Here is a 57671-nt window from a genome sequence, read left to right as displayed (position 1 = left end):
CCGATGATGACGATCGACTTGCTCATGCCTCCATGCTAATCCTCGCCGAGGTGACCGGGTCGGATGGGCGGGCGCGAAACCGACCTGGTCAGCCCGCGGCGACGAACTCCTGGATGATCTCGGGTGAAGCGTGGATGCACACCATCTTGAGATTCTCGGTTCCGATGTTGCGGAAGCGGTGGACCGTTTCTGCTCCGACGGTGACGACGGCGCCAGTCTCGGCAGTGACAGTTTCGTCATCGACGTCGATGCGCACATGTCCGGACAAAACGATCCATGTCTCCGTATAGGGATGCCAGTGCAGATCGGGGCCCTTTCCTGGTGCGGTGTCGACCCAGAAGAACGAGACGTCAGCCCCATGCTCGGAACCGATGAACTTGGCCGTCGGCGATCCGAGCAGCAGAAGCTCGGAGCGTTGGGTGACGGTGATCATGCCGGTCTGCTCGCTTTGCCGTCGAGCCAGAGCACATCGGAGTCGTCATTGTGTGTGCCGCCGGAGCCGACGTGTTTCGCATCGATCTGCGGGCCCTTCTTGATGACATGGACAAGTGCCATTCCGTGCCCGCGGCCCAGCCCGTAGTCGGTCTTGAGCCAGTCAAGGATGACGCCGGCTTTGACAGAGTCGGCGTCGTATCCCTTCTCCTCGGCGAGGTCGATGAACTGGCGCGGGGTGAGCCCGGTTTTGTCTTCGATGGTGTCGAGGTAGGCCTGGAACGACATGGGGATCCCTTCGTCATAAGAAGATGCCGAGCGACTCTGCGCGACACCGCGAGGCCCTGCGGCGGGCCTGCCTAGAAGAGAGAATAGCCTCTTCGGCGGGCCCGTTCCACAGTTGCGTGGTCCAGCGCAGCCGCAGCCATGGCAGGCGTCTGATGCAACTCGGCACTCAGATGACGCTCGGATGCCTCGTGCGGCTCACAGCTCCGTAGTCTGAGTGCCGCCGGCGGGTCGGTCGCCGGTGATCTTGGACTTGACCATCTGGAACAGACCGGAGGCCTTTCCCCCGGGCAGGCCCCAGTGCTGGGCGGAGTGCGTGACGATCTTGATCAGCCCGAGGTTCGGGTCCCGGCGGTCATCGAACCACGCCTTGGCGGAATCCGACCACAGCTCGTCGACCTTGGCCTGGTCGTCGACGAACTCGACGCGACCTGCGACGGAGAGCCAGTTGCCCGCCTCGGCGATGCTGAGGTTGACTTCCGGGTTCGTCCGCAGAGCCTTCGTCTGGTCGCCGTCGAGGGCGAGGAAGAACCAGACATCGGCGTCCTCGGTGACCTCCTGAGGGGCCATCGGGTGGGCGAGGATCGTGCCGTCGGCCAGCGCAGTCGCAAGCATGACCGAATCGCTGCCGCGCAGGATCCTGACGACATCGGCACGGTCGAGTTCATCCGTCGCCGCCTCGCCTGCGGGCCTCTGCCCGTCACCTGCGGCCGAGACCTGACCGGCTTCCGTGTCGTCGGTCGCGGACGTGTCGTCGGTGGACGAAGCGTTGCTGGCAGAAGTGCTTCCGGTGGCAGAGGCGGCCGCTTCCGTACTCTCGGCATCGCCTTCCGCCGTGGTGCCGACCGCATTGCCCATCCCCGGCGCACTGTAGATGTCACCGGGCTCGGACGTGGTGCCGATCGCAGCCCCCATCCCCGGCGCAACGGCGACAGTGGAGTCGCTGTGCGGATCGCTCCCAACACCGGTCGCTCTTCCGTCTGCGGCGCCGGCCCCCGGTGCCTGGCTGGACGGCGCAGCGTCGGGAGCTGTGCTGCTCGCGACGCCGGAGCCCTTGGAGCCAGAGCTCGGCGTCACCTCGGTGGCCTTCGACTCGTCGATCGCCGTGTGCGAGCCATCGGGGTTGCGATGCAGAGTCACCCCTTCTTCGTCGGCGGCACTCTGCGCACGTGCCTCGACATTCCGCTCGGTATAGCCGACCTCGGCGTGAGATTCCATGTCCGACGTCCCGGCCAGCGGCTCTGCCGTCTCGTCCAGTTTCGCCGCCACGTCACGGGCCTTCGCCTCGGCCGGTGACTCGTCACTCTTGTCTCTGTTGCTCATGACCATTTCCCTTCGCAGACGGTTCCTGGCGCTGCAGTCGTTCACGCGAGCCGTGGTCGGCGAACGCGAGCCGTGGTCGGCGAACGCGGGCCGTGGTCGGCGAACGCGGGCCGTGGTCGGCGAGCGCATAAGCGACTGCACGGTCATTCTCACACGGCACTGCGTTCGGCAACAGCCCCCTCGTCAGCCGGCGACGCGCGTCATCAAGCGACCGTCGGCACCCTTGGCGGAAAGCGCCCGATAGGCGAAGAAGCCGAGGAACGTCGCGATCGCCTGCAGACGGCGCGTGCGCGTGAACCCGGTTCCACGGATCGAGCGACTCATCGCGATGACATCAGATGGGCGCATGACCAGTTCGGTGGCGATCGTCGTGGTCGGATCGTCCACCAGGCCGAAGTCGAGCTCCATTCGGGTCAGACTGCGGTACCGATCGATCAGCCCCCGTCCGCGCAGCCGTTTGGTGCCGACCCCGTTCCACCTCCGTCCGGCGCCGTCGACGAATGTCAGGTCATAGCGCATGAGGTGATCGGCGGACTGAGGGAAGAGACGGACGTGGCCGGCGACGTCGTGCGTCCCGGGAATCGCCGAGTGCCTCACGCGGCCGGTCACTGCGGCCGGATGTTCGGGGTCGGCGCGGAAGGCATCGAGTCCGGGAATCGACAGCCGCAGGCGCACGCCGACGCCTGAGGACCTGCGGGTACGTCGGTCCCACATCGCCTCGTCGACGACGATGCCATCCCCCGCGGTGCCTCTGCGACGTGCGGCCATCCAGTCATACGCGTCGTCTTCGGGCGCGGGGATGCACCGCACCCGTTCCCATTCCGGTGCTTGCCAGGACTCATCGCCCGTCGTGTTCCGGATGATGCGCTCGATCGTCCTTTCCGCCGCGGCGAGGATCGTCGCCGAGGGATTGGCCCCCGTCGAAGCCGGGATAGCCGATCCGTCCATGACATAGAGGCCAGGGTAGCCGTGGACTTGATTGTCCTTGCCGATGACACCGCTTGACCGGTCCACCCCGGTCGGCACTCCCCCGAGCGGATGGACGGTGACTGCGCGGCGGAAGAGCGACCACAGCGGCAGCGAGCGCACCGCCGAACCGAGGTGTCGGGCGATTGCGGGGCCGACTCGCCCCTCGGCCCGATAGAGCCCGGACTGCCACCGATTCGCCCATGCGAGCGTGGCCTCTCCCTTCTTGTCGAGCTGCAGTCGACCCTGTCCGGCGTCATGGCCCATCGACAGGAACGCCAGCGTCCGCGTCCGATCATGGCTGCGGAGCCTCCGCCACAGCCAGCGCGCTCCTTTCAGCGGCAGCTCCTCGTCGACCGCTGTGGAGACCGGCTGCGGAATCGCCCCGTCCTGGACCTGGAACCACACCGGCTTCGACCGCTCCCATACGTCGAGGACCGTGGTCGTCGTGATCGTCGGCCCGGTGGTCAGGTCGCCGCTTCCGCGACGCAGATTCCCGGTCGCCAGAAAGTCGCCGTTGCCGGAGAATCCCTGGCCGAGAGTCTCCGACAGGTCCGGCAGAGTGCGGTGGACGTCTCGGGCGCGCAGCAGCAGCTCGGTTGTGGCGACTGCTCCGGCGGCGAGGAACAGCTGCGTCGCGGTCCGTCTGACTCCTCGCTTCCGACCGTGCTCTTGCTCCTCGGTCCACACGGCCCACCCTTTCTCATCCTGTTCGATGCGGGTGACGTTCGCCTCGGTGACCGCTGTCGCCGAGTTCGCCTCCGCCACGGCGAGGTAGTTGTGATCGAGTGAGTTCTTCGCCGATCGATTGCAGCCGAGGATGCATTCGCCGACGAACGCGCACCCGCGCTGCTCGACGCCGTGTGTGTTCTGCGACCAGGTCTCCGGTGGGCCGAAGCGCACGGCGAGATTCGGTCGCACCGTCGCCGAACCGATGTCCATCCGTTCGACGAGGTCTTCGAAGACACGTGTGCGTTCGGGAATCCGACCGGTGGACGGGTCCTCTCGAACCGGGCGGACCTCGAGCATGGTTCCGGCGAGGTCGTAGTAGGGGTCGAGCGCGTCCCTGCGCAGGGCTTCCGGCCAGCGTCCGTTCAGTGACTGCGCGGCGGGGCGGGCGAAGACGTTCGCGTAGACGAGCGAGCCCCCACCCCACCCGGCGCCCTGGATCGCGAGCATCGAGTCCAGCCACCGGACGTCGTACAGCCCGTCGTCGGTGTTCCACAGCCACGTGTCGAGTTTCGCCGGGTCTCTGGGGAACTGCCCCGGCAACCACCGCCGGCCCCGTTCGACGATCGTGACGGACAACCCGGCTTGGGCGAGGCGGGCAGCAGTGACGGCTCCGCCGAAACCGCTGCCCACGACGATGGCGTCGACATGAGGTGGGTTCGCCTGTCGGCTGGCAGCCATGTCAGGCCTCTTTCCCGGTTCGCGCGGCGAGGCTGACGACGGCGCCGATGAGCGCGACGGCCGCAGCACCGGCGAACAGCCAGGAGAATCCTCCGGCGAGAGCCTGCTGCTGGTCCTCCCCGCCCGCGACCAGATCGGCCGTGCGGGTCGACGCGACCGCGCCGAGCAGCGCGATGCCCAGTGCCCCGCCGATCTGCTGCGAGGTGTTGACCAGACCGCTGGCCAGTCCGGTCTCGTGTCCGCTGACACCGTGCATCGCCAGCTGAGTGGCGATGACGAATGTGCCGCCGATTCCGATGCCGATGATCACGGTCGGGCCGAGCAGGTGGCTGATGAAGTGGGCGTCCGCCGGTGCGGCCGCCAGCCAGACGAGACCGCCGGCGAGGATCGCGGAGAACATAGACAGGGACTTCCCCGCGCCGAGGCGGCCGCTCAGTCGCGGAGCGATCCCGGCGACGAGGATGAGCGCTGTGGCCAGCGGAAGCTGAGAGAGACCGATCGTGAGGGTGCTGTATTCGAGGACCTGCCCGAGGAAGAGTGCCAGAGCGTAGAAGAGTCCGACCATGGCCGCTCCGAGCAGGAGCATGACGATGTTGCCGGACCGCAGGTGGCGATTGCCGAAGATGTCCAGCGGCACGAGCGGCTGCGGGGACCGGCGCTCGACGAGGACGAACGCTGCGGCGAGCATGAGGGCGACGACCGCCAGGACGATGGGCAGGAGGGAGAACACGCCGGTCCGTTCGGCGGCGCTGAGCGCGGCGACCATCGCGACGAGCGCACCGGTGATCGTCACCGCTCCAGCGAGGTCGAGTCGACCGGCAGGTGCTGTGGTGTCCCTTCCGATGAGCAATACTGTGGCGACAAAGGCGGCGAGGCCGATCGGCACGTTGATGAAGAAGACCGACTCCCAGCCGAATGACGATGTGAGCAGACCACCGAGGAGGACGCCGGCGCCGGAACCGAGTCCGGCCACTCCTCCCCAGATGCCCAGCGCCTTTCCGCGGTCGGCGGGGTCGGGGAAGATGATGGTGAGCAGCGCGAGGGCCGCCGGAGCGAGCAGTGCCGCCGAGGCGCCTTGGACGGCACGTGCGGCCAGCAGCATTCCAGCGGTGGCCGAGAGCCCGGCCAGCGCAGAGCCGATGACGAACCCGGCCGCCCCGATCAGGAACAGGCGGCGATGTCCGCAGCGGTCGGCGAGGCGTCCGCCCAGGAGCAACAGGGCTCCGAACGGCAGGACATAGGCGGTGATGACCCAGGCGAGAGTCGCGTTGTCCATGGTCAGTTCGGTGCCGAGGACCGGAAGCGCGATATTGACGATGGAGGCGTCGAGCACGACGATGAATTCGGCGAGCGCGAGGAAGATCAGCGCGAGCCACGGTCGTGGACTGCGAGCGGTTTCGACCGCCTCGGGGGCGTGGGTGTGTGTCATGGCATGTGGTTCCTTTCCAATTGTAATGAGTGACTGGTCACTCACTTTTTCGAGCAGAAAGATCTGCTGTCGGTTGGGACGTTCACTTGCTCGAATGTCTCCGTTCGAACGTTCGGCCGTTCGAGCTCTCGACGGTTCGGGCTATATCAGTGCGGGTGGCGGAGGTTGTGGGTGAGGATGCCCGCCCATTCGTCCGGGAGTTCGTCGAGTCCTGCGGTCACGACGAGGTGGCACAGCTGCCCGAAGGCGATGAATCGCTGCACCTGATCGTCACTGCCTCGTGAGCGGGTCTTCGCGAAGCGGGTGATGCTTGCCAGCCCGGCGCGCAGCGCTGCCCCGATCGCCGGGATCTCCGCAACTGACTGCGCATGGACCTGGAGCATGAGCAGTCGGCGGTCGGAGATGAGTTCGGCATAGGCCCCGCCCATGGCGTCGAGGATCCGGCCTGGGCTCTGCCCCTCGGACCCGTCGGCCCCCCGCTCCAGCGCCTCGAGCACTTCGGCGAAGCAGAGCTCGACAGCGGCGACGAACAGCGCCTCCTTGCCAGGGAACAGCTTGAAGACATAAGCGGGAGAGATCTTCGCTTCGTCGGCCACGTCGGAGACCGTGGTTCCATGGAAGCCGCCCTCAGCGAACCGGCTGAGGGCGGCCGCGGCGACCACGGGTCGCCGCGATTCGGCTATCGAGATTCTGGATCCGGTTGCGCTCATGTGAGTGACTGTACACTCACTCTTTTTGAAACGCAATGGTCGTAGGTGTTGGCCTGGGAATGGCCGCCTCGGTGAGATCCGGCCGATCATTCGCCCCTTGCACGCGTGTCGTCTCCGATGTCTAGACTGAGGACATGGATGAAGAAGCCAATGTCACAGTCAATGACATCCCCGACGGCGCCGCCATCGTCGACGTCCGTGAGGACGACGAATGGGAGGCCGGACACATTGCGGGCGCGATCCACGTCCCGCTGGGTGAGTTGCCGGGCCGCCTCGACGATCTGCCCCTCGATGACGACATGTACGTCATCTGCCGCACCGGCGGTCGGTCGAACCGCGCCGTGGCCTGGCTGAACCAGAACGGCTTCGATGCGTTCAACGTCGAAGGCGGTATGGGAGCCTGGAACCTCGACAACGGCAAACCCATCGTCTCCGAGACCGGCGAAGAACCCTGGGTCAAGTGAGAACCTCGGGCCGGTGACCGCATCGGGCCGGTGACGGTGCGCGATTGAGGACGCGCACTCTCGACAAGAAACTCTTGATAAAGCGGCGAACGCCGATGATAAAGCGGCGAGCGCCGGGTTGCGGATGTGCAGCCCGGCGCTCGTCTGTGGACTGTCGCCTTGAGCTCCGGCCTCAGAACTCCGGCATCAGAGTTCGGTGGTGTCGCTTCCGCCGCCGGTGCGCTGACCGGTCACCTTGGACTTGACGATCTGGGCCATGGCCGAGAGCTTCCCGCCGGTGAGGCCCCAGTGCTGCGCGGAGTCGCTCGTGACCTTGATGAGGCCGAGGTTCGGGTCGTTGCGTCCCTGCTCGAACCACGCGGCGACGGAATCGTCCCAGAGTTCGTCGATCTTGGCCCGGTCGTCGACGAATTCGACGCGACCTGCGACCGAAAGCCAATTGCCCGCCTCGGCGACGGTGATGTTGACGTACGGATTCGTCCGCAGCGCGGTCGCCTGGTCTCCGTGCAGTCCGAGGAAGAACCAGACGTCGGCATCCGCGGTGACCTGCTGCGGCACCATCGGGTGCGCGAGCAGTTTGCCGTCATTGAGGGCCGTGGTGAGCATGACGATTCTGCTGTCGTTGAGGATGCTGACGACATCGTCGAGTTCGAGATTCTTCTGGTCGTTGCTCATGGTGCTCTCCCATCGAGGGGTTGGGTGGGGTGTGGGGATCGTGCTGGGCGTCGTGGTTCAGGGCGGTTGTCGTGGTACAGGGCTGGCGCTGTGGCTCAGAGCCGGCGCCGTGAATCAGTCGAGGTCGGATTGCGATTCATCGACTGCAGTGTGTGAACCGTCGGGGTTGCGGTGCAGGGTCACACCGATCTCGTCGGCCACTCCCTGCAGGCGCTCGTCGCTGTCATCTTCTGTGTAGCCGACCTCGACGCCGGAATCCACGTTCGAGGTTCCGCCGATCTTCTCGGTCGCCTCGTCGAGCTTGGCTGCGGCATCTCTCGCTGCGGATTCTGCCGCTGACTCGTCGTCTCTGTTCCTGGTCATGATGCTCCTTCCGCACGTGGGGATCACGTGACTGATGGGGTGCGCCACCGGTCAGCCGGTGTCGCAGCGCCCGTCATTTCGTTAGCTTAGCTTACGAAATAAACTTCGGAATAGTTCGACACCGAGGGGAACGGGGCTCCTTGATAAAGTTATCAAGCTAGAGATCTGCTCAGATCCGAGACTTTCAGGTACCGATACCGGCCGTTCCTCACCGACCGGGACTCTAGCCCTCCGCGGCCGGATCCGGGATCTCATCCGGTCGGTACTTCGGCAGACGTGAGGCCGGCAGCGCCGCCGCCAGACTGATCCCGGCGAGAATGAGGAAACCGAGCTTGAGCGTGCGCAGACGCTGCTGCGAGTTCAGCTCCACCGCGTGCTCGACCTGCTCCGGTGTCGCCGTCGTGCCCGAGAGGATCTCCCGCAGTTCGTCGTTGCTGACGAAGTTCGCATTGTCGAGGTCGACCTGGGTGATCAGCTCCGGCGGAAGCTCGGGATGATCATCGGCGGCGGATGCCAGCCCGGTCGACAGCACCGTGACCAGCAGTGCGCCCATCACCGCAGTCCCGACCGCCGAAGCGAGGTTCTGCGCCGTGCCGCGGATCGACCCGACGTCGCCGGCCAGATGCTTCGGTGCGGCCGTGACGAGCACATTGAACACCAAAGTCACCAAGGCGCCCTGGCCGATGCCGAAGACGATGAGGCCGAGGATCGTCGGCAGCGTCTCCCAGTTGTTCGTCACGACGAACGCCAACCACACCAGCGCCGCCGTCGTCAGCCCGAACGAGAACAGCGCGATGGTGCGCGGGGCGTAGCGCTTGTAGAAGCGGACGATGAGGGTGGCGGTGACGAAGACCGTGAGGTTGAACGGCAGCATCGCCAGCGACGTGTCGAAAGGGGTCCGTCCCTGGACGACCTGGATATAGGTCGGGACCGTGAAGTTCACGGCCGCCTCCATGGCGACGATGACGAACATGGCGTAGACGGCCGCTCGTTCGCTCGGCCGACCGAGCACGCTGATGTCGACGAGCGGGACCTTCCCGGCCGCCTTCCGCCGCTTCGTCCACATGAAGAACAGCTGCCCGAGGACGATGCCTGCGACGATGAACACCGGCGCCGGGGACAGCCCGGCGACCGCGAACGGCGCCCCATCCTCGGCGCGGATGATGCCCCACGCGTTGAGGTTGTTGAATCCCATCGTCAGCAGCACGACGGCCGCGCCGATGAGTCCCGAAGCGACGAGGTCGATCCGGATCGAGGCATCGCCTTTGTCCGATCTCAGGGTGAACGTCAGCGCGAAGACGACGACGGCGAGCCCGAGTGTGATGAAGAAGATCGGCCGCCACCCCACGAAGGTGCCCAACGTGCCGCCGATGAGGAAGGCGCTCATCCCCGAGAAGGCACGTGCCGACCCCAGCGACCCGACCGCCGCCGCCTGCTGCGCACCCCGGTAGTTCTCCGCGATGAGTGCGACCAGCGCCGGCACGATGATCGCGGCCGCGGCACCGGCGAGCAGCTGCCCGGTGATGACCCAGGCGACGGTGCGGGAGAAGATCATCAGCAGCGAGGAGGCCGCGAAGACGACGAGCACGACGCGGAAGATGAGCACCCAGCCGATCCGCTGCCCCAGCTTCGCGCCGGTCATCACGAGCGCGGCGACAGCGAGTCCGTAGACGACGATCGTCGACGAGGCGACGGTGGGCGGAACGCCGAAGTCATCGACCATTCCGCCCAGCGAGATCGGCAGTGCGGCCACATTGAAGGACATGAGGACCTGGGCGAGGAAGAGTCCGATCATCGGGGCCCATGATCGCCGCTCCTCGGTCTCGTGCGCTGCGGTTTCGGTGGTCATCATCGTCCTTTCCGTGGGCGTTCGACGGCGTCCGAGGCGAAGAGGTTCATCCCCAGTGCTCGGGAGATGTGGAAGCACGCGCGCTGACCGCGCACACTGTTGCCCGCGGAGTCCAACCTCGGCGAATAGGTGCCCAACGCACCCTTGCCCGGGGCGATGGCGACGATGCCGCCGGAGACCCCGGATTTCGCGGGCAGACCGATCTCGAAGAGCCACTCCCCGCTGTTCTCGTACATCCCGCACGAGGCGAGCAGGGCCAGGGTGTCGCGGGCGACCTCGGCGGAGACCACGCGGGAGCGGGTCAGCGGGTTGATGCCGCCGTCGGCGAGCGTCGCGCCCATGACCGCGAGATCGTGCGCGGTCACCAGCAGCGAGCACTGGCGGGTGTAGACGTCGACGGTGTCGAGCGGGTCGGTGATGATGCGACCGTAGCTCTCGAGCAGCCGGGCCAGAGCCTTGTTGCGTTGGTTCGCCTCCATCTCCGACTGGTAGACCCGACCGTCGAGGCGCAGCTGCCGACCGGCGAAGCGGGAGAGCCCGGACCAGATGTTCTCCCATTTCTCCGCCGAGGTGGCCCCGGGCATGAGTGCGGTCGTGGCGATGGCGCCGGCGTTGACCATCGAATTCAGCGGTTTGCCGTCGTTGAGTTCGATGGCCATCACCGAGTTGAACGGGAGTCCCGTGTTGTTCACACCCACGCGTTCGTGGACGAGTTCGGTGCTGCGAGCCTGGCAGACGAGAGCGAAGACGAAGGCCTTCGAGATCGACTGGATGGAGAATTCGAGATCGGCGTCGCCGATCTCATGCACGGCCCCGGCCGATTCGATGAGGCTGAGGCCGAACCTGCTCGGGTCCGCCTCGGCGAGGATGGGAATGTAGTCGGCGACCTCACCATCGTCGAGGCCCAGATAGCGCTGGTGGATATCGGACAAGGTCGCATCGATGAACGCGTCGGCGGGCAGACCGCCGGTGAACGCTCGCTGTGTGATCGATTCCCTCTCGGCCCCGACCATGCCTGAACTCCTCGCCACATCGGTGTGGGATTGTGTGGGGCAGACCTCTCGGCGCCTGTCCGCGCGGTGATTTCACTCTATCTCAGGGTCGTCCTGCTGCCCAGGGTTGCGTCCGTGCCCCCTTGCTCCCACGCCACGTTGGGTCTAACGTCGAGTCCACGGATCGCGATATCGCTTTCGCGGATCCCACCCCGCCGCCGAACGCGGTGAGGGCCTTCGCCTCCGAGAGGAGCAGAGAGTCCATGAGCGACGAGAAGAAGAACCTGCCGACGAACGAACCGGCACAGGACACCGAGGACGAGCAGCAGATCGAGGACGAGGAGCAGATCGACAGCTCCGCCGTCGGCATCAGCGCCGAGACAGACGCAGAAGGCAGTTCCCAGACGCCTGAGGAACGGCTCCGGCGCATCGCCGAGGAGCATGATGTCCCGGTCGAACGAGATCCTGAAGATGCCCAGGCCAAGGCCGAAGGATCCTCCCCCGACAAAGACCGAGACATCGGTGGTGGAGACACGAACGAAGAAGAGGACGACTCCGTGGAGCCGCCGGACTGATTCGGCGCCCAGGCAGATACCTCGCGCGATCGCGGTCCGACGTGCCGCGATCGCGCTTCGACGTGACGGGTCGCGCTTCGACGTGGCGTGATCGCGCTCCGACGGGCCCAGAGTCCACGATGCAAGAACTCCGTGGACTGGACTGTGACAGGTGGCCGAGGTTTGGCAAGGTAGAAGAATGACTACTCGCGCCGGCCAGTTGGCCCAGGATCGGGATCTCGTGGACATCCCCGCCCTCCTCGACTCGTACCATGATCTGATCCCCGACCCTTCAGTGCCGTCGCAGGCGGTGAGCTTCGGAACCTCGGGGCATCGCGGTTCGAGCTTCAACCGGTCATTCAACGAGGCGCACATCGCCGCCATCACCGCCGCCATCGTCGATTTCCGCCGCGACAAGGGCATCCGCGGGCCGATCTTCCTAGGCCGCGATACCCACGCCCTGAGCGAACCTGCGTTCCTCACCGTCCTCGAGGTGCTCGCCGCCGCCGAGGTGCCCGCTCTCATCGACGAACGCGACGGTTTCACGCCGACTCCGGCCGTCTCGCATGCGATCCTCGGCTTCAACGCGGGGAAGTCGCGTGAGGACGCGCAGGCCGACGGCATCATCGTCACCCCCAGCCACAACCCGCCCGCCGACGGCGGCATCAAGTACAACCCACCGCACGGCGGACCCGCCGGCACCGAGACGACGACGTGGATCGCCGAACGCGCCAACGCCTACCTCGTCGACGGGTGGGAGAAGATTCCGCGCACCGCCTTCCAACGGGCCTTCCATCTGGGGAACACCGAGAACTTCGACTACGTCTCGAACTACGTCGACGACCTCGGGTCCGTCATCGACCTCGACATCATCCGATCCTCCGGACTGAAGATCGGCGCCGATCCGCTCGGCGGAGCCAGCGTCGACTATTGGGCGGCGATCGCCGAGGACTACGACCTCAACCTCGATGTCGTCCACCCCGACGTCGACCCCACCTGGTCGTTCATGACCTTGGACTGGGATGAGAACATCCGCATGGACTGCTCCTCGCCGTTCGCGATGGCCGGACTCATCGCCTCGCGCGGCGACTACGACATCGCCACCGGCAACGATGCCGATGCCGACCGCCACGGCATCGTCACTCCCGATGCGGGCCTGATGAACCCCAACCACTATCTGGCCGCGGCCATCGACTACCTGCTCGATTCCCGCACCGGCTGGCCGGCGGGTGCCGGAATCGGCAAGACCCTGGTCACCTCGTCGATCGTCGATCGGATCGTCGCCTCCCACGACCGGTCGCTGTTCGAAGTGCCCGTCGGCTTCAAATGGTTCGTCCCCGGACTCCTCGACTCGACACTGGCCTTCGGCGGCGAGGAATCGGCGGGAGCCTCGTTCCTGCGCCGCGACGGGCGAGTGTGGTCGACGGACAAGGACGGCATCATCCTCGCCCTGCTCGCCGCCGAGATGACGGCGAAGACGGGCCAGACTCCCTCGCAACGCTACGCCGGCCTGGCCGCCAACTACGGCACCAGTGCCTATGCCCGTCAGGACGCACCTGCCACCCGCGAACAGAAGGCCCGGCTCGGTGCCCTCGAGGCCGGCCAGGTGAGCGCGAAGACCGTCGGCGGCGAAGCGGTCACCTCGGTGCTCACCTCGGCGCCGGGGAACAACGCTCCGATCGGCGGGCTCAAGGTCACCACGGACAACTCTTGGTTCGCGGTGCGCCCCTCGGGCACGGAAGACGTCTACAAGATCTACGCCGAGTCCCTGCGCAACGAAGACCACCTGCGGGCCGTCCAGCACGACGCCCGGACCCTCGTCGACGGGGTGCTCGGCAAGTAGCGATCGGGGTACAGCCTGTGAGTCCGCGCGCTTGTGCGTGCTCACTCCTCTCGCGCTCTCATCGGCTGAGCAGCAGCCCGAGTCTCGGACCTGCGCCCGCCCGCGCTCTCACTCATCCGTCCGGTCGAAGAGCGCGTCGTGCACGACGCGTTCTTCGGCGTAACCGGTAAGTGAGCGACCGCGCCGCGCAACGGACAAGGTCGACCGTGGGACAGCCTCGGCGGGATCACGAGTGACGAGCAGCGAGGAGATCGCGGAACGGTTTTTCAACTTTAGGTGGCTTTATCTGAATCAGATAAAGCCACCCAACGAAGCCCGATTTGGCGGGCGGGTTAGCAAGATCATCGGGTCACGATCGCGTATCGCTGCTTGATCGGAAATGTCGCAATGAAACCCGCCGGCGAGGTCGAGGCGGCCTCGCCGACTGCCGCGTCGGAGTGGCTCGATCCCCGCTGTCGCGGGCCTTCTGCTGCGCCACCAAATGCGATTCCTGCGGTTGTGTTTCACCGCTGTCGCGCAACTGCAACAGTGCTGTCTTCATGCCGTTACCGGCTCTGAGTTCGTTCCCAGTGATCGTTGCCGCGACCTCAGATTCGGTCGGAATACTGATCCCCGTCAACGACATGCCGCCGAGCCCTACCGCTGGTCGGTGGCAGCACATGAGAAGAAGGGATCGACACAATGAAGCCCACCATCCGCAATCGTGCAGCAGCCCTGGGAATCGCCACCGTCGCAGGACTCACCGGCGTCGGACTCGCAACTGGACCGGCCATGGCCGCCGATGCTTCCGGCGCCGACTCGTCGAGCCAGTCGGCTGCCTCGAACATCGATACGCAGTCCGTCTACTACCCGACCAATACGGTCAAGTATGCCGATGAGCTCGTCCGCGCGTGGGGACAGGGCGCCACGGACCGCGTCGAAGCCTTCGCCTCACCGCAGGTCGCCGAGGAACTGGCCGACCACGGCGATGACAACGTCACCCACTGGGACCGGGTCGGTGCAGAAGGCGCTGCGGGAACGACCTACGTCGACTACGAGAACACCGTCACCGGCGAGAAGATGTCGCTCGGACTCCCGACCGAAGCGGTGTCCGATCCTGACAGCGAGTGGGGCACACCCAACGGAGTCCATAAGGTCCAGTTCGAAGACTGACACGGCCTCGGACACACGGTCCCGGCATAATCGCCCGCAACCGACGAACCCCTCTCCAGGAATTTCCTGGAGCGGGGTTCGTCGTGTGGAAGGCCGGCGGGCATAATGCCCGCATTCGCGGCCACGGTCGGCCACCTCGGCGAGGGTATGACGACAGCCCCGCACCAGACCGAACTGGTACGGGGCTGTCGTCTGCGCCGCGAGCGTCTACAGGTGCGCCTCCGGGGCGTTCTGCACATAGTCGGCGACGGTGTCGTTCTTGAACGAGTCGCGGAGCTTCTTCAGCTCGTCCTCGTCGACGTTGACGATCGACTGACCGTCCGGAGAGGTGCCGACGCCGGCGACGGGAGCGGTGAAGAATTCGATGTCACCAGGGCGGACGTCGCGCATGTCGAAGGCGGTCGAGGAGATGTACTTCGCGTCCAAGCCGGAATCGACGTACATGTACGGGGCGAAGTTCTTCACCATGTCCTGGATCTTCTTCGGATTCGACAAGGTGTCGGCGGAGATGATCTCGTTCGTCAGCCCGCGGATGAACGCCTGCTGGTTGCGCGCACGCTGGAAGTCGCCGTCCTTGAAGGACTTGCGCTCACGCACGAAGGTCAGCGCCTCGTCGCCGCCCAAGACGTTCTCGCCCTGGGTGAAGGTGTAGCCGTTCTTCTCGAAGGCCTGCTCGGAGTTCACGGTCACCCCGCCGAGGCTGTCGGTCAGTGCCTTGAATCCCTCGAAGTCGATGATCGCCACGTGGTCGAGGTCCGTGCCGATGAAGTCCGAGACCGTCGACACGGCCAGCGGCAGACCGCCGTAGGACAGGGCCGCGTTGATCTTCGCCTTGCCGTGGCCCTCGATGTCGACGTAGCTGTCGCGCGGGATCGACATGACCTGGACGTTGCCGCCGTCCTTGGGCAGGTGCATGACCATGATCGTGTCCGAGCGCAGGCCACGCGAATCGTTGACGTCGACATCGCTCATCGGCTCGTCCGAGCCGAGCAGCAGGATGTTCGTGCCGCCGTCCTGTCCGTCGCTCTTCTTCTGCTTGCCGAAGACCTGTTCATCGCTGAGCCGGTTGGCGTTGTCGTCGAAGGACCGTCCGACGTTCCACACGTAGAGTCCGATGCCGAGCACACCGAGGATGACGATGATGAGCAGGACCACGAGGACCTTGCGCCAGACGCGCTTCTTCTTCCGCGGTCGCTGCTGCTCTTCGGGTTGGTGGTCGAAGAGATCGTCGAAGGTGGTGTTGTCCGTCATCGGCACTCCGGGGTTTCGGGGCGGCGCATCACGCCGGGAAAGTGGGCAATCCCGCCTATTGTATAGCGGCCGGGGTGACTCAGTTCTCACATCCGCAACACTCCCTGCGCCCGACCGTGCGGTCGCACGAGAGGGCAGGGCCACCTCGGCGAGGGTGTTCGTCCTTGTCAGCGCCCGTGCACGCGTCCCGGCGAGCCCTTCGGTCGCCGATGATAGCATTGTGATCGAACGGTGATCTCACCGGCGCCGAGGTGAGGCGACTCACCAGTAATAACGCAGAGTTCACCTGGCCGACGTTCGGGGCGCTCGGTAGACTTTCCTGGTGTTCAACAACTATCGGGAAATTCTGTCGCTTCCCGGTGCTCTCAAGTTCTCCTTGGCCGGTCTCGTCGCCCGGATGCCCATCGCCGTGCTGGGACTGGGAATCGTCCTGTTCATCCAGGGCGTGACCGGATCCTACGGTCTGGCGGGCATCGTCTCCGCCGTGTACATGATCGTCCAAGCCCTTGCCGGCCCCGGGATCGCGCGGCTCGTCGACCGCCACGGCCAGTCGCGGGTGATGGCGCCCATCGTCGTCATCCACCTCGCGGCGCTGACGTTGCTCATCGTCTCCGTCTACGGCGACTGGTGGCCGGGCCTCATCTTCGCCTTCGCCGGCATCGGCGGCGCCACCGTCGGCTCCGTCGGCTCGCTCGTGCGTTCGCGCTGGTCACACCTCGTGGATACGCCGAAGAAGCTGCAGACCGCGTTCTCGTGGGAGTCCGTCGCCGATGAGCTGATGTTCGTCTCCGGGCCCGTGCTGGCCACGGTGCTCGCGACCGCGGTGTGGCCGCCGGCGGGCATCATCCTCTCGATGATCACCGTGGGTGTGGGCTCGCTGCTGCTCTACATCCAGAAGGCGACCGAACCGCCGCCGGTCGAGCGGACCACCGAGGCCAAGGGGCACGTGGTCTCGAACCCGGGCATCCTTGCGATCATCTTCGTCAACATCTTCCTCGGCGTGAACTTCGGTGCGATCGACGTCATCGCCGTCGCCTTCGCCGACGAACTCGGCGTGAAGTCCACGGCCGGTGTGCTGCTGTCGTGCCTGGCACTGGGGTCGCTGGTGTCCGGGGGGCTGTACGGGGCACGGAGCTGGAAGGCCGCCGTGCACCACCGCTTCGGTGTCGCGGTGTCGGCCTTGGCAGTCGGCGCGTGCCTGATGCTGCTGGCGAATTCGATGGTCACCTACGGCATCATCTTGGTCGTCGTCGGGTCGGCGATCGCCCCGAGCCTCATCGGCGCGAACTCCGTCATCGAACAGCTCGCCCCGCCTCGCCGCCTGACCGAGGCCTTCGCGTGGCTCGGGACCTCGTTGGGCTTCGGCGTCGCCTTCGGTTCGGCGATCGCCGGCAACATCATCGACGCCGCCGATGCGAAGACTGCGATGCTGCTGCCCGCCGGGTGCGCGGTGCTGGGAGCTGTGGTTGCGCTGTCGCTGCTCAAGCTGCTCAATCCTTCCCGCTCGAGCCACGAGGTGCGGCTGGAGAAGGACCGGCGGAGGGTCAAGGTCGAGGAGTAGTCGGCGGCCTCGTCGTTGGGGCCGGGGCTGGGGCTGAATCCTTCACCGGTAGCGCGAAAACACCCCGTTGCAGCGGGGTGTTTTGTCGTTTCCGGTGAGGGATGCTCACGCTCGAGCCCAACTCGACCCCATCACGGCCCACACGATCGGCCCGGTCAGCGAGCGAAACTGCGCAGCCACCTCGGCGATGTCAAAGATCATTGACATACGAATGTCAAACATGTTTTACTTTTAGGTGTAAAGAGAAGTTGACATCAAGGAGCTTCATGGAAGTTCAGACCTCGGACCTCAAACAGGTTCGCAAGGCCGCTGGGCTCACCCAGGCCCAGCTCGCACAGCTCACCGGGGTCTCGCGCCAGACGATCATCGCAACCGAGCGCGGCGACTACGCCCCGAGCGTGTACCTGGCACTGCGCATCGCCCGCGCACTCGAGACCACCGTCGAAGAGATCTTCTCGCTGAAGGAGGAAACACAGTGAACAGCACGAGCGACAAGAAGAAGCCCACCAACGAACTCGCTGACAGAATCGCCGGCTTCAACGACCCCTCGATGGGCGATGAACGCGAACGGGATGTCATCCTGCGCGCCTACACTTTCGGCGCGGTCGTCTCGACGTATGCGTTCTTCGCTCTCGCACTCATCTTCGCCGTCATCGGCGCCGGCCTCTGGACTGTCCCGATCGTTCTGGCATCAGGCGTGACGGGAGCCGCAACGGCGATCTACTGCCGGCGCGAAGGGGTCGACTTCAAGCTCGTGGCCGCACGGATCGCACCGAAGCGCCTCATTACTTCCTACATCATCGGAGCGATCTTCACCGCTGGCTGGCTCGTCGCAGTGATTTTCCATGTAACCTCTGGCCACCCCCTTATCGATGCGGGGCTCGGCTCAATGCTTGCCGTTTCGGATGGTGGTTCTTCACTGATCATGGGCGCGGCTATCGGCATCGTCGTCGTCATCGCCCTCAATACCGTTACGCGGTCTCGCAAGATCAAGCAGGCTCGCGCCGAGGCGGCCGCTGCCGCTGACATCGCAGACGTGGACTGATTCGGGTCACTGGGTTACCGTCGGTATCCGGCACAGTTAACGGCACACCACCCCTTTGCAACAGGGTGGTGTGCCGTTAACTGTGTGGGATGCGGGCAGGGTGGCCTTCACGCCCAGTTCTTGTGTGGGGAGGTCTCGCCGACGCCGGGGTTGAAGACGTTGCACGGGTCGAGCTCCTTGAAGTGCGCCTCCATCGTCTCCGGCACGTGGTAGAGCCTGCCATAGTTGTGTTCGGCGGGAACGGCAGCACCCCGGGCCTCGAGCAACTCCATCATCTGCCTCTTCAGCGCCACCGGATCGACCCCCTTCTTCGCCACATGATCCTGGTGGAGGACGTGGCAGAAGAAGTGACCGTAGTAGGAACTGATGTGCAGCTGATCGGCGATCTCGTCGGGCAGCACCTCGAGCCAGTCCTCCTCGTCTCGACGCAGCGCGACGTCGAAGGTGATCATCTCCGAGGAGTCCTCGCGGTTGAGGTTGAAGTAGCGAGTGGCGGCACTGGCGGCACCGAAGCGATGGAGCATTGCGGACTTCGCCTCATCGGCCGTGCAGATGAAGAAGTCCCCCTCGTGGGCCGCCTCGGCGAAAAAGGAGTTGAGGAATTCTTCGGTCTCAGCTTTCTCACTGCCTGCGACGACGAGCAGCAGGTGATGCTCGAAGCGGTCGCGGAACTCGAGCATCCGCTTCGGCAGCTGCTGCGGCAGGAGTCCGAAAGCGCGCTGGGCGATCGTGTCGGCGACGGTCTCGCCGAAGAACGGCATCTTCGCGAACACCCCGTTGGCCCAGTTCTTCAGCGCGAAGAGCTTGATCTGCTCGCGGCTGCCGGCGTGCTTGACGGATACGAACGTGTCCTTGCCGTACTTCTCCGCGAGGTCGAAGGACGGTCGACCCATGTACTCTCCCGAGATCGGCAACGGCCGATCCGAGGTCAGGATCGCCCGGCGCAGCTCTTCGAGTTCGGCCGGACTGTTCGTGCCGATGTAGAACGTCGTCGTGTCCGTGACCTTGGGGAACGTACGGGTGCGCACGGCGAAGACCATGAGCTTGCCCGCCGACCCCGAGGCCTCGTGGAGGAACTTCGGGTTCGCGTTGTACCGTGCCGGGGAGTCGGTGATCTCGCGGACGTGGTCGGCGTAGTCGGTCTCATAGGTGTCCTCGGGCGGCGGGGTGACGTCGGAGGGGCCCCAGTGTCCGCGCTGGAGTTTGTCGAGGATGTGCGCGGGATCGTCGCCGAGGCTGATGCCCAGATGGTTGACGAGTTCGAGTTTCCCGTCGGCGTTGACGCGGGCGAAGATCGCGTGCTCGGTGAAGGCCGGGCCCTTGCGGATCTGGCTGCCGCCGGAGTTGTTCGCGATGCCACCGATGACCGAGGCACCGATCGAGGAGGACCCGATGACCGAATGCGGCTCACGGCCGTGTGCGGCGAGTTCGTCCTCGAGTTCGTAGAGCGTCGATCCGGCCAGGCACACGGCCTCGCGGGCGTCATTGATGAGGTGGATCTGGTTGATACGCAGGGTCGAGATGATGACGATCTCGCGGTCGTAGTCCTGATCGCCGGGCCCTGATCCCCCGGTCAGGCCGGTGTTCGCCGACTGCGGGATGACGATGAGGTCGTGATCGACGCACACCTGCAGCGCCCGCCACATATCGACGAGGCTGCCGGGCCGCAGCACCGCGAGCACGTTGCCGCCGCCGAAGCGGTTGCCCTTCGCGTACGGTGCGGTCGCCCGCGCCGAGGTGAGCACGTGGCGTGGGCCCATGATGTCGATGAAGGCGCTGACCGCCGGGGTCGGTTCTTCACGTGTGCGTCCGAGCATTCTCTTGGACCTCTCTGTCGGGGTTGCGATCTGGTGTCATCCTAGTTTGTGGTCTCGTGGCCGTCAGCCCTCGTTGTCGTCGAGCTTCGCAGCCGTCAGCCCGTCCGCCGCGATCCCGTCCGCATCGACCCCAGTGACACGGCACCGAGGCTGAGCAGGCAGATCACGGCCACCCCGCCGAGCGAGACGCTGTAGCCCATGAGCGGCAGGAGCGCGGCGAGCACGGTCGGCAGCAGGAAGCCTGAGTAGGCGAGCGAGTAGTAGACGCCGGTGATTCCGGCGAGGTCGTCGGGTTCGGCGATGGCCTGGACGATGATGAGGCCGGAGACGACGCAGATGCCGTAGGCGAGTCCGAGGACGATCGCGACGACGAAGGCGAGGATCGGATCGGCGACGAGGGCGGCGATGACCGCGAGAATCATGCCGAGGCTCATCATGGCCAACCCGACGACGAGTCCGCGTCCGCCGGTCCACCGATTGACCAGCGGGACGAGGTTCTGCACGAGCGCCCCGGCGCCGAGGGTGGCAACGGTGAGCACGGTCGCGTAGAGGGTCGTCCACTCCCCCAGCTCGTCCTGGACGAGCGCGGGCATGACCGCATAGGCGATGCCGGCGGCGCCGAAGACCCAGGGGGCTGCGGGGATGATGAGGCGCACGAAGGTCCGGTGACCGACGAGCGGGATCCGCAGTCCCTGCCACCAGTGCTGCTGCGACCGGCGGTGCTTCGGCAGCGATTCGGGTGCGGCGAACACGATGATGAGCGCGACGAGGTTGAGCACTCCGTGGACCGCGTAGGGCGTCACCTCGGGCGCCGGCCCCCACTGGGCCAGGCACCCTGTGACCAAGGCGCCGAGCGCGAAGCCCAAGGTCAGGGTGAGCGCGGGACGACGGGCGCCGGCGGTGATGCCGGCCTCGTGGTCGAAGGGCGGTGACGAGAGCTCTTTGATCCAGCTCGTGCCCACCGACATCGCGACGCCGACGCCGATTCCGGCGAGCACACGACCGACGCAGAGCAGCCAGAAGAGGTCGAAGCCGAGGGCGAGGAGGAGGCTGCCGAGGATCGCGGCGATCGTTCCGGCGATGAGAACCGGTTTGCGTCCGCGCCGATCCGACAGCGCCGAGGCGGCCAGGAGTCCGGGGATGAGTCCGCCCACGTACATACCCAGCAGCAGGTTCGCCTGCCAGACGGCGAAGCCGCCGTCTTCTTCGTACATGTGCACGAGCGGGGTGAAGTGATTGCCGCCCCAGGCCAGCAGGAACATCGCGGGAGCCACCCGAAGCCACGCATGACGCGGTGGGGTGGAGCCGCCTCGGCGGGGGTGTGATTCTGTGTGAGTGCCAACGGTTTCGGCGGTCGGGGCGGTGGTGTCGGGAGCTGCGGTAGCTGTGGCTGGGGTGGCTGGCTCTGAGGTCATTGCTGCGATTCAGTGTCGACGGTTCGTGGTTCTGTGTGCGTCAGTGTCGGCGTCAGGCGAAATGGGTGGCGTCGATATGGCGGCGGACGAGCGTGCCGAAGGCCTCGACATCACCGCGTTCGGCGAGGTCGGTGAGTTCGTCGTGTTCGTCGAAGAGGGTCTCGAGTGAGCTCGGGCGGTCGATGATGACCTGATAAGTCAGGCGCGCGAGGCGAGGGCCCATGGTCGTGAGCATCTCGTCGATGACGGCGTTGCCGCCGCTGCGGATGATGCGGGCGTGGAAGCTGTAGTCGGCGCTGGCGAAGCCGAGGGTATCGCCGGCCTCGACTGCCTGTTTTTGCCGGTCGAGGAGGACGCGCAGGTCGGCGGCGACGGGTTCGAGTCCGTCGTCAGTTGTCAGTGACTGGACGGCGTTGACTTCGAACATTGCGCGCACGGCCAGGAGGTCGCGGCGTTCGGCGCTGGTCACGGTGGTGACGATCGCGCCCTTCTTCGGGACCAGGCGGACGAGGCGCCAGCGCTCGAGCTGGAGCATCGCCTCCCGGGCGGGAGTGCGGCTGGCCTGCAGCGCCTCGGCGAGCTCGGCCTCGGTGAGCAGGGTACCGGGTTCGAAGCGGCGCTCGATGATCTCGCGGGCGGCCCAGGCGGCCATCCGTGCAGCGATCGGCGAACTGTCATCGATGTGGTCCCACGGAAGCGTCAGCATGTCGTTCACACCCCCACGATAACAGATGCATGCATTAATAGATGCATCCGTTTTTTCGGAGTCCCAATTACTACGTGACGGCGGCCCAGCAACCTGGCGCGAGGTATCTGGGCCGCCGTCGGGTAGTAATAGAGGCGTTTAGGTGTGTGCGTTTTCGGTCGGGAGGAGGTGGCGGAGGACGTCGGTGACGGTGACGACCGCGTGACTGCCGTCGCTGCGGGCGACCAAGGCGAGCTGAGTGCCCTCGGCCCGCATCGCTGAGAACGCGGCGACGACCGTCATCGACCCCGACAACACCGTGACGGGGCGGGCCGCCTCGGCGACGTCATCTCCCTCCGCGAGACCGAGCACATCGCGGACGTGGGCGACCTGATCAGGCACGACACCCGCCTCGGTGTGCACAAGGATCCGCCGATGGCGGCTCTGACGCGCAGCCTTACGCACCTGGCCGGCCGTCGCACCCGGTCCGATGACGACCGGTTCCGCGCGACCTGCGACGAGGTCGTCGAGGCTGATCCGGGAGAGTTCGAGCGCCCCGAGCAGCGCATCCGAGGACTCCTGTTCGAGCGTGCCCACCTGCGCCGAATGTCGCAGCAGCTGCCGCAGATCCTCCGAGGTGTGCCCCTGATCAACCTCGTCGACGGGCTGGACCCCGACGAGGCGCAGGCACGCGTTCGCCGCGGAGTTGAGCACGTGCAGCAGCGGTCGGGTGAGGACCATGAACGCCCGCATCGGCAGCGCGAGCATGATCGCCGAGCGCTCCGGATGGGCCACGGCCCATGACTTCGGCGCCATCTCACCGACGACGAGGTGGAGGAACGTCACGATGATGAGCGCGAGGACGAACCCGGTGAGGTCGGCGATCCACAGCGGAAGTCCGACCGCCTCGGCGAGCGGGGTGATCCAGTGGTGGACCGCCGGTTTCGTGATCGCGCCGAGCGCGAGGGTGCAAGCCGTGATGCCCAGCTGGGAGCCGGCGAGGAGGACCGAGAGTTCGGTCGAGCTGCGCAGTGCTGCCCGGGCCGAGCGGCTGTTCGCCGCTTCGTCCTCGAGCCGGTGGCGTTTGGCGGCGATGAGCGCGAATTCGACGGCGACGAAGAAGGCGCTGAGTCCGATGATGGCGACGGTGATGGCGATGATGACCCATGGATTGCTCATCGGTCCACCTCGATTCCGATCCGCAGCCGTGAGGGCACGTGCGAGTCCACTTCGACCACCTCGGCGAGGAGTCTGGCGGGGCTCGGCGGTTCGGCGTCGGCGAGCTCGGCGGGGTCGATCGGCAGGACGATGACGATGCGATCGCCGACGTCGGGGAAGCCCTTCGCGTGCTCGATGACCAGCCCGGACAGGGTCTGCGCCGAGGTGGCCGGCAGTTCGCGCTGGAGGGTGCGGGCCACCTCGTCGAGGGGGATGGATCCCGGCGTCGACCAGGTCCCATCGCCGATGTCGGCGATGGCTTCGACGTCGGTATCGTGCTCGTCGACGATGTCGCCGACGAGCTCCTCTCCGAGGTCCTCCATCGTCACGATGCCCGCGAAGCCGCCGTATTCGTCGACGACGCAGGCCATCTGAGCGCGGTGCTCGATGAGCGTGGCCACTGCGTCCGGCAGGGGCAGGGAGGCGGGAACGAACACCGGATCGGCCAGCAGGTCACGAAGTGTGGGGAGCGTGTCCGTCGCCGAGGCGGTGGCGTCGTCCTTCGCCGATTCTCCCGCCGAGGAGGTCGTGCCCGTGGTTGGGACAGTGGACTCGGTGGGCGGCTCGGAGGGCGGGCCGGTGGGTGGGTCGGCGACCGGGACGGTGAGCACGTCGAGGAGGTCGATCGTGCCGATCACCGCTCCCTCAACGTCGAGGACGGGATAGCGGGAGTGGCCGGTGGCCATGAGCGTCCGGACCTCGGTGAGGCTCATGTCCTCGGTGACGACGTCGACCCGTGAGCGCGGTACGGTGGCGTGCTCGACAGTCTGCTGCGGGAAGTCGAGGATTCGGTCGAGGATGAGCGAATCCTCGTCGACGAGGTCGCCGCTCTCCCGGGATTCGGCGACGATGTGTTTGAGGTCGCGGCGGGTCGCGGCGTGATCGACGTCGTGGACCGGTTCGATGCCGAGGATGCGCAGCAGGGCGTTGGAGGCCTTGTCGAAGACCGTGATGAGCCAGCCGAAGAGCAGCAGGTAGATCGATGTCGAGCGCGCGAGCCAGGTGGCGAGCGCCTCGGGGCGGGCGATCGCGAGGTTCTTCGGGAACAGCTCGCCGAAGAGCATCTGGATGAGCGTCGAGACCAGCAGCGCGAGCACAGTGCCGATGAGGATGCCGGTGCCCTGTGGGATCGGTGTGCCGCCGAGCGCTTCGCCGACGGCCGTGCCGATGAGCGGCTCGGCGACATAACCGACGAGGAGGCCGGTGACGGTGATGCCGAGCTGAGCGCCCGAGAGCATGAAGGAGGTGCGGCGGGTGATCGCCAGGGCCCGATCAGCGGAGCGGTCACCGGCGGCCGAGCGCGCGCCGAGGCGGGAGCGGTCGACGGCCATGTACGCGAATTCCTGCGCCACGAAGTAGCCGGTGGCCACGGTGATGAGGAGGACGACGAGCAGTCCGATGAGGAGCGAGAGCAGCCAGGTCAACGGCGACCACCTGCTCGCAGGCTCTGGGCCCGCTCGAGACGGGCACGCGACGCGTCGATCCGCGCGGTATGAAGTTGGTCAGAGGTGCTGAAAGTGATGTCCCAGCCGGGACTTCGATAGTCGTCCATGGTCCTTCCGAAAGTGATCATGTGGGCGGCTGATCACGATTATTCCGGTCCGACCTGACAAGAACCTGTGCCACTCCCCCGTAATTGCTACCTGACGGCGGCCCAGCAACCTGGCGCGAGGTATCTGGGCCGCTGTCGGGTAGCAAGGGAGGGGCGGCACCGGCGCAGACCAATGTCACCGACACCGTCGCCGAGGCGGCTTACACCAAGGTGGACGCCTGCCTCATCAGATCCGGCAGGTTCTCCGGGAAGTACGTGATGTCCTTCGTCTCGAGGTCGTCGGCACTCCACCACTGCCACGTCGTCATGGCTTTCCGCTCGAGGTCCGTCCAGTTCGAGTCGGTCAGATTCGTCCGCGCCGTCCTCGCCGCGAAGAAGTGTTCGATCTGATGTTGAGGTTCGCCGTGGTTGAGGAAGTCGAATTCGCGGCGGTGAAACGGTCCGACGAGGTCGAATCCTGACAGCCCCGTCTCCTCGAGCAGTTCCCGTTCAGCGGTCTCACGCAGGGTTTCGTTCTCATCGCGGCCTCCGCCGACGGTGAACCAGAAGCGGACGACGTCCTCGGTGTCGGAGAGGTCTCTGCCCTCGAAGAGCAGCACACGTGAAGCGGAATCGAGCAGGATGATGCGGACGGCGACTCGTGTGAGATTGGGCATGGAGACCACTCTACGGCGTGAACCGGTAGCCCATGCCCGTCAGAGTGTGCAGGTACTGCGGTCGGGCGGGCCTCCGGGCACGATGATCGAGACGGCGTCGTGCGGGATTCGAGGTGCGGGAAGTGGACCAAAGTCGTACGGAACTCGGCACACGGACGGTCGATGGGCTGCCTCGGCGATGGGGTGAGTGATATTCGCCCGCCTCACCGTCGATGGAGCCGGTCGGCGGTCGATCTTAACGCGGTCTTCACACCTCCCAACACAATCCCACCACCCCTAACTGCTACGTGACGGCGGCGCAGCAACCTGGCGCTGTGAGTATTGATAGTGGCTGGTCTGGGACTGGCTGGCAGAGTAGGTGTTGGCCTCTCCATCTCGTGGTCGTGACTCTACGTGGCGCTGACCCACACAGTGGTGTCTTAACGTCGATTTGTCCGATCACATGGATGGTGCGGCCGGCACCGACTCGGCCCACCTCGGTAACTTGATCAGAAGGCTGTCCACCCCCGGTAACCCGGGGATGTGACTCATCACAGTGTTGTTCCGAAGTGACCTCTACCCGGACCGGTACCGGCCGCAAGCGGCCATGCAACCCATCGGTCAAAATAGGGAGCTTCTAACCGCTATGTCCATTGTCGCGCACTTATACAGTTTCTTCATCGGCGTCGATACACACGCCAGAAACCACGTCTACACGATCATCACCAACACCGGTGCCCTCATCGACACCGGCACCTTCCCGACCACTGCCGCGGGCATCAAACGAGCACTGAGCTGGGTCGGTCGACGCACCGACGGTGACCTCGACACACTCTGGGTTGTTGAAGGTGCTGCCTCCTACGGTGCAGTGCTCACCGGCCACATCACCATGGCCGGGTACCCCGTCGTCGAAGCCGGGCGCATGGACGCCAAAGCCCGCCACGGAGTGGGCAAGAGCGACGAACTCGATTCCCGCCGAATCGCAGAATCCGTACTGCGGTTGGATGCCGAACAGCTGCGGTGGCCGCGCCAGGGCGAAGGGGTCCGTCAAGCACTTCGTGTGCTGCTTGCGGCCCGGAACTCTATGAGCACCGAACGTACCCGTTCGATCAATGCTCTGACCGCGCTGGTGCGGACCAACGATCTGGGACTCGATGCCCGCAAGTCACTCACGGTCGATCAGGTCGCTGAGATCTCTCGGTGGCGAGACAGGAAGGAAGACATCGGGTTAGCCACTGCCCGGGATGAAGCAATTCGCCTTGCTAAACGTGTTCTCGCCATTGATGAGGAGCTGGCAGGCAACCTCGCTAAACTCGCCGAGCTCGTGAAGGCCAGCCCGGCGGCTGCTTTGCTGGATGAGCCCGGGTTCGGGCCCTTCAGCGCCGCGATGTGCTTCACCGCATGGTCCCATCCCGGACGGGTCCGCAACGCCGCGGCATTCGCTGCCCTGGCGGGGGTGAATCCGATTCCTGCGTCGTCGGGCAACACGCATCGTCATCGGTTGAATCGGGGTGGTGACCGGCAATTGAACCGGGCCTTGCACACGGTGATCATGAACCGGATGGTCCATGATGAGCGGACCCGAGACTATGTTGGCAAGCACTATGGTGAGGACCCGACGAAGAAGTCGAAGAAGGAAATCCGGCGCAAGCTCAAATGGTATCTAGCGCGCCGAGTCTTCAAGATCCTCAACGCGCTAGATATCGTTCCTCAAACCGCTTGACAAGACATAGAAGGATCGAGGTATCTGGGCCGCCGTCGGGTATCAGGGAGGGGTAAGTGGGCGGGGGCGATCGGTCCGGCTCGGCTTATGAAGATCGGCGGAATCTGCTACATTCATTGACGGCCCACAGGCCACAGCGCTTCGATGACACGACACGCGAGGTTCATTCCAGCAACTTCTGACACGGCACGGTCAAGCAGCTGACATCCGCCGACTGTCAGGAGATTCCATGACCTCACCTGTCCATTCCCGTCCGCACGCGAGCGAACGCGTGGGACCAATGATCGCGGTTGCGGCCGCCGCAGCGTTCCTCGCCACGTTCAACGAAACCTTCCTCAACGTCGCATTCACCCCGATCATGGCCGACTTCGGCGTCACCGTGAACACGGTCCAATGGCTGACCACGGCCTACCTCCTCGTCGCCGCGGTCTTCGTCCCGGTCGCCAATGTCCTCTATCACCGGTTCCCCACCCGCAGTCTGTTCGTCAGCGTCGTCGCGGTCATGGTCATCGGGTCCGTCATCGGAGCCTTCGCCCCGAGCTTCAGCGTCCTCCTCATCGGACGTCTGCTGCAGGCGATCGGCACGGGCCTGCTCACCCCGATCGGCATGAACATCACCCTGGCCGTCTCCTCACGGGAGAAGCTCGGGATGAATATGGGCATCATGGCGGCAATGACCACCTTGGGGCCCTCGCTGGCCATCGTCCTCTCCGGTGCCCTTCTCACCGTCGCCCCGTGGACGACGCTCATGTGGGTCTTCGGCGGACTGTGCCTCATCGTGCTCATTGCCGGCGCCCTCGTCCTGCGCACCGTCGCCGAACTCGGCCGGCCCCGCCTCGACACCCTCTCGTTTCTGCTCGTGGCCGTGGCTCTCATCGGCATCCTCTACGGCGTCACCGCGGCGTTCGGCGGCTCAGCTCTGTGGGCGGCGGTGCCCGGGGCCATCGGACTGTTGGCCCTGTGGGCATTCATCGCACGCCAGCGTCGCATCGAGCATCCGCTCCTCGACCTGAGGCCGTTCTCGAGCACCCCGTTCGTCCTCGGTGTGGTGATGACGATGCTCGGACTCGTGTTCGTCTTCGCGATGAACGTCGTCATTCCCCTGTTTCTGCAGGCAGCCCGCGATGTTCCGCCGATGGGCGCCTCGCTCACACTTGCCCCGGGCATTCTGCTCACCGTGGCATTGGGGCCCGTGGCCGGACGGCTGTTCGATCGCCACGGCGGTCGCTGGTCGATCCCCCTCGGATTCCTCGTCATGGCCGTCTTCGTCAGCCTGGTCGGACTGGCCGCCGGACAGACCTCCCTCGTGGTTTTCGGCGCGCTCTACGCCCCAGCGGTGTTGGCGACGGCATTCGTCATCGGGCCCGTGCAGACCTTCGCCCTGTCCCACCTCGACCGCGAGACCAGTCCGCACGGTGTCACCGTCGTCTCCACCAGCTTCCAGATCGCCGGCTGCGTCGGCACCTCACTGGCCGCAGGAGTCTACGGTGCACTGAGTGCGGCACGCCTGGAATCCGGCGGCAGCGAACTCTCTTCGCTGCTCCTGGGTTTCCGCGGTTCCGTCGCTCTGGTGGTGGCCACCTCGGTGATCGGCATCGTGCTCGCGTTCCTCGCCTACCGATCGGTGCGGCGTGACCGCGCCGATCAGGCGGGTCGCAGTGATCAGGGTGACTCGGCAGTTGACACTGCGGGCGATACCGACCCGGGGGCAGCCTCGGCGGGAGACTCGACGGACCTTTCGGCCACCTCGGCGGACCCGGGCGAGCGGTCAGCCGCCTCGGCGAACATCACCGTGGGCATGATCGATCCGACTACCGTCGCGGCGATCATGAAGTCCGAGGTGTTCGCTCTGTCGGCAGACCAGAGCGTGCTCGAGGCGCTGCGGACCTTCACCGAGCGCGGCATCTCCGGGGCACCGGTGCTCGATGCCGACGGCGATCTGGTCGGTTTCCTCTCCGACGGTGACGTCATGCGCTATCTGTCGGCGGCCCACCCCTCATCGACGTCGATCTACTCGTTCGCGATCGGGCCCGAAGAGGACCTGAACCAGGCCATGGCCGATCTCGCGGACCTCGATGTCATGCGACTGGCGACCCAGGAGGTCGTCACCATCGACGTCGACGCCTCGATCGCCGATGCCGTCGCCGCCCTCTCCGACGCGAAGCTGAAGAAGGTGCCAGTGGTGGACGGGGCCGGAGGACGCATGGTCGGCATCGTCAGCCGCTCGGCGATCAACCGGATGGCCGTCGCAGGGTATCTGCGTGAACGGGTACCGGCGGCATCCGCACCCGCCTGACACCCCGCAGACACACCTGACGGCGGCCCAGCACCCTCGCGCGAGGTTGCTGGGCCGCCGTCGGGTAGCAAATAGGGGTTATTCGACGAGTTTGCCCTCCTGGCTGATCTCGCCGGTGTGCATGAGTGCCTCGACCTCGGGGTCGACCGGCGGAATCGACTCGCGGACCACCCCAGTGCTCGGCGACCACACGAGATTGACCTGCAGCTCAGGATTCTGCTCCGGGTAGTCGCTGCGGTTGTGGCAGCCGCGGGTCTCGCGGCGCTCCAACGCACACTCGATGGTCGCCCGCGCCGCAAGCACCGAGGACTTGAGGTCGAAGGCGTGCGCAAGGTCGGAGAACCCGGCGATGTCGGGGTGGATGCCGACGAGTTCGAGTCGTGCCTCGATCGCCGCAAGCTTCTCCAGCCCGGCCTGCAGGCCCGCCTCGTCACGGACGACTCCGGCGTGCTCGGTCATGAGGTTGCGGACCTCGCGCTGCAGCGCCCGGACATTCTCCGTACCCTCGGACGACAGCAGATCATCGATCTCGGCCCGCGCCTCGGCGACGGCATCCCGACTCCGCACCTGCGCCTCCAACCCGTCGGAGTACGCCACCGCCGACCGACCGACGATGCGACCGAAGACGAGGAGTTCGATGAGCGAATTCCCACCCAGCCGATTCGCCCCGTGCAGCCCCGACGAGGCCTCGCCGATGGCCCACAGCCCCTCGACGTCGGTGCTGTGGTCGACCGGGTCGACCCAGACTCCGCCCATCGAGTAGTGCGCGGTCGGGGCGATCTCGATCGGCGAGCGCGTGATGTCGAGCATCTGCGTCTCCATGAGCGTGGCGAACACGCGCGGCAGCCGGTTCATGATCGTCTCCCGGGGCAGGTGGGACACGTCGAGCCAGACGCCGCCGTTCTCCGTTCCCCGCCCCTCGGCGATCTCGGTGTAGGCGGCCAAGGCCACGCGGTCGCGAGTGGACAGCTCCATGCGCTGCGGGTCATAGCGTTCCATGAACCGCTCCCCCACTCCGTTGCGCAGGATGCCGCCCTCGCCGCGCGCCGCCTCGGAGACCAGAGTGCCGGCGGCATTCTCGGGTTCGATGATGCCCGAAGGGTGGAATTGGACGAGTTCGGCATCGCGCAGCCGGGCACCGGCCTCGACGGCCAGGCGGAAGGAGTCGCCGGTGTTCTCATCCCGGCGCGACGACGTCCGCCGCCAGATCCGGTTGTGCCCGCCGGCGGCGAGGATGACGGCGTCGGCGTGGATGCGGTAGCCGGTGCCGTCGATGACATCGAAGCCGTAGGCGCCGAAGATCCGACCGTCGGCGACGAGCAGCTTCGTGATGTAGACGCGGTCGAGGATCGGGATGTTCAGGGATTCGGCGCGACGAATGAGGGTGCGCTGGATCTCGAGCCCGGTGTAGTCGCCGGCGAAAGCGGTGCGACGCCAGGTGTGGGCGCCGAAGAAGCGCTGAGAGATCCGACCGTCGTCCTCCTTCGCGAAGTCCATTCCATATCGCTCCAGGTCGGCGATACCTTCGGCTGCTCCCTGGGTGACGATCTCGACGGTGCGGGGGTTGGCGAGGTCATAGGATTCCTTGATCGTGTCGGCCGCGTGCTGCTGCCACGTGTCCTCGGGATCGACGGTGGCCAGGGCCGCGTTGATGCCGCCGGCTGCGAGCGAGGTGTGCGCGTCTTCCTTCGGCCGCTTGCCCACGGCGAGGACGTCGGCGCCGGCTTCGGCGACTTCGATCGCGGCGCGCAGCCCCGATCCGCCGGTCCCGATGACCAGCACCGAGGTGGAGACTGAGTGTTCTTTCCGGCGGGTTCCGCCCTGTGTGGTGTTCATGGATTCCACGTTAGGTTCGCCTTCTACATACGTCCAATGCATTGTTTCACTGCACTCAATAGCGATACGCTATTGCCATGAACGACCGACCCCACCGGGAACAGCCATGAACCTCGACCAGCTGACGAGCTTCGTCGAGGTGGCCGACACCGGCCATTTCACGAAGGCCGCCGCAACCCTCCACCTGGCGCAGCCGTCCCTGTCCCGGCAGATCTCGACGTTGGAGAAGGAGCTCGGCGCCGAGCTCTTCCATCGCGCCCACGGGCACATCACACTCACCGACGCAGGGAAGACCCTGCTGCCGACCGCGAAACGCATGCTCGCCGACGCCGAGGCGGTCCGCCGTGACATGGATGAGCTCGCCGGGCTGCGGCGCGGGCGGGTGCGGCTGGGGGCGACCCCGACGCTGTGCGTGAGCCTCGTCGCCGAGGCGATCAGTCGGTTCCACCGCGAGCACCCCGGCGTCGAACTCGAACTCATGGAGAAGGGTTCACGCGAGCTCATCGAGGCCCTGGCCGGCGGCGGGCTCGACCTCGCGCTCATCACCCGCACCTTCGAGCCGAGCGCACAGATGCCCCGACTGGCGCTGCAGGGGGTCCTCGGAGAGGACCTCGTGGTCATCGCCGCCTCCGATTCCGACCTGCTCACGAGCAAGGACCGCATCACCCTCGCCGAGGTGGCCGACCTTCCCCAGGTCCTGTTCCATCACGGATACGACCTCAGAGAGGCCACCGAGGCGGCCTTCGAGTCAGCGGGACTGCGTCCCACCGTCGTCGTCGAGGGCGCGGAGATGGATGCCGTTCTGCGCTTCGTCGAACGCGGGCTGGGCATTGCCGTCGTTCCGGCCATGGTGCTCGTCGACCGTCCCCGGCTGTCCTCGGTGCCGCTGGTCGACCCTCAGCTCTCGCGCACGGTCAGCCTCGCCACGCGCGCGGACGTGCGGGCGACCAGAGCCGCCTCGGCGATGGAATCGACGATCCTCGCCACCGCACGAGCACTGGCCACCGAGGACACGGGACTGGCCGCCCATGTGCGCCTGACCGGGTGAGAAGCGACCACAACTGCCGGGCGGCCATCCGGACGCCGATCCGGACGACCATCCGGGCGGCCATCCGGACGCCGACGCCACAGACGACTCCCCACCCTTCCGGGGTCGACTACTCGCCGGTGGCGCGCCGTGCCGGAGGGCAGATCCCGTCGAGGATGAATCGGGTGCGTCGCTCATAGTCCGCGACGGGCGGCCGTCTGCCGAATTTGAGGGCAAGCGCGTTATCCACGGTGATCATCTGAAAATCGTCTGGGGTGAACTCGTCGGAGAGAACATTCTCGGCACGCCCTGCCTCGACCAGCTCACCATGGAATTCACCGCCGACTCGACAGAGATCCATCAGCGGTTCAGAGTCGGGATATGCCTGGAGCAGGACGTCGCTGACCGCGGGCAAGCGGTATTGGAGATGCCTGATGGCTCCGATGTAGAACCGGATCCGGTCGCGGGCTCCCTCGACCGCGCGCGATTCCTCGATGACTGCCCTGAACTCCATCGCCGCAACGTCGTCGATCACGGCGTCGATCAGTCCGACCCTGCCGCCGAATCTGTTGAAGATCGTCGCCTTGCTCACCTTCGCCGCCGCCGCGATGCTCTCCAACGGCACCGCCAGCCCTTCGGCCCGGAACAGCTCGATCGCGGAGGCGCGGATCCGCTCGACATTGCGACGTGCATCGGTGCGCAGCGTCGACGCAGCATCGCCTCCGGACATGCTCACCCTCATTCCCTCCACAGAACTTGACTCGTCCAGTCAGTTTATTTCAGAATGGAGTGCATCGCGAAATTGACCAATCAAGTCAACTTATCGGAACGGGGACCCACGGCGACCGCCGGAGGCCCACATCCACGAAGGAGCATCGTCATGATCGTCGTCACCGGAGCCACCGGAGTTCTCAACGGGCACACCGTCAAGCACCTTCTGCGCAGACTCCCACCCGGAGACATCGGCGTCAGCGTCCGGAATCCCGAGCGCGCACAGCACTTGGCCGACCTCGGAGTCAGAGTGAGACGGGGAAGCTACGACGACAGGGAGGCGCTGCGTGATTCCTTCGAGGGGGCCGATCAGGTTCTCCTCGTCTCCTCCAGCGACGTCACCGCCGACGTCGTCACGCAGCACCGGAATGCGATCGACGCGGCGGTCGAGGCCGGCGCCTCTCGGATCCTCTACACCAGTGCTCAGGGTTCCACATTCAACTCGCCTTACCCGCCTCTGGCGATCCACGCCGCCACCGAACAGCATCTGGCCGAATCGGGGGTGGCGTGGACGGCCCTGCGCAATGGCTTCTACGGAGACCTCGAGCAGCTGCTCGGCCCCTGGCGGACAACCGGCACGATCGCCAAGCCGGGCGACGGACCGTTCTCGTGGGTCGACCGACGGGATGCGGGTGAGGCGGCCGCCGCGATCCTCCTCGGTGATGCCTCAGTCGACGGCCCCATCGATCTCACTCCGCCGGCGACGGTCACGCTCGACGACTTCGCCGCGCAGGCATCCGAACTCGTCGGTCGTCCCATCGAGCGCATCGTCGTCGACGATGAGGAATGGGTCGCAGCCGAGACTGCCGCCGGAACACCGGAGACCGTCGCACGGTTCACGCTCTCGATGTTCCAGGCCACGCGCACAGGGCACTTCGCACACCCTGACCCCGCACTTCAGCGCCTGCTCGGACGGGAACCCCGCAGCATCGCTGATCAGCTGGCAGACCAGACCGGCGTGTGAGACCGTGCATGCTGCCGGTGGAGCGAAGGGTCCGTGCACCGGCCGGCAGCCGCTGCCGTTGAGCGACTGCTCCGCGAATCAGAACCAGGCGTCGGCGAGCAGCTGGAAGGACTTACGCTGCACTTCGGGATCATAGGCATAGGTGACGGTGATGAGTTCGTCGGCGCCGGTGCGCTGAACGAATTCGGCCATCTGCGCGGTCGCCGTGTCCGGGGAACCGACGGCGCTGACCTGCAGCATCGGGCTGGTCCCGCCCTGCGCTGCGATGACTGCCGGGTCGACCGGGGGCTGCAGCGACCGTCTGCGTCCGCTGCGCATGTCGGCGAACATCTGCTGGACCGAGGTGAACTGGCGGGCCGCCTCGGCGTCGGTGTCGGCGACCATGACGTTGATCCCGGCCATGACGTAGGGCTTCTCGATCTGCGCGGTCGGGGCCTCGGTGGTGAAGGAATCGCGATAGGTCTTGATCGCGATGTCGATCTGATCGGGCGCGAAGTGCGAGGCCAACGAGAACGGCAGACCGAGCTGACCGGCGATCGAGGCGCCGTTCATCGTCGATCCGAGCACCCAGATGGGCACGTCCATTCCCGCCGAGACGGCCGATTTGATCGGCGTGGTGTGGGCTTGTCCGCTGTCGGAGAACCATCCCTGCATGTCGTAGATGTTCTGTGCGAAGTCCTGCGGTTCGGCCGAGGAGCGGGCGAGCGCCTGCGCGGTCATTCCGTCCGTGCCGGGTGCGCGCCCGAGCCCTAAGTCGATGCGATCGCCGTGGATGTTCGCGAGCGTCCCGTACTGTTCGGCGACCATCAGCGGGGCGTGGTTGGGCAGCATCACGCCACCGGATCCGACCCGGATCTTCTCCGTCACCGAGGCGGCCTGAGAGATGAGCAGCACCGTGGCGCTGGCGGCCAGGCCCATCGTGTTGTGGTGTTCGGCGAACCACAGCCGCTGATATCCGAGTTCGTCGGCCAACCGCGCCGAGGTCATCGATTCGGCGATCGCCTCGCGGGCGGTGGATCCGTCGCGGATGGAGACGAGGTCGAGGATATTCAGCGGAACGGACAAAACGGAAGGCTCCTCAGGCAGGTGGGCGACGCGAGCGCAGAATACGGTCGCAGACGGCAATCACTTCGGTGAACAGTCCCGACGGACGGTTCTATTCCTGGGGTGCTGGCGACTACGCTGAAGGAACCGGACTGCCCCTGAAGAGGAGCAAACATGAGAACCCCAGCACTGCGACGCACCGAACGGCTTCTCACCGGTGCCGCGATCTCCTGCGCGCTCCTCCTCACCGCCTGCTCCCAGGATTCGAACTCCGGCGAGGACGACGACCAGGGCGCAGATGAGACTGGGACCGCCTCGGCGAGCGCGGATGGATCGTCCGGCGACCGGACCGAGGCGTCGGCCGCCCCTGCTGCGGACTCCCCCGAGGTCGTCGCCACCGGGCTCGAGTCCCCGTGGTCGATCGCCTTCCACGGACAGACCATGTTGGTCAGCGAACGCGATTCGGGTCGCATCCTCGAAGTCTCCGCAGGTGGCGACGTCCGTGAGGTCGGTCGGATCGATGATGCCTCGGCATCGGGCGAAGCCGGACTCCACGGTCTTGCCGTCGACGACGACCGACTCTATGCCTTCTACGCCGCCGGCACGGAGAATCGGATCGTCAGGTTCGACCTCCGCGGCGAGGCGGGAGATCTGTCGCTGGGTGAGGAAGAGACGATCGTCGACGGACTGCCCACGGCGAACTTCCACAACGGCGGGCGCCTGGCCTTCGGGCCCGATGGGATGCTGTACGCCACGCTCGGCGACACCGGCGATCGTGACAGTGCGCAGGACGAGGACGCCCTGTCGGGGAAGATCCTGCGCATGACGCCGGACGGTGAGGTCCCCGAGGACAATCCCTTCGGCGATTCCCTCGTCTACAGCATCGGCCACCGGAACCCGCAGGGGCTCGGCTGGGATGACGAGGGCACGATGTACGCCGCGGAATTCGGGCAGGACACGTGGGATGAACTCAACGTCATCGACCCCGGCGGCAACTACGGCTGGCCCGAGGTCGAAGGCATCGCCGAGGATGGCGACAGTGGCGGCGGGAACGCGAACGGCGGGGAAGGCGGCGACGGTGCCGGCACCGATGCCAGTGCGGGCGGCGGCGAATTCATCGACCCTGTGCAGCAATGGTCGACAGACGAAGCGAGCCCCAGCGGACTGGCCGTCACCGAGGAGTCCATCCTCATCGCCGGGCTGCGCGGCGAACGCCTGCACGAGGTGGGCCTCGATGACCTTGCCGACTCCACTGCGCTGTGGACCGGAGAATACGGCCGTCTGCGCGATGTGGTGCAGGCTCCCGACGGTTCACTGTATGTGCTGACGAACAACACCGACGGTCGCGGAGACCCCGGCCCGGACGACGACCGGCTGCTGCGCTTCGCACCCTGAGCGCGTTGGCACCACCTACCGCCTCGCTCGAGTCTCGTTCAAGCGCAAACCCCGTCATCGATAGGAGCACCGATCGATATCCGGGCGCCCGCTTGAACGAGGGGTGCGACACCGGCCGGAGAAGACAACGAGGCCCCGAACGCGAGTTTTGCGTTCGGGGCCTCGTGAAAAACACTGCTGCCCGGGTGGATCTGCCCAGTCGGCGAGCCCGCCCAGTAAGCGAGTACGCCCGGTGCGCGAGTCCGCTCGGGGAGTCGACCCCGCTCAGTCGTCCTTGGTGCCGGGCAGGCCCTTGGACTTGCGGCGCATGAGGAGGACGACGATGACGATGATCGCCAGACCGCCAACGGAGAGGAGCACGATCATCGGCGTCGACATTCCGGAATCGCTGCCGGTGGATTCGCCGATCTCGCCGCGGTCCTCGTTGTTCTTGCCCGGCTCGTCGACGACTCCGCCGCCGAGTCCGGCCTTCGTCGACTCCTCGACCGAACCGCCGGCACCCTCAGAGTCCTTGATCGTGAACGAGTAGTCCCCGGAGATCGGGTGGCCGTCCTGCGAGACCACTCGCCAGGTGACCTTGTAGTCGCCGGGCTTGAGGTCATCGGGCAGGGCGACCGACAGCTTCTTGCCCTCAACAGTCAGCTCACCAGCGGAGACGTCCTTGCCGTCGACGACGACGGTGACCTCGGAGCCGACCTCCTGGATGTTGCCGGAGAAGGTCATCTCGAGCCACTCCGGCTGCTGATCGAGTTCGGCCCCGTCCTCGGGATTCGACGACACCAGCTGGTCGTGCGCACTGGCGGCAGGCGCAAACGCGAACACGCTCATCGCTGCCACCAGCACAGCGGCGAAGCCCATTCTGAGAGCGGACCACTTCGTTCGAGCGGCGGATCGAGTCATGAGAGATTCTCCTTCAAGGCGTACCTGGGTTATCGGCCGAGCCGACACGCTTCTGCCTACCAGTATCACCGAGAGGCCGCCGCCAACGCATACAGTCGGTCGGTGATTCCCGGCACGGACACCTCGATTGTCTCAAGAGTTTCTTCGAAATCCTTCAATTCCCCGTACCACGGATCCTCGACATCGGGGGCAGGTGCACCGTCGGAGGCGGGCACCCCGTCGACGCGCGCCGAGGCGGCCCCGCCCTCACCGACGCCGCCCGCGGTCACGTCCCCTCCCGCACCGGGGGCGTCGGCCACCCGCGGATCGAACTCGCGCAGCATCCGCAGCTCAGGGGCCGCCTCGGCGGGCAGATCTGCGATCATCCGCTTCAGGGCACGATAGTGGCGGGCGGTCATCGCCACGGCCAGGTCGCGGTCGGCCAGCCATTCGGGGGTGATCCCGCGGGCGACATGATCGTCGGTGCGGTAGCCGGCGGCGGCGAGCACACGCGCCTGACGTGGGTCGATGGGGTTGCCGGCCTCCTCGTCGCTGATTCCGGCGGAGTCGACGACCGCCTCGGCGCCGTTGACGGCAAGATGATGTTCGAGCACGCGTTCGGCGGTGACGGACCGGCAGATGTTGCCGGTGCACACGAACACGACGGATGCCATACTCATTCGCTCCTCCTCATCGATGCTGCGCCGCGGATTCTCAGCGCGGATCGCCCACCGATCACGATACTGTTGGACCATGACTTCTCAAACCTCATCCAGCGCGATCCGGCCTCAGGACGACCTCTACCGGCACATCAACGGTGAGTGGATCGACTCCTTCACCATCCCCGACGACCGCGCCGGCGACGGAGCGATGCGGGAGCTCTTCGACACCGCCGAGACCAAGGTCCGCGACATCATCACCTCCGTCTCCGATACCCCGCAGGAACCCGGAACCGAGGGTCAGAAGGTCGCCGACCTCTACACCTCGTTCATGGATGTCGACCACATCAATGAACTCGGCGTCGCACCGCTGGAGTCGACGTTCGCGGCCATCGACGCCGCCGAGGACAAGTCGGAGCTCGCGGCCCTGCTGGCCAGGCTCGAGACCGAGGGAATCGGGGGTGTGCTCGGCGGGTACGTCACCGCGGATGCCAAGGACTCCGACGTCTACGCCCTCTACCTCGTCCAGGCCGGGATCTCCCTGCCCGATGAGGACTACTACTTCAACGACGACCACGCCGAGGTGCGGGCGAAGTTCCTCGCGCATGTGCAGAAGATCGCCGCGCTGGCCGGGCTCGGTGAGAAGTCCGGGATCTCCGACGCCGAGGTGGCCGCGAAGGTGATGGCGTTCGAAACCGAGATCGCACGCCACCATTGGGACCGGGTGGCCTGCCGTGATGCGGAGAAGACCTACAACAAGTACTCGATCGCCGAGCTGCGCGACCTCGGCCCGGAGTTCGACTTCGACTCGTACCTGGGTATCCTCACCGCCGATGCCACGGACCTGAAGTACCTCGTGGTCTCCCAGCCCTCGTTCGTCACGGGCATGGCGAAGGTGTGGGCCGAGACCGACCTCGCGACGATCAAGACCTGGCTGCGCTTCGTCGTCGTCTCCGACACCGCCTCCCTGCTCTCCGACGAGTTCGTCGAGGAGAACTTCGACTTCAACTCCCGCACCCTCTCCGGCACTCCGGCCCTGCGGGAACGCTGGAAGCGCGGGGTCAGCCTCGTCGAGGGCTACCTCGGTGAGGCCGTGGGCAAACTCTACGTCGCAGCCGAGTTCCCGCCCGAGGCCAAGGACGCCATCGACCACCTCGTGGGGATGCTCATCAAGGCCTACGACGCCTCGATCCGGGACCTCGACTGGATGAGCGCGGAGACGAAGGACAAGGCGCTGGTCAAGCTCTCGAAGTTCACACCGAAGGTCGGCTACCCCGAAGTGTGGCGGGAATACCCCGCCGCCATCGACGCCTCCGACCTCGTCGGGAACGTGCGTCGCTGCTCGCAGGCCGAGCATGCGCGGCAGGTGGGTCGCATCGGCGGTCCGATCGACCGGACCGAATGGCTGATGACCCCGCAGACCGTCAACGCCTACTACCACCCGGTGATGAACGAAATCGTCTTCCCCGCCGCGATCCTGCAGCCGCCGTTCTTCGACGCCGAGGGCGACGTGGCCGCGAACTTCGGGGCGATCGGCGCGGTCATCGGACACGAGATCGGGCACGGCTTCGACGATCAGGGATCGCGCTACGACGGTGACGGCAACCTCGTCGACTGGTGGACGGAATCGGATCGGGAGCTCTTCGAGGAGCGCACGAAGGCGCTCATCGACCAGTACGGAGCCCTGGTGCCGGCCGGTCTCGAGCCGAACCAGCACGTCAACGGGGCGCTGACGGTCGGCGAGAACATCGGCGACCTCGGTGGTCTGTCGATCGGGTGGAAGGCCCTCGAGCTCGAACTCGGTGAGCGGGCCGGGACACCCGGCGTGCCGGTGGCCCCGTCGGCGGAGCAGGCGAAGGCGTTCTTCGAAGCGTGGGCGAAGGCGTGGCGGTCGAAGATGCGCACCGAAGAGCGCGTGCGCAGGCTCTCGATCGACCCGCATTCGCCGGAGGAGTTCCGCTGCAACCAGGTCGTGAAGAACATGACGGCCTTCCACGACACCTACAAGGTGGCGGAGGGCGACGACATGTACCTCGCCCCCGCAAACCGAGTCACCATCTGGTAATTGCTACCTGACGGCGGCCCAACAACCTTGCGCCAGGTTGCTGGGCCGCCGTCAGGTGGTTCTGGGGGGGGGAGCGTGGGCGCGTCTCGCGCCCGTGGGTCACCGGTGGTGGCGGATGAGGGCGACCATGCGGTAGTCGAATTCCTGCCAGCTGGTGATCGGACTCTTGGCCTCCATCGCAGCGGCGAAGTCCTCGACCTCGGTGCGCTCGGATTCGAGCGGAATGTCGAAGGGCATCTCGACGTAGAGCAGTCCGCTGGCGTCCTCGTGGACGACGTCGAATCCGGCCTTCGTCGGTTCGAGCTCGTTGTTCATCACGATGAGCAGTCGATCGGCCGATGCCTCGTATTCGGCGTCGATGCCGTCGTCGTAGCCCTGCTGCGAGCGCAGCTCCCGCTGAGCCTGGATGACGAACGCGGTGTACGCGCCGATCCCGATGACCGGGATCCGCGAGGTCAGCGCCTCGGTGGCGACGTCGATGAGCCGCGACCGCGCCTTGCGACCCAGCGGCGCGAGGTCGCCGCCGGACATCGCGACCCCGTCGAAGCCGACGAGCGAGACCTTCTCCTCGTCCTGGGCGGGGTTGAGGATGGTGATGTCGAGGCCGAAGCGGGAGTACCAGGGTCGGGTCACCTCGGCGCTGCCTTCGTCCCACCAGACGTAGAACAGGAACGGGACGTTGATCCCGGCCTCCGAATAGAAGAACGGGGGACGCCGCTCACCTGCGGTGACGTCGAATGGTACGACGTTGCCCTCGATCGGGGCGGGGCAGGTGGCGAACGAGGTGAACGCGAACGGGTAGTTGACCGCGCGGTTGAAATCGATGACGAGCGAACCGTCCTGATTCGGCACACCGAGGTCGATGGTCCGCCACGCCGAGGTGGTCTTGCCGTTGGTGCCGTCGTGGAAGTCCAGCTGGAGCCCGGTCTTCGGGCATCCGGTGGCGAGCAGGCTGACTTCGCCCTGTTTGGTCTCGAAGGTCACCGTTCCGGCTGCCTGGGTCTGCAGCCGCAGGTCCTCCTGCGCGGTTTCGATCGTGTGGGTCGGGAAGGGGTCGAAGCGGGTGAACCGTCCGAGGAAGACGAAGTCCGGGTCCGGATCAAAGGCGGGAACCTCGAAGAACTTGCCGAGCAGCGGTGACTTCGAATCGCGCACGCGCACGCCGATGCGCCCGCCCCGATCGATGAGTTCATAGAGCACGCTGCCGACGGTGAACCAGTTGAGCGATCCGCCGGCGGGCAGATGAGCACTGAAGCCGTTGTCCTCGACGCGGACCTGCGGGCGTTCGGGCGTGGGTTCCGCACCGTCTTCGGCGGCGAGCCGTTCGGTCACGGTCGGCATGGTCGACGTGTCGCTGGGCACGGACGGGCTCGTCGCCCTGGTCACCCCGCTGCCGGCACCGTTCCCGGCACCGTTCCCGGCGGCCGCACCGCCGTTCCCGGCCGCACCACCGGCCCGGCTCATGAGGTCGAAGGTCTCTGCGGCGGGTCCGGCCTTGGTGCCGGACTCGAGGGCAACGGTGACCCAGCCGTCGCTGAGCGTGAAAGTACCGGGAGCGCCGGGCCAGGTCGATTCCTGATCGAGCCAGTGCAGTCCGACGACGCTGAGCCAGCCGAAGGGTTTCGCCAGTGCCGAGTTTCGTGAGTCGCGCCAGGTGTTCCACTCAGTCACGAACTGGTTCACGTCGAACACTCCTTGCTGTCGCTGCCGCGGTCCGGGTCGGGGATCGCCCGCCGCAGGCGCCGAATCCGGAAGAACCCGGCGCCTGGGACAAACCCTTTGTCATCCAAACTACCGCAAAGGATAGGCTGGGGAAATGAGTGAATCGCACCCGAGCCCCGACACCGCCGCGCAGACGGTCGCCGACCTCACAGACTTCGTCAGCGCCTCCCCCAGCTCCTATCACGCGGTCGCCACGGCTGCCGCACGCTTGGACGCGGCCGGGTTCTCCCGCCTCGACGAAACGCTGACCTGGGCGCTGACGCCCGGGTCCGGGCACTACGTCGTCCGCGACGGCGCGATCATCGCGTGGATCAACCCCACGACCACCGCCGAGGCTGTCCCAGGGTTCCGCGTCTTCGGTTCCCACACGGATTCCCCCGCCTTCAAACTCAAACCCGGCGAGGAGTACATCGCCGAGGGCGTGCGCCAGGTCGGCGTCGAGATCTACGGCGGACCGCTGCTGAACTCGTGGCTCGACCGCGAGCTCGCCTTCGCCGGCCGCCTCAGCCTCGCCGACGGTCGTGTCGTGCTCGCCCGCACCGGCCCGATCGCCAGGATCCCGCAGCTGGCCATCCACCTCGACCGACAGGTCAATGATGGTCTGACCTTGGACAAGCAGCGCCACACCGCACCGGTGATCGGCCTGGCCGACCTCGCCGAGGCCGATGTCATAGACCTCCTCGCCGCCTCCGCCGAGGTGGGCCCTGAGTCGGTCGTCGGACACGACGTCTACACGATCCCGGCCCAGGAGCCTGGCCGTTTCGGTGCACGTGAGGAGTTCTTCGCCTCGCCGAGGTTGGACAACCTCCTGTCCGTCCACGCCGGTGTCAGCGCGTTGGCCGAGGTCGATGCCGATGGTCTCGATGCGATCGCCCTGTTCGCCGCCTTCGATCACGAGGAGATCGGGTCGAACTCGCGGTCGGGTGCGTGCGGACCTTTCCTCGCCGACGTCACCGAACGCATCATCGCCTCCCTGCTGCCGAACTCGACGCGCAGCGACTACCTCGCCGCTCTTGCTGCTTCGGTGTGCGTGTCCTCGGACGCCGGGCATGCCGCCCACCCGAACTATCCGGAACGGCACGATCCGCATGTCCGCCCCCGCCTCGGCGGTGGCCCGCTGCTCAAACTCAATGCTCAGCAGCGCTACGCCACGGATGCCGTGGGCACGGCGGTGTGGTCGCGGGCGTGCGCAGCGGCCGGGGTCGACTACCAGGACTTCGTGTCGAACAATGCGATGCCGTGCGGGTCGACGATCGGCCCGCTCACGGCGACCAGGCTGGGCATGACGACCGTCGACGTGGGGCCGGCCCTGTACTCGATGCATTCGGCCCGCGAGATGGTCGCGGTCTCCGACGTCGTCGCCCTCGGCGCAGTCGCGAAGACGTTCCTCCAGGGAGCCTGACCACGCGCCTGGCCAGGCCTGCCCCACCGCTTCGGCACGCCCGCCCCACGCGCGTCGTTCAAGATGCAGCACTTCTGTCGATCGGCCCACGAACCGAAGTGTGCGCGCCCGCTTGATCGAGGCTCATGCGGCGTCGTTCAAGGCGCAGCGCGGATATGTGCCTTCTCATCGAACTCGCCACCGCCGTTCAAGGCGAAGCGCTTCTGTCGAACGGTGCGAGGCTCCACAAGTGCGCTCCGCCTTGAACGAGCGGCGCGGGCCGAACGAACTGCTCGAGCTGCCCCGCCCATTCCGCCGCGCTTGTCCTCATCACAGCAGTCGTGATACGAATTGCACGACCCCACGGGAGCCCACTGCAAGGGCTGAGATCGGACTGGATCGTCCGAGACCGTAGAACCTGATCCGGTTGATACCGGCGTAGGAAGTGAGGACTGCAGATGACTGCATTCACCCCTGAAACAACTGCCCCTGCCACGACTTCGCGCAACGCGTCCGACCCACAGGCAGACCCCACCTTGCACAATGCATCCGCGCCGCTCGATGGCCCAGCAGCCTCCGACAACACCGCTGCGGAATCCGAGGCCCGCGAAACGTTCACCCTCGAGCAGTATTCGACGCATTCTCCGGCGTGGCTCGAGGACGCCGAGCACGACATCCGCGTGCCCGTCACCCGCATCGAACTCGAGGACTCCAACGGACGGGCCAACGACCCCGTCGAGGTCTACCGCACCGTCGGTCCGGGCAGCGTCCCCGAGGAGGGACTGCCGGCACTGCGGTTTCCGTGGATCGACTCCCGCCTCGACAGCGAAACCTACGAAGCCCGCGGCCACCTCATCGCCGATGACGGACGTGCTGCCGTCCGCCGAGGTGCGCCCTCGCAGCAGTGGAAGGGTCGAAAACCGGTTCCTCGCCGTGCCAAGCAGGGGCGGACGGTCACCCAAATGCACTACGCCCGCCAGGGCGTCATCACCCCGGAGATGCGCTTCGTCGCCTTGCGCGAGCAGTGCGATGTCGAGCTCGTCCGCTCGGAGCTCGCCGCCGGCCGTGCGATCATCCCGAACAACATCAACCATCCCGAGTCCGAACCGATGATCATCGGCAAGGCCTTCCTCGTCAAGATCAACGCGAACATCGGCAATTCCGCGGTCACCAGCTCCATCGCCGAGGAGGTGCAGAAGCTGCGATGGGCCGCAAAGTGGGGCGCCGACACCCTCATGGACCTCTCGACCGGAAACGACATCCACACCACCCGGGAGTGGATCATCCGCAACTCCCCCATCCCCATCGGCACGGTCCCGATCTACCAGGCTCTGGAGAAGGTCGACGGTGATGCGAACGCGCTGACCTGGGAGATCTACCGAGACACCGTCATCGAGCAGTGCGAGCAGGGCGTGGACTACATGACCGTCCATGCCGGTGTGCTGCTGCGCTACGTGCCCCTCACGGCCGATCGGGTCACCGGAATGGTCTCCCGCGGCGGATCGATCATGGCCGGCTGGTGCTTGGCGCACCACGAAGAGAACTTCCTCTACACCCACTTCGATGAGCTGTGCGAGATCTTCGCCCGCTACGACGTCGCGTTCTCACTCGGCGACGGGCTGCGGCCGGGCTCGATCGCCGATGCCAACGACGCCGCCCAGTTCGCCGAGCTCGACACCCTCGCCGAACTCACCGAACGCGCGTGGGCTCACGACGTCCAGGTCATGGTCGAGGGGCCAGGACACATTCCGCTCCACCTGGTCCGCGAGAACGTCGAACGACAGCAGGAGCTCTGCCACGGGGCGCCGTTCTACACCTTGGGTCCGCTGGTGACCGACATCGCGCCCGGCTACGATCACATCACCTCGGCGATCGGGGCGACCGAGATCGCCCGCTACGGCACGGCGATGCTCTGTTATGTCACCCCGAAGGAGCACCTCGGCCTGCCCGACCGCGACGACGTCAAGACCGGGGTCATCACCTATAAGATCGCCGCTCATGCCGCGGATGTGGCAAAAGGCCACCCGGGCGCGACGGCCAGGGACGATGCGCTGTCGAAGGCACGGTTCGAGTTCCGGTGGCGCGATCAGTTCGCCCTCGGCCTCGACCCGGAGACCGCCGAGGCGTTCCACGACGAGACGCTGCCCGCGGAACCGGCGAAGACCGCGCACTTCTGTTCGATGTGTGGGCCGAAGTTCTGCTCGATGCGCATTTCTCAGGACATCCGAGACACCTACGGCAGCGCCGAGGCGCAGGCGGCCTTGGCGGGGATGCAGCAGAAGAGCCGCGAGTTCCTCGCCTCGGGCGGCAAGGTCTACCTCCCCGAACCGACGATCGGCCCAGACGAGGGCTGAGCGCGAGATCTGCCCACCTCGTTCAAGGCGTGGCGCGGATATGGACCGCTCCCTCGGACTCGCGGCTCCTTCCCAACGTCGTTCAAGGCGCAGCGCATCTGTCGACCGGTGCACGAATCGACAACCGCGCTGCGCCTTGAACGAGCGACAGACAGGAGAATACTGCGCACCTCATCGCACCTCGGCACTGCACCGCACCTCGTCGCTTCGCCGCACCTGGTCGACGCACCGCACCTTGTCGCCGCATCTCCCCCATCACCACACCTCGTACGGCTTGACCGCAGAATTTACAGACTTGTAAGTTCAAAGCGTGGACCTGTCCCCATCGGGCGAGCGCATTCTTCAGACCGCCACTGCCCTCTTCTACGCCGAAGGTGTCAACGCCATCGGTGTCGACCGCATCGTCGCGGAGTCTGGGGTGTCGAAGCCGACGCTCTACGCGCAGTTCGGGTCGAAGTCGGGGCTCATCGCCGAGGTGCTGCGACGCCGGCGTGAGACGTCTGAGTCCGGCATCGCCGAGGTTCTCGCAACCTCGGCTAGCTCCCCCGGCGGTCGCGTGTTCGCCCTGTTCGATTGGTTCGTCGAGGATCATGCCAAACCGGGCTTCCGCGGGTGCCGTCACACACTCGACGTCCACCTCACCAGCCGCTTCACCAGCCACAACGCCCGCCAGAACATCACCAAGCCAAGGAGACTCGATGACCGAAGCACTCGCCGCCGGACTCACGCACCGCATGGAGTACACCGTCCCGCCGGAGAGGACCGTTCCGCACATCCTCCCTGAGGCACCCGGGTTCGCCGAGATGCCCGACGTCCTCGCCACCGGTTATATGGTCGCCATCATCGAATGGGCATGCGTCGAATCGATCAAGGACCACCTCGGCGAGGATGATCTCACCCTGGGCACCCACGTCGACCTCACCCATCAGGCCCCCACGGTTCCGGGGTCGATGGTGACGATCGATGTCACCGTGACGCACGCGGATCGCCGCAGCCTCGAATTCGCTGTCGAAGCCCGCGACGAGCATGCCGTCATCAGCGTCGGCACGCACAAGCGCGGCATCGTCAGCCGGTCACGCTTCGATGAGCGCATCGCCGCGCAAGCCGGCTGACACAGAGCTGACGCAGACCGCCTCGGGCGAGTACGAGCACACGCCTCCACCAGGACGGTACGCTTCACCGCCTGCCGACTCCACCCACACCAACAGAAAGCACCCACCGATGACCACTCCCGCGCACCAGCCGATCTTCGACTCTCACCTGCACATCATCGATCCGAGCCATCCGCTCATCGAGAACAACGGCTTCATGCCCGATCCCTTCACGGTCGCCGACTACCAGGCTCGCATCGACGGCCTCGGCATCGCCGGCGGCGCCGTGGTCTCGGGATCGTTCCAGGGCTTCGATCAGGGCTACCTCGCCGAGGCCCTGCAGGCGCTGGGTTCGAGCTATGTCGGAGTCACCCAGCTGCCCCCGGAGACCAGCGACGGCGTCATCAGGTCGCTCGACGAGGCCGGGGTCAAGGCGCTGCGCTTCAACGTCGCCCGCGGTGGGTCCGCCACCCTCGACGACCTCGACCGCTTCGCCCGTCGGGTCCATGACCTCGTCGGCTGGCACTCCGAGCTCTACATCGACGCGCGCACGATCGATGAAGACCTCAGCGCGAAGATCGCCGCGTTGCCGGCGGTGAGCATCGATCACCTCGGCATGCATGCCGACGGACTGCTCAACCTCCTGCCGCTCGTCGAACAGGGGGTCAAGGTCAAGGCCACCGGGTTCGGACGGGTGGAGCTCGACCCCGCCGAGGTGGTCCGGCGCATCGTCGACACCGACCCGAGTGCGCTCATGGTCGGCACCGACCTGCCGTCGACCCGGGCGAGGCGGCCTTTCGCCGACTCCGACTTCGAGATGATCCGCGAGGCTCTCACCCCTGACGAAGCCGACGCCGTGTTCTGGGGCAACGCAGCGGCGTTCTACCTCGGCGAGGGTGCTTCCGCCTGAGCTCTCCGTTTGGGCCCTCAGTCTGGGCCCTCAGCCTGGGCCCTCAGCCTGGGCCCTCAGCCTGGGCAACGAGCACCCCGCGAAGCGCGTTGATTTCGAGCCCTCGTTCAAGCCGAAGCGCACATTTCTCGCCCCCGAACCGCTCTTGCCGCTCGTTCAAGGCGGCGCGCACTTTTCGAACGGTCAACGAGTCGACATCCGCGCTGCGCCTTGATCGAGCACCGGGCAGCGTTCTCCGGTCGCCGAACAGCGTCCGGCGGGCAGAAATCCGCGCTGCGCCTTGAGCGAGCACCGGGCGCCGGGCAGCGAGCACCGGACACCAGTCGTCGAACAGCGGCCTTCGATCACGAGCACCGAGCCGAGGCTCCGTATGACTGGCAATCGTGGGTGGTACATCCCGTAGCATGGCTGGGATGAGCTCCCAACGATCGAATCTCGCGGACACACTGCACGGACTCGACGGCCGCAGCTACGGCAATCTCAAGCAGATCCGCGGGCGCTACCGATTCGGGCCGGTCACCCTGTTCGTCGACCGCGTCCAGGCCGACCCTTTCGCCTCACCGTCGAAGGTGCGCGTGCGCATCGAGCATGCCGATGCGAAGCTTCCGCCCGAGCTGATCACTGATCGACAGGACCGCATCGCCGCCGCCGACTACCTGCTCCGTGCCGGCAATACCGCGCTGGGACGTTTCGACCGGAAGGCGATCATCCTCGGCCGCCCCGGTCAGGAGGTGCTCGAGCGCACGAACGTGCGCATCGACGATGCCGGCGTCGAGGCGCGACTGCTGGTCAATCTCCCCGCTCGCGGTCGAAGGATCCTCGGACATCGTGCCGCCGATCTCCTCACCCGGGATCTGCCTGACCTTGCTCGTGCAATGTTCCTGTGCGAGGAATGGACCGACGGTGTCGAAGGGCTCCGCCAGCACGTGCAGCTCCACCGCGATCAGCTGGAACTGCGGGACCACCTCGGCGAGGCCGGCCTGGTCGGCTTCGTCGGCAACGGCGCAATCCTCCCCCGCAGCGCAGGCGATTCGGACGAACCGATGAACCCGGAGCAGGCAGTCCCGTTCGCTTCTCCACCCGAACTCGAGCACACGGCAGAGCTCTCGAGCGGTCGCAGCCTCACGGGCATGGGGATCCCCCGCGGGGTCACCGTCATCGTCGGCGGCGGCTACCACGGCAAATCGACGATCCTGCGCGCACTCGAACGCGGCGTCCATCCGCACATCGCCGGAGACGGGCGCGAATGGGTCATCACCGATCCCGACGCCACCGCAATCCGCGCCGAAGACGGTCGAGCAGTGACCGGAGACGACATCTCGCCCTTCATCGCCAATCTCCCATCCGGCACTGACACGAGAACGTTCTCGACGACGAATGCGAGCGGGTCGACCTCGCAGGCCGCCAACCTCGTCGAGGCGATCGAGGTCGGCGCGCGCACGCTGCTCATCGATGAGGACACCTCGGCGACGAACTTCATGATCCGTGACAGTCGGATGCGCGCCCTCATCCCCGCCGAGCGGGAGCCGATCACCCCGTTCGTCGACAGGGTCCGGCCGCTGCTCGACCGTCGGGGCGTGTCCACGGTGCTCGTCGCCGGCGGCTCGAGCGCGTTCTTCGAGGTCGCCGACCATGTCATCGCACTCGACGCCTACGTCCCGCGCGACGTCACGAAGCAGGCGCACGAACTCGCGGGCGTCAACCCCGACGCACTCGCCGACACCGCCACGGATGACGGTTCCGTCCGCCAGCCGGCCCCGCGGTTTCCGACGGCGAAGGCCCTGCGGCCGGCATCGAAGACGAAGTCCGCACGGGCCAAAGGCACGGACCGGATCCAGTTCGGCAGAGCTTTCATCGATCTCCTCGCCGTCTCTCAGATCGTCGATGCCCAGCAGACGGCGGGAGTCGCCGAGGCGCTCGAGTACCTCGCGGAGATCTTCGACGGTCGGACCGCGATCACCCAGGCGCTGGCCGAGATCGATGAGATGCTCGACGAGCAGGGCATCGACGGACTCACCGGTCACCGCGACCACCCGGGGCACATCACCCGACCACGCGCTCAGGAGATCGCCGCCGCGCTCAATCGCTACCGCGAGCTCCGCCTCGTGGAGTGAACCGGCACCACCGGGCCCGGCCCCTGGTGCACCCGGCTCGCCGCCAACCGGTGTGGCGCAAATCGACAACTCCGGTGGCCTGATCCGCCAAGCATCTTCTCCTTGGTCTTCCTAACGTGGTCGATGAGCCGGCGTCGAACGACGTCGGAGACTGAACACGAAGGAGTGATCATGCCAGATTTGAACACCGACTCCCCCACCTTGATGGATTCCGACCAGACTGCCGCCACAGCCTCGGTCCAATGGGCGGCCGATCGTTTGGCGATGCAGGACACGCTCGCCCGGTACAGCTGGGGGTACGACGAGGGAGATTTCGACATGCTTGCCGGTTCTTTCACCGAGGACGGCACCACGGGTGGGACCGTCGCCGATTCCGACGCCGCGTGGGGTCCGACCAAGGGAAGCCGGGCCATCGCTGAAGTGCTCAGGGAGATCCGCGACTCGCAGACGTCCCAGCGCCGCCACACCACTCATACATTCCGCTTCGAGAACCAGACGGCGACTTCCGCAGACATGCACTGCTACGTCGTCATCACCGCGACCGAGGGCGGAAAGACCGAAACTCTGACAGCGGGCTGGTACCACGCGACGATGGTCAAGAATGCGGACGGTCAGTGGCTCATTGCCGACCTCACCGCCCGTCTCGACAGTCCTTTTTGAGTCTGGGGCATTGAAATGTATGACATGAGAGGAAAAGTCTCGCTGGTCACCGGTGCCGGCTCCGGCATCGGTCGAGCCACTGCTTTGGCCTTGGCAGAAAACGGTGCCACAATCGTCATCGCCGACATGGATTTCGCTGCAGCCGAAGAGACCGCGGCCTTGATCACTGCAGCAAGCAGCGACCCAGACACCGGTGCCGCACACACCGCCCCACTGGCGCTCTCCTGCGATGTCACCCGTCCCGCTGAAGTGGCCAGGGTGTTCGCTGCCATCGATGACAATTTCGGGGGCCTCGATTATGCGGTGAACAATGCGGGGATCTGCACCGAGGTCGGTCCAATCTCCGACTACAGCCTGTCGAGCTTCAGAACGATGATGTCGGTCAATGTCATGGGAGTCTTCACCTGCCTGCAGCATGAAGTCTCAGCTATGCGCCGTCGCGGAGGAGGTGCGATCGTCAACCTCAGCTCGATCTTCGGTCAGGTCTCCGGACCGGGCTATTCCGCCTATACGGTGACCAAGCACGCAGTCGAGGGGCTGACGAAATCCGTGGCACTAGAGAACGCCGAGCACGGCATCCGGGTCAACTGTGTGCGGCCCTCGGTCGTGCAGACACCCCTGATGACAGGCAAACACGTCAATGCCGCGCCCGGCAGCAAGGAATGGTCGGCCTATGAGAATGCGAACCCGACCAAGCGCAACGCCCAGCCCGAGGAGATCGCAGCAGCGATCGTCTGGCAGCTCTCCGACGAGGCGTCCTTCGTCTCCGGCGGAGGAATCAACCTCGACGGCGCCTACCTGGCCCGCTGACCCAATCTGAGGAATCGATATGAGAACTGACACGAAAACAGGTCTGGTCACCGGAGGCGGTTCTGGAATCGGACGTGCCACGTCACACGTTCTGGCTGAGCGCGGACACCATGTGATCGTCGCTGATATGAACATCGACGCCGCCGACAGAGTCGTGGCCGAGATCGAGCATGCTGGTGGAGTCGCCAGCTCACATCAGGTCAACGTCTGCAATGACGAAGAAGTCGAATCGCTCTTTGCCAGAATCAGAGATGAATTCGGCGGTCTCGACAGCGCCGTCAACAACGCAGGAATCACCGGACCGATCGGCTCGATTGAGGACTTCGACCTCGGTGCCGCGCAGACCATCTTCGACATCGACATCATCGCGGTCTTCGTCTGCCTGCAGCAGGAACTGAAGATCATGCTCGAACAGGGTTCCGGCAGCATCGTCAATCTCAGCTCCATCTGGGGACTGACCGCTGGCGCGAACTATGCCGCCTACACTTCGGCTAAACACGGGGTTTCGGGACTCACTCGAGCAGCCGCTCTAGAGACAGCCCGGACTGGCATCAGGGTCAACGCTCTGTGCCCCGGATTCACTGTGACCCCGATGCTGACGGACCAGGGGCTCAAGCTCAAACCAGGAACCCCAGAGTTCGATGACGTCGGGGCGATGCATCCGATGGGCCGCCTGGGCGATCCTGAGGAGATGGCGCAGACGATCAGCTGGCTGCTCAGCGAAGAGGCGAGCTTCGTCACCGGGCATCTCATGTCGGTCGATGGGGGATTCGTCGCACAATGAGCACTTCAAGCGCACTCTTCTCTCCGCTGACGGTCGGGGGAATGGAACTCAAGAACCGGATCGTCATGTCGCCGATGCTCATGTATCACGCGGACGCTGACGGACATGTCACTGATCGTCAGGTTCTTCATTATGGGGCGCGGGCGCTCGGCGGGGTCGGGTTGATCATGAGCGAAGTCGTCGCCGTCAATCCCTCCGGCCGTATCTCGGGAAATGACATCGGGCTGTGGACCGATGCCCACATCGATGGGATTGAATCCATCGCCGAAGCGGTTCACAGTTGCGATGCCAAGTTCGGCGTGCAGCTGGCTCATGCAGGACGAAAATCGCACCTCGACGGATGCGTGGGACCGAGTCGGATCGCGCACTCTGCGAATTCGCCCGTTCCCGCCGAACTCTCGGCGACCGACATCGAGGCCATCGTTGAGGACTACGCGCAGGCAGCTAAGCGGGCGGATGCCGCCGGAGTCGACTGTGTGCAGATCCACGCGGCCCACGGCTACCTCATCCACGAGTTCCTCACCCCGATCGCCAATCAGCGCAGAGATGCCTACGGCGGACCGCTCGAAAACCGTGCGCGACTCCTCCTCGACGTCGTCCGAGCGGTCCGCGCGGAGCTGCCGGATGACAAGCCGCTGCTCATCCGTTTCTCGGGAGATGACCATGTCGACGGAGGAGTCACTCCGGAAGAGGCAGGCATATTAGCGGGATGGCTGGAAGAAGCGGGAGCGGACTTCCTCGAAGTCACCTCGGGCAATATCACCGACACCTATGACGCAGAGGTCTACCCGGCCTACCAGGCGAAGTATGCGCAGGAAGTCGGGCGGGCGACCAACTTGCCTGTCGGCTCCGTGGGTTCTATCCACTCTGCTGACCTTGCCGAATACTTGCTGCGAGACGGCGGGCTCGATCTCGTGTTCCTCGGCAGAGCCCTGCTGAGGGACCCGTTCTGGCCGATCCACGCGGCAGTTCACATCGGCATCGACCCACCGCTGCCGATTCCCACATATGCCCGGGCCACGGGCCCGTTCGAACGCGGCTTCTAGACAGAAATCGTAGCCTCGGTTGAGAGAAAGGCTGACCCATGAATGACGCGACACCTGCGACAGCAGTCAACGACGCACGGACCCTACGGCTCGTGTGGCCACAATGGCAGGGTGCTGGGGCAGACACTGCCGCAGATTTGGTGCCAGAGGTGAGCAGGGAGCGAGCCCGACGCGGCTACAGCGTGGGTTCACGCGTGCTCGCAGCTGTTCTGCCCGAGCACAAAGGCCCGTCCGTATTCATTCCTGTCGACGCAGGTGACCCCGACGAAGGATCGATTAACGGCATCGAATCTCGCACGGCCGTGACCTCCGCCGCGCAGGAGGCCTTCAAAGCGCTGAATGCTCATGATTTCGACCGAGTACTTACTCTCGGCGGAGAATGCTCGGTCAGCGTGGCCCCATTCACCTATCTGGCGCATAAGTATGGTGACGACCTTGCAGTAGTCTGGATCGACGCCCACCCCGACTCGGACACTCCGGACACAGCCTACGACGGCTACCACGCGATGGCCGCGGCCACCATTCTCGGCCACGGCGACCCACAGATCCTCAGCCAACTGCCCGCGACCGTCAGAGCTGAGAACTTCGCCTACGCCGGGCAGCACTCCGGTGAAGAGGATGCTCTCACTAACGTGCGGGATTGGGCACTTCCGATCTTCACACCGGATAGCTTGCTAACGATTCAACTGTGCTCCTCGACTGGCTCAAGGGCACGGGTGCAAGCAGAGTGGCGATCCATCTCGATGTAGATGTCGTCGACAGTGACGAAGTGTCTTTCGGCCTCGGCGAAGAACCAGGCGGACTCTCCCGATCTCAAGTGCATCGGATCATCGATGATGTGGCCGCGGTGGCCGACGTAGTGGGACTGACGATCGCTGAGTACGTGCCCCGCAATCTGCTGCAGCTGCAGGAGATGCTCAACGGATTTCCGCTGATCGGCGATGATGGACTTCGCTCGGTGTGACGTCGTATTTAGATTTGAATGAGCGGCTGAAGTGAGACAGATCCGAGAACCCCAGCTCGAATGCGGTATCGGAAACAGACCGGTTGCGACCTTCTGCCAATGCGGTGTGAGCCACCTCGAGACGGTGGTCGAGCAGCCATTTCATCGCCGATTCATTCTCACTGGCAAAGGCTCGGTTCAAAGTCCGAACGCTGATGTTGAGTGCAGCTGCGATCCGCCCTGCAGTCAGTGAGGAATCCGAGGCGTGGGCACGCATGAAAGTCTTGGCACGGCTGAGATGGCCCGCGGAATCACTGATCGCAGGGACACCTTCGACGTTCGTCAGTCCCACAGCGACGATGTCGAGAATCGCTGAGTCGAGCCGGTCTCGAGCGGCAACTGGAAGAGCCTCTGCCTCCATGCTCAGTTCGCGCAAATAGCGGGAGACGAGACGGGCGACGGCGGAATTGCCGTCGAGCCGGATAGCAGAGAACCGCTCGGGAGTAGCGACTCGCGAGACCAACGACGAGCGGGGAATCTTGACCACGACTTCCCTGTAGGTATCCGGGAACTCAAGTCGGTAGGGTGCACTGGTGTCGTAGAGCAGAATGTCACCACGGCCAGCCTGCGCTCGGCGCCCGAACTGCTCGACAGCACCGTTGCCCGAATATTTGACACTGAGCAGAAGATGATCGGACGGGACGTCGGCGACGAGCTCATCCGAGCGTTCATAACTCACCGGGCCCGACTCGACCTCGGAGACCTGAAGGCGGCCGAAACCGACAAGACGCATTCGCGCGAAGAAGTCCGACCCTCGTTGCATGGACATCGTCAGGCCGGCGTAGGTCGATCTCACTTGCTCTTCCCACTGTTGGCGCGAGGCCCAGACAGCGGAGGCTTCAATGCGTCGTTCTGCGGTGTCCATTCCGGCCTCCTCACCCTGTCGCCCATTTTACGACCGGTGAAGAACATTCACACCCGTCGTTGAGTCTTATCAAAGTCGAGTGTCCCATGGAATACCGAAGACAAACCCGAATGGCGCAAACGAACGAAGCAGTTGTCGCATCCAGTCAAGCTTCGTTCGAAGAGCATCCATAACGTTGGTGGCACCACCAGATCCATCAAGCGAAGGGATGCTTCTGCAATGACGCAGCCGCCGTTGTTCCAACCATTGACAGTCCGACAGACTGTCAAGCCCCGGGTTTGATGGAGAGTTTTCTACTTGGAAATCGTCAGCTTGTGCACGAGCTAGGCAGCCCGTGGCAGCGCGTTGAAATAGTCTGCTCGGAACGCAGCGGGAGTCGCACCACCGAGTGCTCCGTGAGGCCGGTACGTGTTGAACCAGTGCACCCACTCCGCCGTGGAGATCTCGACATCATCAATACCTTTCCACGGACCCTTGTTCCGGATCAGCTCGGCCTTATAGAGTGAATTTAAGGCTTCGGCAAGGGCGTTATCGTACGAGTCGCCTTTCGACCCGACAGAGGCGACGGCGTCTTGTTCGGCCAGGGCCTCGCCATAGCGAATCGCCCGATACTGGACCCCGCGATCTGAGTGGTGCACCAGCCCGGATAGGTCGCCACCTGCACGTTTCCGCTGATAGATCCCCATCTGCAGAGCATCAAGAGCCAACTCGGTATGCAGCGATCTCGAGACTTGCCAGCCGACGATCTCGCGGTTGAACACGTCGGTGACGAACGCGACGTAGACCCACCCGGTGAACGTGTGCACATAAGTTATGTCGGCAACCCACAGCCGGTCAGGGGCGAAAGCCGCGAAGTGGCGATCGACGAGATCGGCTGGACAGTTCTCCCGCGGTGCTGACCGTGTGGTGTTCGGTGCTTTGGCCCTCTTGATCCCGTGTAATCCGAGGTCTTTCATCAGGCGTTCGATCGTGCATCGGGCTACATGCCCGCGCCCTAACGGGTCGGGTTCGCGGTTGAGGACGATGTGCATCTTCCGGGCTCCGAACGCATCGTAGTTGTTCGTATGCACCCTGCTGATCTCCTCTTTCAGGATCTCGTCACGTTTCTGCCTATTCGAGGCTGGCCGCTGTTTGCGGGCATAGTAGGTACTCGGAGCGATCTTCACGCCGGCAGCACGCAGCGTGGAACAGATCGGCTCGACTCCGAATTCGTCCTTATGCTCGTCGATGAAGGCGACGATTACTTCGAGGGGCGGTCGAGCTCCGCCGCGAAGAAAGCCGACGCCGACTTCAGGATCTGGTTAGCCCGGCGCAGTTCCCGGTTCTCTTTCTCGAGGTCCTTGATCCGCTGGGCATCAGCGGTGGTGGTGCCGGGCCGGTCGCCGGCATCGACCTGGTCCTGGTTGACCCACGACCGCAGCGTTTCGGGGTTGACACCGAGCTGGTCGCCGATACGGCGGAAGATGCCGCGGCGGGCACCCGGGTCAGCTTCGAGTGCGTCGAGGACCATGCGGACTGCTCTCTCACGAAGCTCGAGCGGGTATTTCTTTTGGGGCATGACAGGGAAGTCCTTTCCGTGGCTTCACTGTCTCCATTATTCCCGGGGCGAATCAGACAACGTTCAGGAACCGAGTCTGGGTTTCGCCCATGTGCCAGTACTCGTGTGAAGACCACGACGGGATTCCGGGAGATTGGCATCTGGTTCATCTGGGCAAATTTGCTTCAGGCGGCGCAGGACTCGTCTTCTCCGAGGCGACTGCTGTCTCCCCCGAAGGCCGAATCACCAGTGAAGACACCGGCCTGTGGAATCATGACCAGGCTCGGGCATGGTCGCGAATTGTCGACTTTCTCCATACACAGGGCGCCGCTGCTGGAATGCAGCTCTCTCATGCAGGGCGCAAAGCCTCGGACTATCGACTCTTCGACCCCCGCGAGGGCTCGACCAAACCCATCGCAGAGGGCGGCTGGCGGACTTTCGCTCCGTCAGCGGACGCGTACCCCGGTTTCGATGTGCCTGAGGCACTCGACGGAGCCGGGATCGAGAAGGTCGTCGAGGACCACGCCGTAGCTGCACGACGAGCCGTCGACGCCGGCTTCGATGTCATCGAGATCCACGCCGCTCACGGCTATCTGATCCACGAGTTCCTGTCCCCGATGAGCAACGATCGCACAGACGAATACGGGGGAAGTCTGGAGAACCGTGCCCGCCTTTTGCTGCGTATCATCCGCAGAGTTCGGAAAGCGATCGGAGACAGCGTTCCGCTCTTCGTCCGATTCTCAGCGACCGATTGGGCCGGGGAATGGAATGAGGAGCAGGCAGCACAGACCGCCGCTTGGGCTCATGAAAGCGGGGCAGACTTCTTTGACATCTCCAGCGGGGGCCTGACAGATGGGATATTCATCTCGGTCGAACCGGGCTATCAAGTCCCATTGGCTGAGTTCGTGCGCACTGAAGCTGCGGTGCCTGTCTCGGCTGTCGGCTTGATCACCACACCTGAGCATGCGAATGGGATCGTGGGGTCCGGTCGTGCAGACGCTGTCATGTTGGCTCGACAGATGATCAGAGACCCCAATTTCGCTTTGCGTGCGGCCCACATCCTCGGTGCCGACATCGACTACTGGCCACGCCAGTATCTGGGAGCCCGG

Annotated in this window: 53 protein-coding genes, 1 riboswitch and 1 other annotated feature (2 of these 55 running past the window's edge); of the genes, 26 read left to right on the top strand and 27 right to left on the bottom strand. The window is 65.4% G+C overall.

The window, feature by feature from the left end:
* From J9314_RS02825 to J9314_RS02795, 7 genes are all read right to left on the bottom strand, one after another.
* Positions 1-26, bottom strand: partial view of an FAD-dependent oxidoreductase gene (locus tag J9314_RS02825; RefSeq protein WP_210604396.1) — the 5' end (the start) only. 1300 nt of this gene lie to the left of the window's left edge; 26 of the gene's 1326 nt are visible here — the first part of the coding sequence; its start codon is at positions 24-26; the stop codon falls past the left edge of the window.
* Positions 27-88: 62 nt separating this feature from the next.
* The gene (locus J9314_RS02820; RefSeq protein WP_181276181.1) at positions 89-433 is read right to left on the bottom strand and encodes a cupin domain-containing protein; all 345 of its coding nucleotides are present in this window, start codon (positions 431-433) and stop codon (positions 89-91) included.
* A complete protein-coding gene (locus J9314_RS02815; protein ID WP_210604394.1) occupies positions 430-720 on the bottom strand; it encodes a DUF4287 domain-containing protein in 291 nt (96 codons plus the stop codon). The genes J9314_RS02820 and J9314_RS02815 overlap by 4 nt, the downstream gene beginning before the upstream one ends.
* Positions 721-915: 195 nt before the next feature.
* Entirely contained in the window at positions 916-2040 is a 1125-nt protein-coding gene (locus J9314_RS19365) for a pyridoxamine 5'-phosphate oxidase family protein (RefSeq protein WP_343207040.1), read from the bottom strand.
* 183 nt (positions 2041-2223) lie between these two features.
* Positions 2224-4416 carry a GMC oxidoreductase gene (locus J9314_RS02805; RefSeq protein ID WP_210604392.1) on the bottom strand — a complete coding sequence of 731 codons (2193 nt, stop codon included), beginning with the start codon at positions 4414-4416 and terminating at the stop codon, positions 2224-2226.
* A gap of 1 nt (position 4417) precedes the next feature.
* Positions 4418-5845 (bottom strand): DHA2 family efflux MFS transporter permease subunit, encoded by a 1428-nt coding sequence (locus J9314_RS02800; protein ID WP_210604390.1) that lies wholly within the window; start codon positions 5843-5845, stop codon positions 4418-4420.
* Positions 5846-5991: 146 nt separating this feature from the next.
* Positions 5992-6555, bottom strand: coding sequence for a TetR/AcrR family transcriptional regulator (locus J9314_RS02795; RefSeq protein WP_210604388.1), 564 nt, complete (start codon positions 6553-6555; stop codon positions 5992-5994).
* Positions 6556-6689: 134 nt separating this feature from the next.
* On the opposite strand from J9314_RS02795, the gene J9314_RS02790 reads away from it, so the two are divergent.
* A complete protein-coding gene (locus J9314_RS02790; RefSeq protein ID WP_210604386.1) occupies positions 6690-7019 on the top strand; it encodes a rhodanese-like domain-containing protein in 330 nt (109 codons plus the stop codon).
* 186 nt (positions 7020-7205) lie between these two features.
* On the opposite strand, the gene J9314_RS02785 is transcribed toward J9314_RS02790, so the two are convergent.
* The 4 genes from J9314_RS02785 to glsA form a co-directional block, all read right to left on the bottom strand.
* Positions 7206-7694: a pyridoxamine 5'-phosphate oxidase family protein gene (locus J9314_RS02785; protein WP_210604384.1), complete on the bottom strand. Its 489-nt coding sequence runs from the start codon at positions 7692-7694 to the stop codon at positions 7206-7208.
* A gap of 114 nt (positions 7695-7808) precedes the next feature.
* The gene (locus J9314_RS02780) at positions 7809-8057 is read right to left on the bottom strand and encodes a hypothetical protein (protein WP_210604382.1); all 249 of its coding nucleotides are present in this window, start codon (positions 8055-8057) and stop codon (positions 7809-7811) included.
* 223 nt (positions 8058-8280) lie between these two features.
* Positions 8281-9906: an MFS transporter gene (locus J9314_RS02775; protein ID WP_246490578.1), complete on the bottom strand. Its 1626-nt coding sequence runs from the start codon at positions 9904-9906 to the stop codon at positions 8281-8283.
* Positions 9906-10919, bottom strand: a complete 1014-nt coding sequence (glsA, locus tag J9314_RS02770; protein ID WP_210604379.1) for a glutaminase A — start codon at positions 10917-10919, stop codon at positions 9906-9908. Before glsA ends, J9314_RS02775 begins: the two co-directional genes overlap by 1 nt.
* Before the next feature lie 242 nt (positions 10920-11161).
* Between glsA and J9314_RS02765 the strand changes: the two genes are divergently transcribed.
* Entirely contained in the window at positions 11162-11473 is a 312-nt protein-coding gene (locus J9314_RS02765; RefSeq protein ID WP_210604378.1) for a hypothetical protein, read from the top strand.
* 178 nt (positions 11474-11651) lie between these two features.
* Positions 11652-13295 carry a phosphoglucomutase (alpha-D-glucose-1,6-bisphosphate-dependent) gene (gene pgm, locus J9314_RS02760; protein ID WP_210604377.1) on the top strand — a complete coding sequence of 548 codons (1644 nt, stop codon included), beginning with the start codon at positions 11652-11654 and terminating at the stop codon, positions 13293-13295.
* A 108-nt stretch (positions 13296-13403) separates the two neighbouring features.
* On the opposite strand, the gene J9314_RS02755 is transcribed toward pgm, so the two are convergent.
* A complete protein-coding gene (locus J9314_RS02755; protein WP_210604376.1) occupies positions 13404-13565 on the bottom strand; it encodes a hypothetical protein in 162 nt (53 codons plus the stop codon).
* 411 nt (positions 13566-13976) lie between these two features.
* On the opposite strand from J9314_RS02755, the gene J9314_RS02750 reads away from it, so the two are divergent.
* Positions 13977-14447 carry a hypothetical protein gene (locus J9314_RS02750; RefSeq protein ID WP_210604375.1) on the top strand — a complete coding sequence of 157 codons (471 nt, stop codon included), beginning with the start codon at positions 13977-13979 and terminating at the stop codon, positions 14445-14447.
* Between the two features lie 207 nt (positions 14448-14654).
* On the opposite strand, the gene J9314_RS02745 is transcribed toward J9314_RS02750, so the two are convergent.
* On the bottom strand, positions 14655-15698 hold the full coding sequence (locus J9314_RS02745) for an LCP family protein (protein ID WP_181276171.1): 1044 nt from the start codon (positions 15696-15698) through the stop codon (positions 14655-14657).
* A 322-nt stretch (positions 15699-16020) separates the two neighbouring features.
* On the opposite strand from J9314_RS02745, the gene J9314_RS02740 reads away from it, so the two are divergent.
* The 3 genes from J9314_RS02740 to J9314_RS02730 all read left to right on the top strand — a co-directional run bounded on the left by J9314_RS02740 (position 16021) and on the right by J9314_RS02730 (position 18304).
* The gene (locus J9314_RS02740) at positions 16021-17259 is read left to right on the top strand and encodes an MFS transporter (RefSeq protein ID WP_210604374.1); all 1239 of its coding nucleotides are present in this window, start codon (positions 16021-16023) and stop codon (positions 17257-17259) included.
* Positions 17260-17525: 266 nt separating this feature from the next.
* Positions 17526-17738, top strand: a complete 213-nt coding sequence (locus tag J9314_RS02735; protein WP_210604373.1) for a helix-turn-helix transcriptional regulator — start codon at positions 17526-17528, stop codon at positions 17736-17738.
* Positions 17735-18304 carry a hypothetical protein gene (locus J9314_RS02730; RefSeq protein WP_210604372.1) on the top strand — a complete coding sequence of 190 codons (570 nt, stop codon included), beginning with the start codon at positions 17735-17737 and terminating at the stop codon, positions 18302-18304. The genes J9314_RS02735 and J9314_RS02730 overlap by 4 nt, the downstream gene beginning before the upstream one ends.
* 107 nt (positions 18305-18411) lie before the next feature.
* Here J9314_RS02730 and dld read toward each other — a convergent pair whose 3' ends face one another.
* The 6 genes from dld to J9314_RS02700 form a co-directional block, all read right to left on the bottom strand.
* A complete protein-coding gene (dld, locus tag J9314_RS02725) occupies positions 18412-20121 on the bottom strand; it encodes a D-lactate dehydrogenase (protein WP_210604371.1) in 1710 nt (569 codons plus the stop codon).
* A gap of 95 nt (positions 20122-20216) precedes the next feature.
* Positions 20217-21536, bottom strand: coding sequence for an MFS transporter (locus tag J9314_RS02720; protein ID WP_246490577.1), 1320 nt, complete (start codon positions 21534-21536; stop codon positions 20217-20219).
* A 52-nt stretch (positions 21537-21588) separates the two neighbouring features.
* On the bottom strand, positions 21589-22242 hold the full coding sequence (locus tag J9314_RS02715) for a GntR family transcriptional regulator (protein ID WP_246490721.1): 654 nt from the start codon (positions 22240-22242) through the stop codon (positions 21589-21591).
* Between the two features lie 138 nt (positions 22243-22380).
* Positions 22381-23400 (bottom strand): CNNM domain-containing protein, encoded by a 1020-nt coding sequence (locus J9314_RS02710; RefSeq protein WP_210604369.1) that lies wholly within the window; start codon positions 23398-23400, stop codon positions 22381-22383.
* Entirely contained in the window at positions 23397-24863 is a 1467-nt protein-coding gene (locus tag J9314_RS02705; protein ID WP_210604368.1) for a hemolysin family protein, read from the bottom strand. Before J9314_RS02705 ends, J9314_RS02710 begins: the two co-directional genes overlap by 4 nt.
* Before the next feature lie 328 nt (positions 24864-25191).
* Positions 25192-25647 (bottom strand): NUDIX hydrolase, encoded by a 456-nt coding sequence (locus J9314_RS02700; protein WP_210604367.1) that lies wholly within the window; start codon positions 25645-25647, stop codon positions 25192-25194.
* Positions 25648-26272: 625 nt separating this feature from the next.
* Here J9314_RS02700 and J9314_RS02695 point away from each other — a divergent pair.
* Positions 26273-27349 carry an IS110 family RNA-guided transposase gene (locus tag J9314_RS02695; protein ID WP_210604366.1) on the top strand — a complete coding sequence of 359 codons (1077 nt, stop codon included), beginning with the start codon at positions 26273-26275 and terminating at the stop codon, positions 27347-27349.
* Positions 27350-27578: 229 nt separating this feature from the next.
* Positions 27579-29645 (top strand): MFS transporter, encoded by a 2067-nt coding sequence (locus J9314_RS02690; RefSeq protein WP_210604365.1) that lies wholly within the window; start codon positions 27579-27581, stop codon positions 29643-29645.
* A 78-nt stretch (positions 29646-29723) separates the two neighbouring features.
* On the opposite strand, the gene J9314_RS02685 is transcribed toward J9314_RS02690, so the two are convergent.
* Positions 29724-31481 (bottom strand): FAD-binding protein, encoded by a 1758-nt coding sequence (locus J9314_RS02685; protein ID WP_210604364.1) that lies wholly within the window; start codon positions 31479-31481, stop codon positions 29724-29726.
* 106 nt (positions 31482-31587) lie between these two features.
* Here J9314_RS02685 and J9314_RS02680 point away from each other — a divergent pair, with 106 nt between their 5' ends.
* The gene (locus tag J9314_RS02680) at positions 31588-32529 is read left to right on the top strand and encodes a LysR family transcriptional regulator (RefSeq protein WP_210604363.1); all 942 of its coding nucleotides are present in this window, start codon (positions 31588-31590) and stop codon (positions 32527-32529) included.
* A gap of 109 nt (positions 32530-32638) precedes the next feature.
* Here J9314_RS02680 and J9314_RS02675 read toward each other — a convergent pair whose 3' ends face one another.
* Complete coding sequence (locus J9314_RS02675) at positions 32639-33238, bottom strand: TetR/AcrR family transcriptional regulator (RefSeq protein ID WP_210604362.1); 600 nt, start codon at positions 33236-33238, stop codon at positions 32639-32641.
* A 150-nt stretch (positions 33239-33388) separates the two neighbouring features.
* Between J9314_RS02675 and J9314_RS02670 the strand changes: the two genes are divergently transcribed.
* Positions 33389-34243: an SDR family oxidoreductase gene (locus J9314_RS02670; RefSeq protein WP_210604361.1), complete on the top strand. Its 855-nt coding sequence runs from the start codon at positions 33389-33391 to the stop codon at positions 34241-34243.
* 78 nt (positions 34244-34321) lie between these two features.
* Here J9314_RS02670 and J9314_RS02665 read toward each other — a convergent pair whose 3' ends face one another.
* Entirely contained in the window at positions 34322-35308 is a 987-nt protein-coding gene (locus J9314_RS02665) for an LLM class flavin-dependent oxidoreductase (protein ID WP_210604360.1), read from the bottom strand.
* Positions 35309-35461: 153 nt separating this feature from the next.
* Here J9314_RS02665 and J9314_RS02660 point away from each other — a divergent pair, with 153 nt between their 5' ends.
* Entirely contained in the window at positions 35462-36682 is a 1221-nt protein-coding gene (locus tag J9314_RS02660) for a PQQ-dependent sugar dehydrogenase (RefSeq protein ID WP_210604359.1), read from the top strand.
* A gap of 264 nt (positions 36683-36946) precedes the next feature.
* Here the strand turns inward: J9314_RS02660 and J9314_RS02655 are convergent, their stop codons facing one another.
* Both J9314_RS02655 and J9314_RS02650 read right to left on the bottom strand, forming a co-directional pair.
* Positions 36947-37582: a copper resistance CopC family protein gene (locus J9314_RS02655; RefSeq protein ID WP_210604358.1), complete on the bottom strand. Its 636-nt coding sequence runs from the start codon at positions 37580-37582 to the stop codon at positions 36947-36949.
* A 65-nt stretch (positions 37583-37647) separates the two neighbouring features.
* Positions 37648-38241: a low molecular weight protein-tyrosine-phosphatase gene (locus J9314_RS02650; protein WP_210604357.1), complete on the bottom strand. Its 594-nt coding sequence runs from the start codon at positions 38239-38241 to the stop codon at positions 37648-37650.
* A 73-nt stretch (positions 38242-38314) separates the two neighbouring features.
* On the opposite strand from J9314_RS02650, the gene J9314_RS02645 reads away from it, so the two are divergent.
* On the top strand, positions 38315-40285 hold the full coding sequence (locus tag J9314_RS02645) for a M13 family metallopeptidase (protein ID WP_210604356.1): 1971 nt from the start codon (positions 38315-38317) through the stop codon (positions 40283-40285).
* Positions 40286-40384: 99 nt separating this feature from the next.
* Here the strand turns inward: J9314_RS02645 and J9314_RS02640 are convergent, their stop codons facing one another.
* Positions 40385-41968, bottom strand: coding sequence for a DUF1684 domain-containing protein (locus tag J9314_RS02640; protein ID WP_246490576.1), 1584 nt, complete (start codon positions 41966-41968; stop codon positions 40385-40387).
* Between the two features lie 133 nt (positions 41969-42101).
* Between J9314_RS02640 and J9314_RS02635 the strand changes: the two genes are divergently transcribed.
* The 12 genes from J9314_RS02635 (at position 42102) to J9314_RS02580 (ending at position 54121) form a co-directional block, all read left to right on the top strand.
* A complete protein-coding gene (locus tag J9314_RS02635; RefSeq protein WP_210604354.1) occupies positions 42102-43409 on the top strand; it encodes a M18 family aminopeptidase in 1308 nt (435 codons plus the stop codon).
* A 333-nt stretch (positions 43410-43742) separates the two neighbouring features.
* Positions 43743-43851, top strand: a riboswitch (TPP riboswitch).
* Complete coding sequence (gene thiC / locus J9314_RS02630; RefSeq protein WP_210604353.1) at positions 43847-45742, top strand: phosphomethylpyrimidine synthase ThiC; 1896 nt, start codon at positions 43847-43849, stop codon at positions 45740-45742. It overlaps the preceding riboswitch by 5 nt.
* A 310-nt stretch (positions 45743-46052) precedes the next feature.
* Entirely contained in the window at positions 46053-46526 is a 474-nt protein-coding gene (locus J9314_RS02625) for a TetR/AcrR family transcriptional regulator (RefSeq protein ID WP_210604352.1), read from the top strand.
* On the top strand, positions 46441-46854 hold the full coding sequence (locus J9314_RS02620; protein WP_210604351.1) for a thioesterase family protein: 414 nt from the start codon (positions 46441-46443) through the stop codon (positions 46852-46854). The genes J9314_RS02625 and J9314_RS02620 overlap by 86 nt, the downstream gene beginning before the upstream one ends.
* Positions 46855-46963: 109 nt before the next feature.
* Positions 46964-47743, top strand: a complete 780-nt coding sequence (locus J9314_RS02615) for an amidohydrolase family protein (protein WP_210604350.1) — start codon at positions 46964-46966, stop codon at positions 47741-47743.
* A 413-nt stretch (positions 47744-48156) separates the two neighbouring features.
* A complete protein-coding gene (locus J9314_RS02610) occupies positions 48157-49857 on the top strand; it encodes an ABC-ATPase domain-containing protein (RefSeq protein ID WP_210604349.1) in 1701 nt (566 codons plus the stop codon).
* A 171-nt stretch (positions 49858-50028) separates the two neighbouring features.
* Complete coding sequence (locus J9314_RS02605; protein WP_210604348.1) at positions 50029-50517, top strand: nuclear transport factor 2 family protein; 489 nt, start codon at positions 50029-50031, stop codon at positions 50515-50517.
* A 24-nt stretch (positions 50518-50541) separates the two neighbouring features.
* Positions 50542-51327, top strand: coding sequence for an SDR family NAD(P)-dependent oxidoreductase (locus J9314_RS02600; RefSeq protein WP_210604347.1), 786 nt, complete (start codon positions 50542-50544; stop codon positions 51325-51327).
* Positions 51328-51346: 19 nt separating this feature from the next.
* A complete protein-coding gene (locus J9314_RS02595) occupies positions 51347-52111 on the top strand; it encodes an SDR family NAD(P)-dependent oxidoreductase (RefSeq protein ID WP_210604346.1) in 765 nt (254 codons plus the stop codon).
* Positions 52108-53157, top strand: a complete 1050-nt coding sequence (locus J9314_RS02590; protein ID WP_210604345.1) for an oxidoreductase — start codon at positions 52108-52110, stop codon at positions 53155-53157. Before J9314_RS02595 ends, J9314_RS02590 begins: the two co-directional genes overlap by 4 nt.
* Before the next feature lie 194 nt (positions 53158-53351).
* The gene (locus tag J9314_RS02585; RefSeq protein WP_210604344.1) at positions 53352-53906 is read left to right on the top strand and encodes an arginase family protein; all 555 of its coding nucleotides are present in this window, start codon (positions 53352-53354) and stop codon (positions 53904-53906) included.
* 20 nt (positions 53907-53926) lie between these two features.
* Entirely contained in the window at positions 53927-54121 is a 195-nt protein-coding gene (locus tag J9314_RS02580; RefSeq protein ID WP_210604343.1) for a hypothetical protein, read from the top strand.
* On the opposite strand, the gene J9314_RS02575 is transcribed toward J9314_RS02580, so the two are convergent.
* Positions 54075-55025 (bottom strand): AraC-like ligand-binding domain-containing protein, encoded by a 951-nt coding sequence (locus J9314_RS02575; RefSeq protein ID WP_210604342.1) that lies wholly within the window; start codon positions 55023-55025, stop codon positions 54075-54077. The genes J9314_RS02580 and J9314_RS02575 overlap by 47 nt on opposite strands.
* A 323-nt stretch (positions 55026-55348) precedes the next feature.
* Positions 55349-56583 (bottom strand): IS3 family transposase gene (locus tag J9314_RS02570; protein WP_425514167.1). Its coding sequence is split into 2 segments (ribosomal slippage): positions 55349-56304 and positions 56304-56583, totalling 1236 coding nucleotides; the frame shifts between segments, so codons are not numbered across the junction.
* Positions 56177-56305 (bottom strand) — a sequence feature (AL1L pseudoknot). It overlaps the preceding gene by 129 nt.
* Positions 56584-56618: 35 nt before the next feature.
* On the opposite strand from J9314_RS02570, the gene J9314_RS02560 reads away from it, so the two are divergent.
* Positions 56619-57671, top strand: the 5' portion of a protein-coding gene (locus tag J9314_RS02560; RefSeq protein ID WP_246490719.1) for an NADH:flavin oxidoreductase/NADH oxidase. The gene runs 42 nt beyond the window's last position; 1053 of the gene's 1095 nt are visible here — the first part of the coding sequence; it begins with the start codon at positions 56619-56621; the stop codon falls past the right edge of the window.

It is taken from the genome of Brevibacterium oceani (assembly GCF_017948325.1).
Taxonomy (GTDB): Bacteria; Actinomycetota; Actinomycetes; order Actinomycetales; family Brevibacteriaceae; genus Brevibacterium; species Brevibacterium oceani.
This window is presented reverse-complemented; position numbering and strand designations above follow the sequence as displayed.

What these genes read in the sequence shown, in the direction of transcription:
- J9314_RS02650 (WP_210604357.1), bottom strand. Translation starts at nt 38,241, where the DNA reads ATGAGTATGGCATCCGTCGTGTTCGTGTGCACCGGCAACATCTGCCGG.
- J9314_RS02610 (WP_210604349.1), top strand. Translation starts at nt 48,157, where the DNA reads ATGAGCTCCCAACGATCGAATCTCGCGGACACACTGCACGGACTCGAC.
- J9314_RS02820 (WP_181276181.1), bottom strand. Translation starts at nt 433, where the DNA reads ATGATCACCGTCACCCAACGCTCCGAGCTTCTGCTGCTCGGATCGCCG.
- J9314_RS02800 (WP_210604390.1), bottom strand. Translation starts at nt 5,845, where the DNA reads ATGACACACACCCACGCCCCCGAGGCGGTCGAAACCGCTCGCAGTCCA.
- J9314_RS02590 (WP_210604345.1), top strand. Translation starts at nt 52,108, where the DNA reads ATGAGCACTTCAAGCGCACTCTTCTCTCCGCTGACGGTCGGGGGAATG.
- J9314_RS02620 (WP_210604351.1), top strand. Translation starts at nt 46,441, where the DNA reads ATGACCGAAGCACTCGCCGCCGGACTCACGCACCGCATGGAGTACACC.
- J9314_RS02680 (WP_210604363.1), top strand. Translation starts at nt 31,588, where the DNA reads ATGAACCTCGACCAGCTGACGAGCTTCGTCGAGGTGGCCGACACCGGC.
- J9314_RS02745 (WP_181276171.1), bottom strand. Translation starts at nt 15,698, where the DNA reads ATGACGGACAACACCACCTTCGACGATCTCTTCGACCACCAACCCGAA.
- J9314_RS02815 (WP_210604394.1), bottom strand. Translation starts at nt 720, where the DNA reads ATGTCGTTCCAGGCCTACCTCGACACCATCGAAGACAAAACCGGGCTC.
- J9314_RS02685 (WP_210604364.1), bottom strand. Translation starts at nt 31,481, where the DNA reads ATGAACACCACACAGGGCGGAACCCGCCGGAAAGAACACTCAGTCTCC.
- J9314_RS02700 (WP_210604367.1), bottom strand. Translation starts at nt 25,647, where the DNA reads ATGCCCAATCTCACACGAGTCGCCGTCCGCATCATCCTGCTCGATTCC.
- J9314_RS02670 (WP_210604361.1), top strand. Translation starts at nt 33,389, where the DNA reads ATGATCGTCGTCACCGGAGCCACCGGAGTTCTCAACGGGCACACCGTC.
- J9314_RS02660 (WP_210604359.1), top strand. Translation starts at nt 35,462, where the DNA reads ATGAGAACCCCAGCACTGCGACGCACCGAACGGCTTCTCACCGGTGCC.
- J9314_RS02795 (WP_210604388.1), bottom strand. Translation starts at nt 6,555, where the DNA reads ATGAGCGCAACCGGATCCAGAATCTCGATAGCCGAATCGCGGCGACCC.
- J9314_RS02605 (WP_210604348.1), top strand. Translation starts at nt 50,029, where the DNA reads ATGCCAGATTTGAACACCGACTCCCCCACCTTGATGGATTCCGACCAG.
- J9314_RS02775 (WP_246490578.1), bottom strand. Translation starts at nt 9,906, where the DNA reads ATGACCACCGAAACCGCAGCGCACGAGACCGAGGAGCGGCGATCATGG.
- J9314_RS02805 (WP_210604392.1), bottom strand. Translation starts at nt 4,416, where the DNA reads ATGGCTGCCAGCCGACAGGCGAACCCACCTCATGTCGACGCCATCGTC.
- J9314_RS02785 (WP_210604384.1), bottom strand. Translation starts at nt 7,694, where the DNA reads ATGAGCAACGACCAGAAGAATCTCGAACTCGACGATGTCGTCAGCATC.
- J9314_RS02575 (WP_210604342.1), bottom strand. Translation starts at nt 55,025, where the DNA reads ATGGACACCGCAGAACGACGCATTGAAGCCTCCGCTGTCTGGGCCTCG.
- J9314_RS19365 (WP_343207040.1), bottom strand. Translation starts at nt 2,040, where the DNA reads ATGAGCAACAGAGACAAGAGTGACGAGTCACCGGCCGAGGCGAAGGCC.
- J9314_RS02695 (WP_210604366.1), top strand. Translation starts at nt 26,273, where the DNA reads ATGTCCATTGTCGCGCACTTATACAGTTTCTTCATCGGCGTCGATACA.
- J9314_RS02635 (WP_210604354.1), top strand. Translation starts at nt 42,102, where the DNA reads ATGAGTGAATCGCACCCGAGCCCCGACACCGCCGCGCAGACGGTCGCC.
- J9314_RS02615 (WP_210604350.1), top strand. Translation starts at nt 46,964, where the DNA reads ATGACCACTCCCGCGCACCAGCCGATCTTCGACTCTCACCTGCACATC.
- J9314_RS02790 (WP_210604386.1), top strand. Translation starts at nt 6,690, where the DNA reads ATGGATGAAGAAGCCAATGTCACAGTCAATGACATCCCCGACGGCGCC.
- J9314_RS02715 (WP_246490721.1), bottom strand. Translation starts at nt 22,242, where the DNA reads ATGCTGACGCTTCCGTGGGACCACATCGATGACAGTTCGCCGATCGCT.
- thiC (WP_210604353.1), top strand. Translation starts at nt 43,847, where the DNA reads ATGACTGCATTCACCCCTGAAACAACTGCCCCTGCCACGACTTCGCGC.
- J9314_RS02600 (WP_210604347.1), top strand. Translation starts at nt 50,542, where the DNA reads ATGAGAGGAAAAGTCTCGCTGGTCACCGGTGCCGGCTCCGGCATCGGT.
- dld (WP_210604371.1), bottom strand. Translation starts at nt 20,121, where the DNA reads ATGCTCGGACGCACACGTGAAGAACCGACCCCGGCGGTCAGCGCCTTC.
- J9314_RS02655 (WP_210604358.1), bottom strand. Translation starts at nt 37,582, where the DNA reads ATGACTCGATCCGCCGCTCGAACGAAGTGGTCCGCTCTCAGAATGGGC.
- J9314_RS02690 (WP_210604365.1), top strand. Translation starts at nt 27,579, where the DNA reads ATGACCTCACCTGTCCATTCCCGTCCGCACGCGAGCGAACGCGTGGGA.
- glsA (WP_210604379.1), bottom strand. Translation starts at nt 10,919, where the DNA reads ATGGTCGGGGCCGAGAGGGAATCGATCACACAGCGAGCGTTCACCGGC.
- J9314_RS02720 (WP_246490577.1), bottom strand. Translation starts at nt 21,536, where the DNA reads ATGACCTCAGAGCCAGCCACCCCAGCCACAGCTACCGCAGCTCCCGAC.
- J9314_RS02780 (WP_210604382.1), bottom strand. Translation starts at nt 8,057, where the DNA reads ATGACCAGGAACAGAGACGACGAGTCAGCGGCAGAATCCGCAGCGAGA.
- J9314_RS02710 (WP_210604369.1), bottom strand. Translation starts at nt 23,400, where the DNA reads ATGAGCAATCCATGGGTCATCATCGCCATCACCGTCGCCATCATCGGA.
- J9314_RS02595 (WP_210604346.1), top strand. Translation starts at nt 51,347, where the DNA reads ATGAGAACTGACACGAAAACAGGTCTGGTCACCGGAGGCGGTTCTGGA.
- pgm (WP_210604377.1), top strand. Translation starts at nt 11,652, where the DNA reads ATGACTACTCGCGCCGGCCAGTTGGCCCAGGATCGGGATCTCGTGGAC.
- J9314_RS02675 (WP_210604362.1), bottom strand. Translation starts at nt 33,238, where the DNA reads ATGTCCGGAGGCGATGCTGCGTCGACGCTGCGCACCGATGCACGTCGC.
- J9314_RS02645 (WP_210604356.1), top strand. Translation starts at nt 38,315, where the DNA reads ATGACTTCTCAAACCTCATCCAGCGCGATCCGGCCTCAGGACGACCTC.
- J9314_RS02750 (WP_210604375.1), top strand. Translation starts at nt 13,977, where the DNA reads ATGAAGCCCACCATCCGCAATCGTGCAGCAGCCCTGGGAATCGCCACC.
- J9314_RS02765 (WP_210604378.1), top strand. Translation starts at nt 11,162, where the DNA reads ATGAGCGACGAGAAGAAGAACCTGCCGACGAACGAACCGGCACAGGAC.
- J9314_RS02735 (WP_210604373.1), top strand. Translation starts at nt 17,526, where the DNA reads ATGGAAGTTCAGACCTCGGACCTCAAACAGGTTCGCAAGGCCGCTGGG.